At 72.6% G+C, this 57,671-nt stretch carries 46 protein-coding genes and 1 pseudogene (2 of these 47 cut by a window edge); 15 read left to right on the top strand and 32 right to left on the bottom strand.

Translation table 11 applies throughout. The features are described from left to right. Positions 1-1,405: the 3' portion of an SCO5717 family growth-regulating ATPase gene (locus ACTVZO_RS29560; protein ID WP_443301218.1), read on the top strand. It extends 815 nt beyond the left edge of the window; only the last 1,405 of its 2,220 coding nucleotides appear in the window; its start codon lies off the left edge, out of view; its stop codon occupies positions 1,403-1,405. 82 nt (positions 1,406-1,487) lie between these two features. Here the strand turns inward: ACTVZO_RS29560 and ACTVZO_RS29555 are convergent, their stop codons facing one another. The 9 genes from ACTVZO_RS29555 to rimP form a co-directional block, all read right to left on the bottom strand. Further along, complete coding sequence (locus ACTVZO_RS29555) at positions 1,488-2,444, bottom strand: bifunctional riboflavin kinase/FAD synthetase (protein WP_443301217.1); 957 nt, start codon at positions 2,442-2,444, stop codon at positions 1,488-1,490. A 135-nt stretch (positions 2,445-2,579) separates the two neighbouring features. Further along, complete coding sequence (locus ACTVZO_RS29550) at positions 2,580-6,257, bottom strand: serine protease (protein ID WP_443301216.1); 3,678 nt, start codon at positions 6,255-6,257, stop codon at positions 2,580-2,582. 250 nt (positions 6,258-6,507) lie between these two features. Beyond that, positions 6,508-7,413: a tRNA pseudouridine(55) synthase TruB gene (gene truB / locus ACTVZO_RS29545; RefSeq protein ID WP_443301215.1), complete on the bottom strand. Its 906-nt coding sequence runs from the start codon at positions 7,411-7,413 to the stop codon at positions 6,508-6,510. Next, complete coding sequence (gene rbfA / locus ACTVZO_RS29540) at positions 7,413-7,868, bottom strand: 30S ribosome-binding factor RbfA (protein WP_443301214.1); 456 nt, start codon at positions 7,866-7,868, stop codon at positions 7,413-7,415. Before rbfA ends, truB begins: the two co-directional genes overlap by 1 nt. Positions 7,869-7,908: 40 nt before the next feature. Next, positions 7,909-8,202: a DUF503 domain-containing protein gene (locus ACTVZO_RS29535; protein ID WP_030651158.1), complete on the bottom strand. Its 294-nt coding sequence runs from the start codon at positions 8,200-8,202 to the stop codon at positions 7,909-7,911. A gap of 187 nt (positions 8,203-8,389) precedes the next feature. After that, positions 8,390-11,503, bottom strand: a complete 3,114-nt coding sequence (gene infB / locus ACTVZO_RS29530; RefSeq protein WP_443301213.1) for a translation initiation factor IF-2 — start codon at positions 11,501-11,503, stop codon at positions 8,390-8,392. Between the two features lie 148 nt (positions 11,504-11,651). Next, positions 11,652-11,939 carry a YlxR family protein gene (locus ACTVZO_RS29525; protein ID WP_443301212.1) on the bottom strand — a complete coding sequence of 96 codons (288 nt, stop codon included), beginning with the start codon at positions 11,937-11,939 and terminating at the stop codon, positions 11,652-11,654. Between the two features lie 148 nt (positions 11,940-12,087). After that, complete coding sequence (nusA, locus tag ACTVZO_RS29520; RefSeq protein ID WP_443301211.1) at positions 12,088-13,098, bottom strand: transcription termination factor NusA; 1,011 nt, start codon at positions 13,096-13,098, stop codon at positions 12,088-12,090. A gap of 2 nt (positions 13,099-13,100) precedes the next feature. After that, positions 13,101-13,598 (bottom strand): ribosome maturation factor RimP, encoded by a 498-nt coding sequence (rimP, locus tag ACTVZO_RS29515; RefSeq protein ID WP_443301210.1) that lies wholly within the window; start codon positions 13,596-13,598, stop codon positions 13,101-13,103. A gap of 156 nt (positions 13,599-13,754) precedes the next feature. Between rimP and ACTVZO_RS29510 the strand changes: the two genes are divergently transcribed. From ACTVZO_RS29510 to ACTVZO_RS29495, 4 genes are read left to right on the top strand one after another with little or no spacing between them, the layout of a single operon-like run. After that, positions 13,755-14,315 (top strand): hypothetical protein, encoded by a 561-nt coding sequence (locus ACTVZO_RS29510; protein ID WP_443301209.1) that lies wholly within the window; start codon positions 13,755-13,757, stop codon positions 14,313-14,315. Then, on the top strand, positions 14,312-14,752 hold the full coding sequence (locus ACTVZO_RS29505) for a ferritin-like domain-containing protein (RefSeq protein WP_443301208.1): 441 nt from the start codon (positions 14,312-14,314) through the stop codon (positions 14,750-14,752). Before ACTVZO_RS29510 ends, ACTVZO_RS29505 begins: the two co-directional genes overlap by 4 nt. Before the next feature lie 44 nt (positions 14,753-14,796). Then, on the top strand, positions 14,797-15,699 hold the full coding sequence (locus tag ACTVZO_RS29500) for an aminoglycoside phosphotransferase family protein (protein WP_443301207.1): 903 nt from the start codon (positions 14,797-14,799) through the stop codon (positions 15,697-15,699). Between the two features lie 42 nt (positions 15,700-15,741). Next, positions 15,742-16,704 carry a slipin family protein gene (locus tag ACTVZO_RS29495; protein ID WP_443301206.1) on the top strand — a complete coding sequence of 321 codons (963 nt, stop codon included), beginning with the start codon at positions 15,742-15,744 and terminating at the stop codon, positions 16,702-16,704. Positions 16,705-16,874: 170 nt separating this feature from the next. Here the strand turns inward: ACTVZO_RS29495 and ACTVZO_RS29490 are convergent, their stop codons facing one another. The 11 genes from ACTVZO_RS29490 to ACTVZO_RS29440 form a co-directional block, all read right to left on the bottom strand. Beyond that, a complete protein-coding gene (locus ACTVZO_RS29490; RefSeq protein WP_443301205.1) occupies positions 16,875-18,611 on the bottom strand; it encodes a proline--tRNA ligase in 1,737 nt (578 codons plus the stop codon). Positions 18,612-18,669: 58 nt separating this feature from the next. Next, the gene (locus ACTVZO_RS29485) at positions 18,670-19,212 is read right to left on the bottom strand and encodes a GNAT family N-acetyltransferase (protein ID WP_443301204.1); all 543 of its coding nucleotides are present in this window, start codon (positions 19,210-19,212) and stop codon (positions 18,670-18,672) included. A gap of 50 nt (positions 19,213-19,262) precedes the next feature. Beyond that, the gene (locus ACTVZO_RS29480; RefSeq protein ID WP_443301203.1) at positions 19,263-20,108 is read right to left on the bottom strand and encodes a GNAT family N-acetyltransferase; all 846 of its coding nucleotides are present in this window, start codon (positions 20,106-20,108) and stop codon (positions 19,263-19,265) included. Between the two features lie 139 nt (positions 20,109-20,247). Continuing rightward, positions 20,248-21,405: a flavodoxin-dependent (E)-4-hydroxy-3-methylbut-2-enyl-diphosphate synthase gene (ispG, locus tag ACTVZO_RS29475; RefSeq protein WP_443301202.1), complete on the bottom strand. Its 1,158-nt coding sequence runs from the start codon at positions 21,403-21,405 to the stop codon at positions 20,248-20,250. A 174-nt stretch (positions 21,406-21,579) separates the two neighbouring features. Then, positions 21,580-22,881, bottom strand: a complete 1,302-nt coding sequence (locus ACTVZO_RS29470; RefSeq protein WP_443301201.1) for a M50 family metallopeptidase — start codon at positions 22,879-22,881, stop codon at positions 21,580-21,582. After that, positions 22,878-24,131, bottom strand: coding sequence for a 1-deoxy-D-xylulose-5-phosphate reductoisomerase (gene dxr / locus ACTVZO_RS29465; protein ID WP_443301200.1), 1,254 nt, complete (start codon positions 24,129-24,131; stop codon positions 22,878-22,880). The genes ACTVZO_RS29470 and dxr overlap by 4 nt, the downstream gene beginning before the upstream one ends. 21 nt (positions 24,132-24,152) lie before the next feature. Beyond that, on the bottom strand, positions 24,153-25,514 hold the full coding sequence (locus tag ACTVZO_RS29460; RefSeq protein WP_443301199.1) for a hypothetical protein: 1,362 nt from the start codon (positions 25,512-25,514) through the stop codon (positions 24,153-24,155). A gap of 38 nt (positions 25,515-25,552) precedes the next feature. Continuing rightward, on the bottom strand, positions 25,553-27,505 hold the full coding sequence (locus ACTVZO_RS29455) for an acyl-CoA dehydrogenase family protein (protein ID WP_443301198.1): 1,953 nt from the start codon (positions 27,503-27,505) through the stop codon (positions 25,553-25,555). A 153-nt stretch (positions 27,506-27,658) separates the two neighbouring features. After that, entirely contained in the window at positions 27,659-29,104 is a 1,446-nt protein-coding gene (locus tag ACTVZO_RS29450; RefSeq protein WP_443301197.1) for an aldehyde dehydrogenase family protein, read from the bottom strand. 133 nt (positions 29,105-29,237) lie between these two features. Beyond that, positions 29,238-30,818, bottom strand: a complete 1,581-nt coding sequence (locus ACTVZO_RS29445; RefSeq protein ID WP_443301196.1) for a PucR family transcriptional regulator — start codon at positions 30,816-30,818, stop codon at positions 29,238-29,240. A gap of 130 nt (positions 30,819-30,948) precedes the next feature. Further along, on the bottom strand, positions 30,949-33,048 hold the full coding sequence (locus tag ACTVZO_RS29440; protein WP_443301195.1) for an ATP-binding protein: 2,100 nt from the start codon (positions 33,046-33,048) through the stop codon (positions 30,949-30,951). A gap of 249 nt (positions 33,049-33,297) precedes the next feature. Here ACTVZO_RS29440 and gabT point away from each other — a divergent pair, with 249 nt between their 5' ends. After that, entirely contained in the window at positions 33,298-34,632 is a 1,335-nt protein-coding gene (gabT, locus tag ACTVZO_RS29435; RefSeq protein ID WP_443301194.1) for a 4-aminobutyrate--2-oxoglutarate transaminase, read from the top strand. Between the two features lie 142 nt (positions 34,633-34,774). Then, positions 34,775-35,563 (top strand): phosphatase PAP2 family protein, encoded by a 789-nt coding sequence (locus ACTVZO_RS29430; protein WP_443301193.1) that lies wholly within the window; start codon positions 34,775-34,777, stop codon positions 35,561-35,563. On the opposite strand, the gene ACTVZO_RS29425 is transcribed toward ACTVZO_RS29430, so the two are convergent. The 8 genes from ACTVZO_RS29425 to ACTVZO_RS29390 all read right to left on the bottom strand — a co-directional run bounded on the left by ACTVZO_RS29425 (position 35,520) and on the right by ACTVZO_RS29390 (position 45,292). Further along, complete coding sequence (locus ACTVZO_RS29425; RefSeq protein ID WP_443301192.1) at positions 35,520-37,334, bottom strand: chitinase; 1,815 nt, start codon at positions 37,332-37,334, stop codon at positions 35,520-35,522. The genes ACTVZO_RS29430 and ACTVZO_RS29425 overlap by 44 nt on opposite strands. A 94-nt stretch (positions 37,335-37,428) precedes the next feature. Beyond that, on the bottom strand, positions 37,429-37,917 hold the full coding sequence (locus ACTVZO_RS29420) for a hypothetical protein (RefSeq protein WP_443301191.1): 489 nt from the start codon (positions 37,915-37,917) through the stop codon (positions 37,429-37,431). Positions 37,918-38,072: 155 nt separating this feature from the next. Continuing rightward, positions 38,073-39,491, bottom strand: a complete 1,419-nt coding sequence (locus ACTVZO_RS29415) for an NAD(P)/FAD-dependent oxidoreductase (RefSeq protein WP_443301190.1) — start codon at positions 39,489-39,491, stop codon at positions 38,073-38,075. A 23-nt stretch (positions 39,492-39,514) separates the two neighbouring features. Further along, a complete protein-coding gene (locus ACTVZO_RS29410; RefSeq protein WP_443301189.1) occupies positions 39,515-40,309 on the bottom strand; it encodes an ABC transporter permease in 795 nt (264 codons plus the stop codon). Next, positions 40,309-41,238 (bottom strand): ABC transporter permease, encoded by a 930-nt coding sequence (locus tag ACTVZO_RS29405; RefSeq protein ID WP_443301188.1) that lies wholly within the window; start codon positions 41,236-41,238, stop codon positions 40,309-40,311. The genes ACTVZO_RS29410 and ACTVZO_RS29405 overlap by 1 nt, the downstream gene beginning before the upstream one ends. Further along, positions 41,235-42,407, bottom strand: a complete 1,173-nt coding sequence (locus ACTVZO_RS29400; RefSeq protein ID WP_443301187.1) for an ABC transporter ATP-binding protein — start codon at positions 42,405-42,407, stop codon at positions 41,235-41,237. Before ACTVZO_RS29400 ends, ACTVZO_RS29405 begins: the two co-directional genes overlap by 4 nt. Positions 42,408-42,479: 72 nt before the next feature. Next, on the bottom strand, positions 42,480-43,730 hold the full coding sequence (locus tag ACTVZO_RS29395; protein WP_443301186.1) for a polyamine ABC transporter substrate-binding protein: 1,251 nt from the start codon (positions 43,728-43,730) through the stop codon (positions 42,480-42,482). Positions 43,731-43,777: 47 nt separating this feature from the next. Next, positions 43,778-45,292, bottom strand: coding sequence for a gamma-aminobutyraldehyde dehydrogenase (locus tag ACTVZO_RS29390; protein WP_443303303.1), 1,515 nt, complete (start codon positions 45,290-45,292; stop codon positions 43,778-43,780). Between the two features lie 194 nt (positions 45,293-45,486). Between ACTVZO_RS29390 and ACTVZO_RS29385 the strand changes: the two genes are divergently transcribed. Both ACTVZO_RS29385 and ACTVZO_RS29380 read left to right on the top strand, forming a co-directional pair. Then, complete coding sequence (locus ACTVZO_RS29385) at positions 45,487-46,035, top strand: NADAR family protein (RefSeq protein ID WP_443301185.1); 549 nt, start codon at positions 45,487-45,489, stop codon at positions 46,033-46,035. A gap of 482 nt (positions 46,036-46,517) precedes the next feature. Continuing rightward, positions 46,518-48,115 (top strand): annotated as a pseudogene (locus ACTVZO_RS29380) (TROVE domain-containing protein). 22 nt (positions 48,116-48,137) lie between these two features. On the opposite strand, the gene ACTVZO_RS29375 reads toward ACTVZO_RS29380, so the two are convergent. Next, complete coding sequence (locus ACTVZO_RS29375; protein ID WP_443301184.1) at positions 48,138-48,866, bottom strand: DUF4190 domain-containing protein; 729 nt, start codon at positions 48,864-48,866, stop codon at positions 48,138-48,140. Positions 48,867-48,976: 110 nt separating this feature from the next. Here ACTVZO_RS29375 and ACTVZO_RS29370 point away from each other — a divergent pair, with 110 nt between their 5' ends. Continuing rightward, the gene (locus ACTVZO_RS29370; RefSeq protein ID WP_443301183.1) at positions 48,977-50,002 is read left to right on the top strand and encodes an adenosine deaminase; all 1,026 of its coding nucleotides are present in this window, start codon (positions 48,977-48,979) and stop codon (positions 50,000-50,002) included. A 37-nt stretch (positions 50,003-50,039) separates the two neighbouring features. Beyond that, positions 50,040-50,744 carry a glycerophosphodiester phosphodiesterase gene (locus ACTVZO_RS29365; protein WP_443301182.1) on the top strand — a complete coding sequence of 235 codons (705 nt, stop codon included), beginning with the start codon at positions 50,040-50,042 and terminating at the stop codon, positions 50,742-50,744. 32 nt (positions 50,745-50,776) lie between these two features. Here the strand turns inward: ACTVZO_RS29365 and ACTVZO_RS29360 are convergent, their stop codons facing one another. The 3 genes from ACTVZO_RS29360 to ACTVZO_RS29350 all read right to left on the bottom strand — a co-directional run bounded on the left by ACTVZO_RS29360 (position 50,777) and on the right by ACTVZO_RS29350 (position 54,092). Continuing rightward, a complete protein-coding gene (locus ACTVZO_RS29360) occupies positions 50,777-51,298 on the bottom strand; it encodes a hypothetical protein (protein ID WP_443301181.1) in 522 nt (173 codons plus the stop codon). A gap of 82 nt (positions 51,299-51,380) precedes the next feature. Further along, positions 51,381-52,559 (bottom strand): ABC transporter substrate-binding protein, encoded by a 1,179-nt coding sequence (locus ACTVZO_RS29355; RefSeq protein WP_443301180.1) that lies wholly within the window; start codon positions 52,557-52,559, stop codon positions 51,381-51,383. A 93-nt stretch (positions 52,560-52,652) separates the two neighbouring features. Next, positions 52,653-54,092, bottom strand: coding sequence for a gamma-aminobutyraldehyde dehydrogenase (locus tag ACTVZO_RS29350; RefSeq protein WP_443301179.1), 1,440 nt, complete (start codon positions 54,090-54,092; stop codon positions 52,653-52,655). A 170-nt stretch (positions 54,093-54,262) separates the two neighbouring features. On the opposite strand from ACTVZO_RS29350, the gene ACTVZO_RS29345 reads away from it, so the two are divergent. The 4 genes from ACTVZO_RS29345 to ACTVZO_RS29330 all read left to right on the top strand — a co-directional run. Next, positions 54,263-54,766 carry an Lrp/AsnC family transcriptional regulator gene (locus ACTVZO_RS29345; RefSeq protein ID WP_069922162.1) on the top strand — a complete coding sequence of 168 codons (504 nt, stop codon included), beginning with the start codon at positions 54,263-54,265 and terminating at the stop codon, positions 54,764-54,766. A gap of 3 nt (positions 54,767-54,769) precedes the next feature. Beyond that, positions 54,770-56,131, top strand: a complete 1,362-nt coding sequence (locus ACTVZO_RS29340) for an aspartate aminotransferase family protein (protein ID WP_384219693.1) — start codon at positions 54,770-54,772, stop codon at positions 56,129-56,131. A gap of 181 nt (positions 56,132-56,312) precedes the next feature. Beyond that, on the top strand, positions 56,313-57,086 hold the full coding sequence (locus ACTVZO_RS29335; protein WP_443301178.1) for an ABC transporter ATP-binding protein: 774 nt from the start codon (positions 56,313-56,315) through the stop codon (positions 57,084-57,086). After that, positions 57,068-57,671, top strand: the 5' portion of a protein-coding gene (locus tag ACTVZO_RS29330; RefSeq protein ID WP_443301177.1) for a hypothetical protein. The gene runs 467 nt beyond the window's last position; the window shows 604 of its 1,071 coding nt (coding positions 1-604); the start codon lies at positions 57,068-57,070; its stop codon lies off the right edge, out of view. Before ACTVZO_RS29335 ends, ACTVZO_RS29330 begins: the two co-directional genes overlap by 19 nt.

Genomic DNA, 57,671 nt, shown 5'->3' with positions numbered 1-57,671 from the left:
ACCGCACGCCGGCGCGGAGAACCCGTTCGGGGGATCCGGTGCCCAACCGCAGCCGCCGCAGCCCGCGTTCGCGGCCCCGGACGACTACGCGTTCCCCCCGCCGACCCCGGCCCCGACCCCGGCCCCGGCCCCGGGCCCGCAGTACGACCCGCGCTCCGGCGCCCAGTGGCCCGCCGGACCACAGCAACACCAGCCGCAGCCGCAGCCCCCGCAGTCGCACGATCCCCGGTACTCCCACCAGGGCTCCGCCGCAGGCGGCGGGGCGCCGCTCGGCTACACGGCCGCCGTCGAGCTGTCCTCGGACCGCCTGCTCCGCAACAAGCAGAAGCCCAAGAGCACCAACGGCGGCGGCGGCGCGGGCGGCCGGTTCCGCTTCGGCGGCAAGGCGGCCGAAGCGGAGCGCCAGCGCAAGCTGGAGCTGATCCGCACGCCGGTCATGTCCTGCTACCGCATCGCCGTCATCAGCCTCAAGGGCGGGGTCGGCAAGACCACGACGACCACCGCCCTCGGCGCCACCCTCGCCACCGAGCGCCAGGACAAGATCCTGGCCATCGACGCGAACCCCGACGCCGGCACCCTCGGCCGCCGCGTGCGCCGCGAGACCGGGGCCACCATCCGGGACCTGGTCCAGGCGATCCCGTACCTGAACTCGTACATGGACATCCGCCGGTTCACCTCGCAGGCGCCCTCCGGTCTGGAGATCATCGCCAACGACGTGGACCCGGCCGTCTCGACGACGTTCAACGACGAGGACTACCGCCGCGTCATCGAGACCCTGGGCCGCCAGTACCCGATCATCCTCACCGACTCGGGCACCGGCCTGCTCTACTCCGCCATGCGCGGGGTCCTGGACCTGGCCGACCAGCTCATCATCATCTCGACCCCGTCCGTGGACGGCGCGAGCAGTGCCAGCACCACCCTCGACTGGCTCTCCGCCCACGGGTACGCCGATCTGGTCTCGCGCTCCCTCACCGTCATCTCGGGGGTCCGCGAGACCGCCAAGATGATCAAGATCGAGGACATCGTGCAGCACTTCGAGACCCGCTGCCGCGGCGTCGTCGTGGTGCCCTTCGACGAGCACCTCGCGGCCGGCGCCGAGGTCGATCTCGACATGATGCGGCCCAAGACCCGCGAGGCCTACTTCAACCTCTCCGCCCTCGTGGCCGAGGACTTCCTGCGGGCCCAGCAGCAGGCCCCGCAGGGCCACTGGGGCGCCCCGCACCAGCAGCAGCCCCAGCCGCAGCCTCCGTACGGCCAGCCCCAGGGCCAGCCGCCGTACCAGCAGCCGCAGCCTCCGCAGCAGCCGTACGCCCAGCCCTACCCGCAGCCCGGCCAGCCCTGGCAGCAGCCCCCGGCCCCGCCGCAGCAGCCCCAGCAGCCGCCGCGGGACCCGCGCCTGGGCTGACCGCCCGACAGCGGCAAGGGCCCGTACCGCTCCCGGAACCGGGGCGGTACGGGCCCTTGCCCGTCAGTCCGCGGGTGAGCCGTCAGCGCGGCGCGTCGTACGCGTCCGTCAGCACCCGCGCCCGCTTCACGTCGTCCGCGATCGCCTCCAGCAGTCCGTCCAGCGACTCGAACCTGGCCATCCCGCGCACGTACGCGAGGAAGTCCACGGCGACGTGCTGCCCGTACAGGTCCAGCCCGATCCGGTCGATCGCGTACGCCTCCACCGTCCGCTCGGTGGCGTCGAACTGCACGTTGGTGCCCACCGAGATCGCCGCGGGCATCCGCTCGCCGTCGGCCGTCAGCCAGCCCGCGTACACCCCGTCCGCCGGGATCGCCGTGTGCGGCGCCGTCTCGACGTTCGCCGTCGGGTAGCCGAGCTCGCGCCCGCGCTGCGCACCGCGCACCACCACGCCCTCGACCCGGTGCGGACGTCCGAGGATCTCGGCCGCGCCGTCCATGTCGCCCTCCGCCACCAGCCTGCGGGCCAGCGTGGAGGAGAACGGCACTCCACCGCCCGCCTCGCCGCGCTCGACCAGGTCCACGACCTCGACCTCGTAGTCGTAGGTGCCGCCCAGCTCGCGCAGGAAGTCCACGTTCCCCGCCGCCCGGTGCCCGAAGCGGAAGTTGGGGCCCTCGATGACGGCCCGCGCGTGCAGCTTGTCGACGAGCACCTTCACGATGAAGTCGGCCGGGGACAGCTTCGAGAACTCCGCCGTGAACGGCAGGATCAGCAGCGCGTCCACGCCCAGCCCGGCCATCAGTTCGGCGCGCCGGTCGTAGGGGGCCAGGATCGGCGGGTGGCTGCCGGGGCGGACGACCTCGCTCGGGTGCGGGCTGAAGGTGACGACGACGGACGGGACGCCGAGCTCGCGCGCCTTGGCCACGGCCCGCCCGATGATCAGCTGATGACCGCGGTGCACACCGTCGTAGGAGCCGATGGTGACGACGCTGCGTCCCCAGTCCTGGGGGATGTCCTCCAAGCCACGCCAGCGCTGCACTGTGACCGCTCCTCGCCCGAACCTGTGTAGGCCTTGTACCGATTGCCGATTGCAGGTCTAAGACTGCCATGCCGGTGCCCGGGGCCCCGCATCGGCGTCGGCCGGGACGGCAGCCCGCGCCCCCGGGGCCCCGCCTCAGGTCACGTCCGGAGCGGCCCTGCTCAGGGTCTCCACGGTCCGCCGCGCGCTCGGGCCCAGCAGGGCCGACGCCTCCGTCCCCGCCTGCGCCAGCCAGCGCGCCACGAGCACCCCGAAGGCCGGCTCGGACCGGGCCAGCTCCACCGTCCGGCGCTCGAACACCGCGGGCCCGCCGGAGGCCCCGAGCAGCTGCCGCCCGGTGCGCCGCAGCAGCTCCCGCGTGCGGTTCTCCGGGCGCGCGGCGGCCCCCGCGGCGACCGCGCCCAGGAAGGCGTCGAGCACCCGCGGGTCGGTCTCCTTGCGCAGCAGTACGTCGGCCAGCTCGCCCCGCAGCGCGTGCGAGGGCTCCCCGCCCGGCGCGGCCAGTACGCGGGCCAGCTCGGCCCGCACCTCCGCCGGGGCGGACCGCAGCAGGTCCAGGACCAGCGGGCGCAGCACGGGGCCGGCGGCCGGGCCCTGCTCCAGGCGCCGGTCGACGAAGGCGGCGGCGTGCGGGGCGTCCTCGGGACGGCGCGCGAGGTGCTCGCGTACGAGGTCCCCCGCGCGCCGGGCCAGCCCGGGCGTGGTCAGCGCGGCCAGGGCCCGCACCACCTCCCCGTCGGCCCGGGCCCGCAGGGCGTCGAACACCGCGTCCGGGTCGGGCAGTACGGGCAGCGCCGCGACCAGCGCCGCCGCGGGCAGCCGGGCGCCGTGCTCGGGGGCGCGGAAGCAGGCGAGGGCGTCGGGCAGGTAGCGGCCGCGCACCTGCGGGTCGCGCAGCAGCGTCGCGAGGGCGCTGCCGTGCAGGGCGCCATCGGCGGGGCGGGCGAGCAGGGCCTGGGCGGCGTAGCGCAGCAGCTCGCGGTCGGCGGGGGTGCGCACGTGCGCGGCGGTGGCGAGGCCGTACGCGGCGGCGGCGACCCGCCGCCCGGGCCGTTCGTCGTGGGCCCAGCGGTCCACGGCCCGGCACATCGCGGAGGGCTCCTCCTCGGCGAGCACGGAGAGCAGTTCGTCGGCGCGGGGGTGCGCGGCGGTGACGAGGGCCTCGGTGAGGTCGTCCACGGCGAGCCGGCGGTGGGTGTGCAGCAGGGCCTGGGCGGCGGTCGCGACGGTGGCTCCGGGCCGTCCGCGCAGCCGCCGCCCGTCGGAGAACCAAGCGCAGAGCAGGGGCTGCGCGAGCCGGGGGTCCCGGGCGAGCCGGCGGGCGGCGGCGTCGAGGTAGCGGTCGCCGGGGACGGCCTCGGCGGGGTCCGCGGGCAGCAGCCGGCGCAGGAGGTCGAGGCGGTCGGGCTCGGGCAGCCGCAGCCGGTTCCAGAACCGGCCGCCGAACTCCCCGGGGCCGGCGCGGGCCACGTGCTCGGCGAGGGCGTGCAGGACCGGCAGGTGGGGGCGGGCGTCCGGCTCCCGCAGCAGGGTTTCGCGCAACAGCCGTGCGGCCCACCAGATCCGGTCGGGGCCGGCCGCGCCCGGCCCGTCCTCGGCGAGGGTGTTGAGGCGGTGGACCAGGCGTTCGAGCTCGCCCCGCAGGCTCTCGGCCGGCAGTCTGCCCAGGGCCTCCAGGACGGGGCCGATCCGGTGCCGGGGCACGGGGAGGCCCGAGGCCGCGGGCCGGTGGACGAGGGCGGCCAGGGCGGTCGGGACGTCCAGGTGGAAGGCCTGGATCCAGTCGGACAGCTCCTCGTGGGCGAAGCGGTACCCGGGTCCGGCGGGGACCAGCAGGCGCTCGGTGAGTACGGCGGAGGCCCAGCCGGTGCGCCAGGGGAACAGTTCCTCGAAGTCGGTCCGGGCGAGGGCTCCCTGGCCCGGTCCCAGACAGCGCCGGGCGGCCTCGTGGATCCGGCCGGCCACCCGCGCGGCGAGCCGTCGTACCCCGGGGCCGTGCACCCGGGCGCCCGCGGCGTGGTCTGCGGCGATGCGGACCGCGGCGCGCAGGCACAGCAGGTCCAGGTGGGCGGCGAAGACCTCGTCGCGGCCGGGGCGGCCGGCCGTGACCCCGGCGGCGCGGATCCCGGCGAGCAGGCGCAGGGTGAGCGGGTGGCGGGCGTCGGCGTTCCGGACGGCGCCGTCGGGGATGCCGAGGCGGGCCCGGGCGGTCTCGGCCTCGGCGGCGGTGAGGTCGCCGAGCGGGACGGCGGGCGGCATCCGCCGGGCCGGGCGGGCGGGGGCGTGGAGCACCTCGGGCGGGCAGAGGGCGCCGGCCCGCTCCCAGTGCTCGGGCCGGGCGGCGACGGCCAGCCGGGCACCCGTCGCACGCAGCCATCCGGCGGTGGCCCCGGTCCAGGAGTCCAGGCGGTGCGCGAGCTCCGGCGGCATCTCCTCCGGGGCGTCGAGCACGACGAGCAGGGCCCGCCCGGCCTCCCCGGCGACCCGCGCCGCCCGGTCGGCGTCGGCGGGAACCGCGGGGACGACCGGGACGGCTCCGGCTTCGTCCGCGCCGAGGCCCGCGGGCACGTCCTCCCCGGCCGGTGCGGGCCCCGCGGCCCTCGGGGCCGGCACCGGCACCGGCCGGACGGACGGCCCGGCCACGGCGGCCGACGCGAGCGGCGCACTCCACGCGGACGGCCCGGACACCCCGGCCGACGCGGGCTCCCCGACCCACCCGGCCCACCCGGCCGCCCCCGCCGCCCCGGACGCAGCCGACCCGGACGGCACCGGCCACGTGGGCGGCCCGACGGGCCCGACGGGCGCGGCAGGCGCGGCCTCGCCGACCGGGATGCCCGCCCGGCCCGTGGCGGTGACGATCCGGGCCGCGGCGGCCAGGGCCCGGGTCACCGCGTCGGCCAGCGACGTGTCCGCCGCCGTCAGGTCGGCGCCGCGCAGCCACAGCGTCGGAGCGGGGCGGGGCCCGCCGGCCCGGCGTACGGCCAGGGCCGCGAGCGCGGTGGTGCGGCCGGTGCCCGGTTCGCCGACCAGGCCGAGGACGAGGCGGTCGCCCGCCGTGAAGGCCTCGAGTTCGGCCGCGGTCCCGGGCCGCTCCACGGGTTCGAAGCCGGGCTCGGCCCCGGACGGGGGGAAGGCGGCGCCGACCGTGGTCCCGGTCAGCTCCAGGACTCCGGCGAGGTTCAGGTCCGGCCCGTACGCGGGCACGGTCGCGGCGTTGCGTTCCAGCAGGGCCGCCAGCGGGCCGGCCGGGTCGGCGACGGCCGCCGCGCGCAGGGCGACCGCGAAGCCGCCGGAGCGGTGCTCCGCCCGCAGAGCGGTGCCCAGGACGGCGAGCACCGCTCCCGTCCCGGCGTCGAGGACCGGGCCTCCGCAGGCTTCCCCGCCCTGGCTCAGCGCGTCCCGCCCGTCCGTCCCGATCGCCAGCTCCATCGCGGCGCACGCGGGCACGGCATGCGGCCCGCCCGCCGCCGGGTAGGTGACCTCGGCGCCCCCGAGCACGCGCGCCTGCCGCCATCCCCGCGCGGGCAGCCGTACGTACGTCCCCGGGGCGATGGCCTCGCGCACCGCCACCGGCAGCGGCCGCACCCCGAGCCCGTCGGTCCGGACCAGCGCGAGGGCGAGTTCCGGCAGGGCAGTCACGTCACCGGCCTCGGCCAGCCAGGTCCGTCCGGCCGGGCCCGGTGCGCGCAGCACCACCCGGCTCAGCCCGTCGACCGCCTCGTGGCTGGTGACCACCGTCCCGCGGTCGTCGGCGACGAATCCGCTGCCGCGCGCCCGACCGGCGAGATCGCAGATTGTGACGAGCTCCGTCATGGCCGCACCACTCCCCCGCAACGCCCCGTGTCCACGACGGTAGGCAGGTGAAGATCAGCGGGAAAAGCACGTGAGGCGAACGCGCCCCCATTCGCTCCCTCCATTCACTCCGAGCGCCTGCTCGGACGGGTGAATAACGGGGTCCGGGTGGATAGATACCTGCCCGAGGGGGGTCGTGGAGCGGTGAGCGCCGCTGGTTGCGCGCTCACCGCTCCACGTCAACGAACGGAGCTGCGGCGGGTCAGACGGGTCAGACGAAGACCGCGAGGGACTTGGCCTTGCCGCCCTTGCTCTCCACGAGTCCGAGCAGCGTCCCGTCCGGTCCGAAGACCGCCACGGTCCGGCCGGCCTCGTAGGCGTCGGGCATCTCGATCCGCACGCCGTTGGCGAGCAGCGAGGCGCGCCGGGCGTCGAGGTCCCAGCGCGGGAAGGCCGCGGCCGCCGCCTCGCCGATCGGCATGACGGTCAGCTCCTCCTGGAGCTGGTCCAGGGTGCGCGCCCGGTCGAGCTTGTACGGGCCCACCCGGGTGCGCCGCAGCGCGGTCAGGTGCCCGCCGACGCCGAGGTCGGCGCCCAGGTCACGGGCCAGCGCCCGGATGTACGTACCGCTGGAGCACACGACGGAGACGACGAGGTCGACGACCTTGGTGCCGTCCTCGGCCTCCGCCTCGCGCATGTCGTAGACCTGGAACGAGGAGATGGTCACCGGACGGGCCGGGATCTCGAAGTCCTCGCCGTCGCGGGCGCGCTTGTAGGAGCGCACGCCCTTGATCTTGATGGCGCTGACCTTGGACGGGACCTGCATGATCTCGCCGGACAGCTTGGCGATGCCCGCGTCCACGGCGTCCCGGGTGACCCCGGTGGCGTCCGTGGAGCCGGTGATCTCGCCTTCGGCGTCGTCCGTCAGGGTGTTCTGGCCCAGGCGGATCGTGCCGAGGTACTCCTTCTCCGTGAGCGCGAGGTGGCCGAGGAGCTTGGTGGCCTTCTCGACGCCCAGGACCAGCACGCCCGTCGCCATCGGGTCGAGCGTGCCTGCGTGGCCGACGCGGCGGGTCTTGGCGATCCCGCGCATCTTGGCGACCACGTCGTGCGAAGTGAAGCCGGACGGCTTGTCGACGATGACCAAGCCGTCCGGAGTCCCTGCGTTGCTGCTCATTACGCGGTTGCGTCCTCGTCGGAGTCGTCGTCTTCGCCCGGCTTCTTGTACGGGTCGGCGTCGCCGGCGTACTTCGCGCCGGAGGACACCTCGCGCACCTGGGCGTCGGAGGTCCGCGCCTTCTCCAGGAGGTCCTCGATGGTCTTGGCGTTCTCTGGGAGGGCGTCCGCGACGAAGGTCAGGGTGGGCGTGAACTTGGTGCCCGCCGCCTGGCCGACCGCGGAGCGCAGTACGCCCTTGGCGCTCTCCAGGCCCGCTGCCGCGCTGGCCCGGTCCTCGTCGTCCCCGTAGACCGTGTAGAAGACCGTGGCCTCCCGCAGGTCGCCGGTGACGCGGGTGTCCGTGATGGTCACGTGCGTACCGAGGCGGGGGTCCTTGACACCGCGCTGCAGCTTCTGCGCCACCACCTCCCGGATGAGGTCCGCCAGCTTCTTCGCCCGCGCATTGTCGGCCACTGGTCCGTCTCCTTCTTCTGTCTTGCAGACAAGCTATAAGTCAGTCTTCATCACCGTGGAGGCGCCGCCGTACCGACAGCAGCTCCACTTCCGGACGCGCCGCGACCAGCCGCTCACAGCGGTCCAGTACGTCCGAGAGGAACCCCGCGTCCCCGCTCACCAGGGCGACCCCTATACGGGCCCTGCGGTGCAGGTCCTGGTCGCCCACTTCGGCCGCGCTCACGGAGAACTTGCGTTGGAGCTCGGCCACGATGGGCCGGACGACGGAGCGTTTCTCCTTCAGCGAGTGGACGTCGCCGAGGAGCAGATCGAAGGACAGAGTCCCCACGTACATGCAGTTCCGGATGTCCCGCCGGTGCGGGTTCGATGGCCTGCCGGGCCGTCACCCGGAAGGATCACCCGTCCGCCGCGCGGCCGGGTCATCAGAACCGTACACGCAACGGCCGGGGCCGATCGACGGATATTCCGCCGACCGGCCCCGGTGTCACAGCTCCTACGACACGGTGCGAACCGCCTCGCGCTTACGCGCGGGGCTTCTCGCGCATCTCGTACGTCGCGATGACGTCGTCGATCTTGATGTCGTTGTAGCTGCCGAGGTTGATACCGCCCTCGAAGCCCTCGCGGATCTCGGTGACGTCGTCCTTGAAGCGGCGCAGACCGGAGATGGTGAGGCTCTCGGCGATGACCTTGCCATCGCGCAGGAGCCGCGCCTTGGTGTTGCGCTTGACCTCGCCGGACCGGATGAGGACACCGGCGATGTTGCCCAGCTTGGACGAGCGGAAGATCTCGCGGACCTCCGCCGTACCGAGCTCGACCTCTTCGTACTCCGGCTTGAGGAGACCCTTCAGGGCCGCCTCGATCTCCTCGATGGCCTGGTAGATCACCGAGTAGTAGCGGACGTCGACGCCCTCGCGGTCCGCCATCTGCGCGGCACGGCCGGCCGCACGGACGTTGTAACCGATGACGATGGCGTCGGAGCCCATCGCCAGCGAGATGTCGGACTCGGTGACCGCACCCACACCGCGGTGCAGGACGCGGATGTCGACCTCTTCACCGACGTCGAGCTGGAGCAGCGAGGACTCGAGAGCCTCGACCGCACCGGACGCGTCGCCCTTGATGATGAGGTTGAGTTCCTGGACGAGACCGGCCTTGAGGACCGAGTCGAGGTCTTCCAGGGACACCCGGCGGACGCGCTTGGCGAAGTTGGCGTTGCGCTCACGCGCAGCACGCTTCTCGGCGATCTGACGGGCCGTACGGTCCTCGTCCACGACGAGGAAGTTGTCGCCGGCGCCGGGGACGTTGGTGAGACCCAGGACCAGGACGGGGGTCGACGGACCCGCTTCCTCGACGTTGTTGCCCTTGTCGTCGAGCATGGCGCGCACTCGGCCGTAGGCGTCGCCCACGACCATCGTGTCGCCGACGCGGAGGGTACCGCGCTGGACGAGGACGGTGGCGACGGCACCGCGGCCGCGGTCGAGGTGGGACTCGATCGCAATACCCTGAGCGTCCTGCTCCGGGTTGGCGCGCAGGTCGAGCGAGGCGTCGGCGGTGAGGACGACGGCCTCGAGCAGGGAGTCGATGTGCAGACCCTGCTTGGCGGAGATGTCGACGAACATCGTGTCGCCGCCGTACTCCTCGGCGACCAGACCGAACTCGGTGAGCTGACCGCGCACCTTGACCGGGTCGGCACCCTCGACGTCGATCTTGTTGACCGCGACGACGATCGGGACGCCGGCGGCCTTGGCGTGGTTGAGCGCCTCGATCGTCTGCGGCATGACGCCGTCGTTGGCCGCGACCACGAGGATCGCGATGTCGGTCGACTTGGCACCACGGGCACGCATGGCGGTGAACGCCTCGTGACCGGGGGTGTCGATGAAGGTGATGCGACGCTCTTCGTCGTTGACCTCGGTGGAGACCTGGTACGCACCGATGTGCTGCGTGATGCCGCCGGCCTCGCCCGCGACGACGTTCGTCTTGCGGATGGCGTCGAGCAGTCGGGTCTTACCGTGGTCGACGTGACCCATGACGGTCACGACCGGCGGACGCGGCATGAGGTATTCCTCGCCGCCCTCGTCCTCGCCGAACTCGATGTCGAAGCCCTCGAGGAGCTCGCGGTCCTCTTCCTCCGGGCTGACGATCTGAACCGTGTAGTTCATCTCGCCGGCCAGCATCTCGAGCGTCTCGTCGGAGACGGACTGCGTGGCAGTGACCATCTCGCCGAGGTTCATCATGACCGCGACCAGCGACGCCGGGTTGGCGTTGATCTTCTCCGCGAAGTCGGTCAGGGACGCACCGCGCGACAGGCGAACGGTCTCGCCGTTGCCGCGGGGCAGCATCACGCCGCCCACGGACGGGGCCTGCATGGCCTCGTACTCCTGGCGCCTCTGACGCTTCGACTTGCGGCCGCGACGGGCCGGACCGCCGGGACGGCCGAAGGCACCCTGCGTGCCACCACGGGCACCGGGACCACCGGGACGCCCGCCGAAGCCGGGACGACCGCCGCCACCGGCACCGGCCGGACCGCCGCCGAAGCCGCCGCCACCGGGACGCGGGCCGCCGAAGCCGCCACCGCCGCCGGGACGCGAGCCCGGACCGGCCGGACGGCCGGCGAAGCCGCCGCCCGCGGGACGACCGGCGCCACCGGGACGCGGACCGCCCGCACCGGGACCACGGCCACCGGGGCCGCCACCGGGACGGGGACCGGGACCACCGGCAGCGGGACGCTGCGGCATCATGCCCGGGTTGGGACGGTTACCACCGGGAGCACCGCCCGGACGCGGGGCGCCGCCCTGCGGACGGGGCATGCCGCCCGGAGTGGGACGGGCGCCGCCGGGACCCTGCGGGCGCGGAGCGCCACCGGGACCACCCTGCGGGCGGGGAGCACCCTGGCCGCCGCCGGCGCCGGGGGCACCGGGACGGGGAGCGCCGGCCGGACGGGGCGCCTGCGGGCGCGCCATGCCGGTGGAGCCACCAGAGGTGAAGGGGTTGTTGCCCGGACGGGGACCGGCCGGACGGGCGCCCTGGGGACGCGGGGCCTGCGCACCCTGGGGGCGCGGGGCCTGGCCACCGGGGGTGGCGCCGGCCGGACGCGGGGCGCCGGGACGGGCGCCGGCCTGACCACCCTGGGCGGCCGGACGCTGCTGCGCCGGACGGGGACCGGGGGCGGCGGCGGGACGCTCGGTGCGCGCCGGGGCGGCCGGAGCCGCCGGAGGCGCGGAGAACTCGGTCGCCACGGGAGCCGCCGGAGCGGGCTTCGGGGCGGCCGGAGCCTTCGGGCCGGGACGCGGGCCGGATGCGGCCGGAGTCACCGGGGCGCTGACGGCCGGAGCCTCTGCGGCGGCCGGCTTGGGGGCCGGTGCGCCGGGCTTCGGGGCAGCAGGACGTGCCGCAGCGGCCGGGGAGGGCGCTGCGGGCTTGGCGGGCGCGGCCTTGCGGGGCGCGCCGGGCTTTGCAGCGGACTTGCCGGCGTTGCCGCCGGGCCCCTGCAGTGCGTCAGTCAACTTGCGTACAACCGGCGCCTCGATCGTCGAGGACGCCGAACGGACGAATTCACCGAGTTCTTGGAGCTTGGCCATGACGACCTTGCTCTCCACCCCGAACTCCTTGGCGAGTTCGTATACCCGGACCTTAGCCACTTCGCTCCTTTTAGGTCCGGGTTACGCCGGACCGTCGCTACTTCATGGGCGTACTCATCGCGTACTCATCGAGTGCTCATCGCAATCTCGACCTACTTCCAACTCGCGAGGTACCTGACCGCACGGGGTATCCGTGCCGTACTACTTCTTACGGTGTCGCCTCGGCCTCGGGGGCCAGGGCGTTGCGCAGTCCCGTCGTGTCGAGCGCTCCGGCGGACCTGAAGGCCCGGGGGAACGCCCGGCGGCGGACCGCCTGGTCGAGACAGACCACGGCAGGGTGCACGTACGCACCCCGGCCGGGCAGCGTACCGCGTGGATCGGGGACGCATTCGTCCTCGATCGCCACGATGCGCAGCAGATCGCTCTTGGCCGCTCGCTCCCGACACCCCACACAGGTTCGTTCGGGGCATGCGCGGGCTTGCGTCCGGCCAGACACGCCTGAGTCTACCTCCCCGCACCGACCCTCCCCCGACAAGTTCCGGGCGAAAATCGAACGGCTGTTGTGTTGTGGTGATCCACCGGCCGGTGTACGGCCTTCCCGGTGGTCCCTGTCTACCGCCCGGGCAACCCCGGGCGGTACCGGTTTATTCCCCGTCGCCGTCCGCGTCGGTGTCCGGGGACACCTCCGTGTCGGGACGGATGTCGATGCGCCAGCCGGTGAGCCGCGCGGCGAGGCGGGCGTTCTGGCCCTCCTTGCCGATGGCCAGCGACAGCTGGTAGTCGGGCACGGTCACCCGCGCGGAGCGGGTGTCCCAGTCCACGACCTCGACCTTGCTCACCCGGGCGGGTGACAGCGCGTTCGCGACCATCTCCGCCGGGTCGTCCGACCAGTCGACGATGTCGATCTTCTCGCCGTGCAGCTCGGCCATGACGTTGCGCACACGGCTGCCCATCGGGCCGATGCAGGCGCCCTTCGGGTTGAGGCCCGAGCGGGTGGACCGGACGGCGATCTTGGTGCGGTGACCGGCCTCGCGGGCGATCGCCGAGATCTCGACGCTGCCGTCCGCGATCTCCGGGACCTCCAGCGCGAAGAGCTTCTTCACCAGGTTGGGGTGGGTGCGCGACAGCGTCACGGACGGGCCGCGGACGCCCTTCGCCACCCGCACGACGTACGCCTTCAGGCGCAGTCCGTGCGTGTAGTCCTCGCCGGGGACCTGCTCCTGCACCGGCAGGATGGCCTCCAGCTTGCCGATGTCGACGAGGACGTTCTTGGGGTCCTTGCCCTGCTGGACGACGCCGGTGATGACGTCGCCCTCCCGGCCGGCGAACTCGCCGAAGGTCAGGTCGTCCTCGGCGTCGCGCAGACGCTGGAGGATCACCTGCTTGGCGGTCGTCGCGGCGATGCGCCCGAAGTCCGACGGGGTGTCGTCGAACTCCTTGGGCTCCTGGCCCTCTTCGAGGTCCCTCGGGTCTTCCGTCGCCCACACGACCACGTGACCGTTGGTGCGGTCCAGCACGACGCGGGCGCGGCGGAAGCTCCCATCGGTCCGGTGGTACGCGATGAGGAGGGCCGACTCGATCGCCTCGACGAGCAGGTCGAAGGAGATCTCCTTCTCCCGGACCAGACCCCGCAGGGCACTCATGTCGATGTCCACGGCTACGCCTCCTCTTCCTTCTTGTCCTTGCGGCTGAACTCGATCTCGACACGCGCCTTGGCGATGTCGGTGAAAGCAATGCGGCGGGCGGTCGCCTTGCGGCCCTTCACGCCCGGGACCTCGAGGTCCATTCCCTCGTCGTCGACTTCGAGGATGCGGGCGATGAGTTCCCCGCCCTCCGCCAACTGGAACTTCACGAGGCGGCCCGTCGCCCGTACGTAGTGACGGTGCTCACTGAGGGGGCGGTCCGCGCCCGGGGAGCTGACTTCCAGGACGTACTCGTCCTCGCCCATCACGTCGGATTCGTCGAGCTTGTCGGAGACCTCACGGCTCAGCTCGGCACACGCGTCCAGCTCCACGCCCTCGTCGGAGTCCACGATGATCCGCAGCATCCGGCGCTTGCCCGCCTTGGACAGCTCGATCTCCTCGAGGTCCAGGCCCTTGGCGGCGACGAGCGGCTCCAGCAGTCCGCGCAGCCTGTCGCTCTGGGTGGTGCTCATCCGGGTGACTCCTCGGCCGCGTGTGCTGTTGTGGTTTCCGTCGTGCGTCAGGTCAAAGGGTATCCGGTCGCGGAGGGTGTTGCCGTCCTCCCTGTGGACAGGCCCCCGGGTACCGTGATCACACCTGCCCCGCCATCACCCCCGAGGACGTCGCCCGTGCCCTGGACTCTGCCATCGAGGCCCTCGCGCAGGAGCCTGCTCGCCGGTGCCGCCGGAGCGGCCGGAGCCGTGCTGCTCCCGGGGTGCTCCGACGCCGGTTCGCCCGGCACGGACACCGGGATTCCACTCGAACGGCGGATGCGCGAAGCGGCCGTTCGTGACAGTGCGCGGCTGCTGGAACGTTACGACGCGACGGCCGCCGCCCATCCGGCCCTGGCCTCGCGGCTCGCCCCGCTGCGCGCCGCGGTCGCCGCGCACGCGGCGGCCTTCTCCCTCAATCCTTCGGGCGCTCCGTCCCCGTCGGCTTCCGCCTCCCCGTCCGGCGGTACGGGGGCGGCCGCTCCCGTGCCCGGCGCGGAGCCGGTGCCGCCGAAGGCCGCCGACGCCCTGACCGCCCTCGCCGACGCCGAGCGGAGCCTGTCGGAGGCCCGGACCATCGACCTGGCCGGGGCGCCGGGAGAGCTGGCCCGGATGCTGGCCTCGGTGGCCGCCTGCGGAGCCGTCCACACGTACCTGCTGACCTCGCCCCCGACACCGACCCCCGGAGCCGCGCCGTGAAGCCCGAACCCTCCCCCGCCGGCCGCGCCCTGGAGGCCTCCCAGGCCGCACTCGCCGCCGAGCACGCGGCCGCGTACGGCTACGGGGTGATCGGCGCGCGGACCGCCGGGCCCCGCGCGGCCGAGGCCCGCGAGGCCTACGGCGGCCACCTCGCGCGGCGGGACTCCCTGGCCCGGACCGTGCGGGAGCTGGGCGGCGCGCCGCGGCCCGCGGAGGCGGCGTACGCCCTGCCGTTCGAGGTGCGGGACGCCGGCGACGCGGAGCGGCTGGCGGCCGAGATCGAGGCCCGGGTGGCGGGCGCGTACTCCGATCTGGTGCGGGCGGCGGAGGGGCCGCTGCGCCGTGAGGCGGCCGACGCGCTGAGCGCCGCGGCCGTCCGCGCGGCACGCTGGCGCGGTGTCGGCGTAGCCTTCCCTGGGCTCACCGAGAAGCGCTGAAGTGGCGAAACGGGCCCGGCACAGCTGAAAGGGACCACGCACGCATGGCTTTCGAACCGCCGCAGCGGCTTGTACGGGCGCTCGGCGAGATGCCGGGATCGGCGCAGGACGCGCAGTGGCTGGAGCAGCTGCCGGGGCTCACCGAGGCCGCACTGTCCCGGCGCGGGGTACGGGCCCAGCGGGTGCAGGCCCCGGGCGGCCGCAGCAGCCTGGTCGTCCTCGTCCAGTACGCCGACGGGACCCCGGCCGCGCTGAAACTGGCGGCTCCGCACGCCCGGCCCGACCGGGAACTGGCCGCCCTGGCGCACTGGGGCGGCTTCGGGGCCGTACGGGTCCTCGACTCGCGGTACCACGAGGAGGACGGGGCGCTGCTGCTGGAGCGGCTGCACCCGGAGGTCTCGCTGCGGTCGCTGCCCGACGCCAAGGCGCTGCTGGAGGCCGGCGGCACGCTGCGCCGGCTGTGGGTGGCGCCGCCCGCCGGACACGTCTGGGAGACGGTGGCGCAGCGGACGGAGCGGCAGTCGGCGGCGCTGCGGGCGGCCCCGGCGGAGGTCCGGGCGGTGGCCGGCACGGCGCTGGCGATGCGTGACGAGCTGGTCGCGGCCGAGCCGGAGGAACTGCTGCTGCACGGGAACTTCCGGCAGGGCAAGGTCCTCGCCGGCGAGCGCGCGCCGTGGCTGACGGTGGGGCCCGAGCCGGTCGTCGGCGAGCGGGCGTACGACCTGGCGCGGCTGGCCCGGGACCGGCTGGAGGATCAGGTGGCGACCTCGGCGGGGGCCGCGGGCGCCAGACGCCGGGTGAACCGGCTGGCCGACGCCCTGGAGGTGGACCGGGACCGGCTGCGGGGCTGGACGGTGTTCAGGGCGGTGGAGTCGGGGAACAGGGCGCTGGCCGCCGGGCGGCGCCGGGAAGCGGAGCTGTTGCTGGAGTTCGCCGCCTGGTTGTAGGGCATACCGTACATAAGAAGGTATGTCCGGCAGGGGGCCCTCATGGTCGAAGAACTGCTGACAGCGGGAATCGCGGCCGCGGCCGGTGCCGCGGTGTACCTGGGCGCCGCCGCGCGCGTGGTGAAGCAGTACGAGCGGGGCCTGGTGTTCCGCCTGGGCCGGCTGCGCGACGACGTCCGGGGGCCGGGTTTCACGGTGATCGTCCCCGTGGTGGACCGGCTGCGGAAGGTCAACATGCAGATCGTGACGCTGCCGGTGCCGGCCCAGGAGGGCATCACCCGGGACAACGTCACGGTCCGGGTGGACGCGGTCGTGTACTTCAAGGTCGTCGACCCGGCGAACGCGATCGTGGCGGTGGAGGACTACCGGTTCGCCGTCTCGCAGATGGCGCAGACCTCGCTGCGGTCGATCATCGGCAAGTCGGACCTGGACGACCTGTTGTCCAACCGGGAGATGCTCAACCAGGGGCTGGAGCTGATGATCGACAGCCCGGCGGTGGGGTGGGGCGTGCAGATCGACCGGGTCGAGATCAAGGACGTGTCCCTGCCGGAGACGATGAAGCGGTCGATGGCCCGGCAGGCGGAGGCGGACCGGGAGCGGCGGGCGCGGGTCATCAACGCGGATGCCGAGCTCCAGGCCTCGCACAAGCTGGCCGAGGCGGCCGGGGTGATGGCGGAGCAGCCGGCCGCGCTGCAGCTGCGGTTGCTGCAGACCGTGATCGCGGTGGCCGCGGAGAAGAACTCGACGCTGGTCCTGCCGTTCCCGGTGGAACTCCTCCGCTTCCTGGAACGCGCCGCGCCCACCCCTGCGGGGAGCCCGGCCCCGCCGTCCTCCCCGCCCGGCCCGGGCCCCGCGGCTTCGCCCGCCCCGCCGCCGGCGGCTCTGGCCGAGCCCCCGGCCCGGGCCGAGGCCCCGGCTGACGCCGATCCTCCGCCACTGCCCGCCGGCCTCGTCCTGGACGGCCCGCCGCCGCCCCCGGAGGACCCGGACGGCCTCCGCTCCTAGGGCCTGTCGTCAAACTCCCGTCGTCGCCCGGAGGGCGGCCCTGCGGCGTCTGGTGCGTGCTCTCGGTGCGCCGGGCGGAAGCACGCGTACTGGACGTACTTTGCTTTCGCCCGGTGCGGCGAGAGCGCGTGCCAGGCGTCGCGGGGCAGACGGGAGTTTGACGACAGGCCCTAGCCCGCCGCCCCCGCCCCCGCCCCGGTTTCCGGGTGGGTCGCGGTCAGGCGGGACAGGGCCTCGGGGAGGGGGAGTTCCTCCCGGTGGCCGGACGCGCGGTGCTGGAGTTCGACGATGCCGTCGGCCGAGCGGCGGCCCGCGACCAGGATCCACGGGACGCCGATCAGCTCCGCGTCGGTGAGCTTCACGCCGGGCGACAGCCCGGGACGGTCGTCCAGCAGGACCCGCCGCCCCGCCTCCGCCAAGGCCTCGGCCGCCCGCTCGGCCAGCGCCAGCGGTACGGCCTTGCCCGCCGCCACCACGTGCACGTCGGCCGGGGCCACGGCCGCCGGCCAGGACAGGCCGCGCTCGTCCGCCGTCTGCTCGGCCAGCGCCGCCACCGCCCGGGAGACGCCGATGCCGTACGAGCCCATCGTGACCCGCACCGGCTTGCCCTCCTTGCCGAGCACGTCCAGGCCGAAGGCGTCGGCGTACTTGCGGCCCAGCTGGAAGATGTGGCCGATCTCGATCGCACGGTCCAGCCGGAGCCCCGCGCCGCAGGACGGGCAGGGGTCGCCCGGCTCCACGACCACCACGTCCAGGTAGCGGTCCACCTCGAAGTCCCGGCCGCAGACCACGTTGCGCGCGTGCGTGTCGGCCTTGTTGGCCCCCGTCACCCAGGCCGTGCCCGGCGCCACCCGCGGATCGGCCAGGTAGCGGACCTTGTCCAGGCCCTGCGGGCCCACGTAGCCGCGCACCAGGTCGGGCCGGCCCTCGAAGTCCTCGGCGGTGACGAGCTCGACGGCCGCGGGGGCCAGGTGCTCGCCCAGCTTGCCGAGGTCCACCTCGCGGTCGCCCGGCACGCCCACGGCCACGATCTCGCCGTCCACCGTGACCAGGAGGTTCTTCAGCGTCGCCGAGGCCGGGACGCCGAGCAGCGCAGCCAGGGACTCGATCGTCGGGGTGTCGGGGGTGTCCAGCTCCTCGACGGGGCCGTGCTCGCCGTCGGCCGGGGCCAGAGCGAAGGTCACCGCCTCGGTGTTCGCCGCGTAGTCACAGGAGGGGCAGTCCGCGAAGGTGTCCTCGCCGGCCTCCGCGGGCGCCAGGAACTCCTCGGACGCCGAGCCGCCCATCGCCCCCGACACGGCCGAGACGATCCGGTGGTCCAGGCCGAGCCGGGTGAAGACGCGCCGGTACGCGGCGCGGTGGAGCGCGTACGACTCCGCGAGGCCCTCGTCGGACACGTCGAAGGAGTACGAGTCCTTCATCTGGAACTCGCGGCCCCGCAGCACGCCGGAGCGGGGCCGCGCCTCGTCCCGGTACTTCGTCTGGATCTGGTAGAGCATGACCGGCAGGTCCTTGTACGAGGTGCACTGGTCCTTCACCACCAGGGTGAAGATCTCCTCGTGGGTGGGGCCGAGCAGGTAGTCCGCGCCCTTGCGGTCCCTGAGCCGGAACAGCAGGTCCCCGTACTCCGACCAGCGCCCGCTGACCTCGTACGGCTCCTTCGGCAGCAGCGCGGGGAGCAGCACCTCCTGCGCGCCGATCGCGTCCATCTCCTCGCGGACGATGCGCGAGACGTTGTCCAGGACCCGCTTGCCGAGCGGCAGCCAGGTCCACACGCCCGCCGAGGTGCGCCGGACGTAGCCGGCGCGGACCAGGAGCCGGTGGCTGAGGGTTTCGGCGTCGGCCGGGTCCTCGCGGAGGGTCTTGGCCATGAGCCGGGACATGCGCTGCACGTGATGTGTGGACATGCCGGGAGATTACCGGCGGCCGCGGTGCCGGGGGTACCGCGTTTCGCGGGGCCCCGGCTCAGGGCCTCGGCAGGGGCAGCGGGGCGCCCATGACGGCGTACGGGAGGCTCGCGCTCGGGAAGTGGACCTGGCGGGCGAGGTCCGCGTAGCCGAGGGCCCGGTAGAGGCCGCGGGCGGGGCTGTCGGTGTCGATGGCGGAGAGGATCGAGCGCGGTTCGGCGGCGCTGTCGGTGATCTCGGTGATCAGCGCGCGGCCGACGCCGTGTCCCTGGAACCCCGGGTGGACGTGCAGTTCGGTGATCACGAAGGAGCCGTCGAGCCAGTCCTCGTGGCCGCCCGCGCGCAGGTAGGGCTCGACGATGGTGGACCACCAGTGGGTGCGGTCGTTGGGCATCCCGTAGACGAAGCCGGTGAGCGCGCCGTCGTCGGCGAAGGCCCCCAGCGCGCGGGCGCCGCGGCAGGTCATGTGGCGCTGCACGATGTAGCGCCGGATGCCCACCTCCTCCTCGCTGAGGCCGAAGGCGACGGCCTGCACGCGCAGGGCCTCGTCCACCCGGGCGGCGAGGTCGAGGGGGCCGATGCGGAGTCCGGAAGGCAGCATGCGGCGACCTTACTTCGCGGTAGGGAGCGGCCGGAACGGGTGGGGAGGGGTCAGAACAGGACGCTCATGAACGCGCCGACCTCACGGAAGCCAACCCGCCGGTACGAGGCGCGGGCGGCGGTGTTGAAGTCGTTCACGTAGAGGCTGACCACGGGGGCCACGTCGCGCAGCGCGTAGGCGACGACGGCGGCCATCCCGGTCTCCGAGTAGCCGCGGCCGCGGAACTCGGGGGCCACCCACACGCCCTGGATCTGGCAGGCGCCCGCGGTGGCGGCGCCGATCTCCGCCTTGAAGACGATCTTCCCGTCCTGGACGCGGGCGAAGGAGCGGCCGCTGCCGACGAGTTCGGCGACCCTGGCCTGGTAGAGCAGTCCGCCGTCACCGGCCATCGGCGAGATGCCGACCTCCTCGGTGAACATGGCCACGCAGGCGGGCATGATCAGGTCCATCTCGTCCTTGCGGACGCGGCGGACCAGCGGGTCGGCCGCGACCGTGGCGGACGGGCTCTCGATGATCATGAGCGGCTGGTGGGAGCGGACGTCGCGGGCGGGTCCCCAGCTGGGCTCCAGGAGCTGCCACAGCAGCCGGGTGGGCTCGGACGGGCCCACGATGGAGGAGCAGCGGCGGCCGGTGCGGCGGGCGCGGTCGGCGAAGGCGCGGACGGCGTCGGGCTCCGCGCAGACGGGGACCAGGTTGGCGCCCGCGTAGCAGAGGGACCGGAGCTCGCCGTCGGCGTACCACCCCCACATCTCGCCGCCCAGGCGCCACGGGTCGAGCCCGGCGACCTGGACCCGGGAGGTGACGAACGCGTTCTCGACCGGCTCGCGTCCGAGGACGTCGAGCGCGGCGTCGAGATCACCGGGCTCAAGGACCCGGGTGGTGGTCTGCGTCAACACTGGGGCCTCACCGTACAAGTCTGCTGATCTCCGCACTGTACCCGCCGAGGCGGACGGATGCCCGGTCTCCCAGGTCACGAAAAAGCCCCGGCCCCGCCCGCGAGCTGCGGGAACGGGGCCGGGGCACTTCTCGGGCGGATCAGACGCCGATGGCGACCGTCGGCTCGCCCGACGCCACGCCGTCCTTCTCCATCTGCTCGGCGATCTTCATCGCCTCTTCGATGAGGGTCTCGACGATCTTCGACTCGGGGACGGTCTTGATGACCTCGCCCTTCACGAAGATCTGACCCTTGCCGTTGCCGGAGGCCACGCCCAGGTCGGCCTCGCGGGCCTCGCCGGGGCCGTTGACGACGCAGCCCATGACCGCGACGCGCAGCGGGACCTCCATGCCCTCCAGGCCGGCCGTGACCTCTTCGGCCAGCTTGTAGACGTCGACCTGGGCGCGCCCGCAGGACGGGCAGGAGACGATCTCCAGGCGGCGCGGCTTGAGGTTCAGCGACTCCAGGATCTGGTTGCCGACCTTGACCTCCTCGACCGGCGGCGCGGAGAGGGAGACGCGGATGGTGTCGCCGATGCCCTCGGAGAGCAGGGCGCCGAAGGCCACGGCGGACTTGATGGTGCCCTGGAAGGCGGGACCGGCCTCGGTGACGCCGAGGTGCAGCGGGTAGTCGCAGGCGGCGGCGAGCTGGCGGTAGGCGTTGACCATGACGACCGGGTCGTTGTGCTTGACCGAGATCTTGATGTCGCCGAAGCCGTGCTCCTCGAAGAGGGAGGCCTCCCACAGCGCGGACTCGACCAGCGCCTCGGGGGTGGCCTTGCCGTACTTCTTCAGCAGCCGGGCGTCGAGGGAGCCCGCGTTGACGCCGATCCGGATCGGGGTGCCGGTGTCCTTGGCGGCCCGCGCGATCTCCTTGACCTTGTCGTCGAACTGCTTGATGTTGCCCGGGTTCACGCGGACGGCGGCGCAGCCGGCCTCGATCGCGGCGAACACGTACTTGGGCTGGAAGTGGATGTCGGCGATGACCGGGATCTGCGACTTCTTCGCGATGACGGCGAGGGCGTCCGCGTCGTCCTGGGTGGGGCACGCCACCCGGACGATATTGCAGCCGGAGGCGGTCAGCTCGGCGATCTGCTGGAGCGTGGCGCCGATGTCGGAGGTGCGGGTGGTGGTCATCGACTGCACCGAGATGGGCGCGTCGCCGCCGACGGCCACCGATCCGACCTGGATCTTGCGGCTGACCCTGCGGTCGGCAAGCTTCGTCGGCACGGCCGGCATTCCGAGAGAGATGGCAGTCATCTGCTGTGCAACCCCAAGGTGTGGATCAAGGTCCCGAGATCGGCGGGCTCCAGGCTTCGAGATTACGCCAATCACGGTGCGGCCCTCGCATCCGAGGGGTCGTGCCACCCGAACGTAGGGAGCCGGGCACGATGCGTGCCCGGCTCCCGTCAGCGTCGTGTAGGACCCGCCGGCTCAGGTGATCTTGATGGGGTTCACCACGTCCGCCACCATCACCAGCAGCGTGAAGCAGATGAAGAGCCCGGCCACCACGTAGGCCACCGGCATCAGCTTGGCCACGTCGAACGGGCCGGGGTCGGGGCGCCGGAAGACCCGGGCCACGCCCCGCCGGACCGACTCCCACAGGGCGCCCGCGATGTGCCCGCCGTCGAGCGGGAGCAGCGGCAGCATGTTGAACAGGAACAGCGAGAGGTTGAAGCCGGCCAGCAGGTTGAGGAAGAACACCAGCTGGTGCTGGGCGGGGATGTCCAGGGTGAAGATCTCACCGCTGACCCGCGCCGCTCCGACCACGCCCATGGGGCTGTCCTGTGCCCGCTCGGCGCCGTTGAAGGCCGCGTTCCACAGGTCGGGGACCTTGGACGGCAGGTCGATGAGGGACTGCACGCCCGCCGCCATCATCTCGCCCATGCGGTCGACGGACTGGCCGAAGGACTGCGGGACGTAGCCGGACGCGGGGGCGAAGCCGAGGAAGCCGGCCGTGACGTACTGGTCCTTGACGTACCTGCCGTCGGCGTCGGTCTTGGCGACCTTGTTCTCGATCAGGGTCGCCGCGAGGGCGACCTTCTCGCCCGCCCGCTCCACGGTGATCGTGGCGGGGCCGACGGTGGCGCGGATGTCCTTCTGCAGGGCGGACCAGTCCTCGACCGGCCGGCCGTTGAAGGCGACGATCCTGTCGCCGGCCTTGAGGCCCGCCGCCTTGGCGGGGGCGGCCGGATCGCCGGGGGCGCACTTGTCGCGCTTCTCGCTCTGCTGGATGACGCAGTCCGAGACGGTGGCGACCGTGGTGGTCTGGGTGTTCAGCCCGAAGGCCATCAGCGTGGTGAGGAAGATCGCGACGGCCAGGACCAGGTTCATGAACGGTCCGGCGAACATCACGATCACGCGCTTCCACGGCTTGCGCGTGTAGAACAGCCGGCTCTCGTCCCCGGGCTGGAGCTCCTCGTACGCGGCCGAGCGCGCGTCCTCGATCATCGACCGGAACGGCGAGGTGGAGCGGGCGGTGACCCTGCCGTCCTCGCCGGGCGGGAACATCCCGATCATGCGGATGTAGCCGCCCATCGGGATGGCCTTGATCCCGTACTCGGTCTCGCCCTTCCTCCGCGACCAGACGGTCGGGCCGAAGCCCACCATGTACTGCGGCACCCGGATGCCGAAGAGCTTGGCCGTGGAGAGGTGTCCGAGCTCGTGCCAGGCGATGGAGACCAGCAGGCCGACCGCGAAGATCACGACCCCGAGCACCGTCATCAGCAGTGTCATGCGCTCGCCTCCACGGCGGCCCGCGCCGCCATCTCCCGCGCCCGGGCCCTGGCCCAGGCCTCTGCTTCAAGGACGTCCCGGACGGTCAGGGAGGTTCCCGACTCCGGCGTCCCGTGCTCGTCCACCACGGCAGAGACGGTATCCATGATTGCTGTGAACGGCAGCCGACCTGCCAGGAACGCCTCGACGCACTCCTCGTTGGCCGCGTTGAACACGGCCGGGGCGGTGCCGCCGAGGGTGCCCACGTGCCGGGCCAGGCCCACGGCCGGGAAGGCCTCGGTGTCCAGCGGGAAGAACTCCCAGGTGGACGCCTTGGTCCAGTCGAAGGCGGGGGCCGCGTCCGGGATCCGCTGGGGCCAGCCGAGACCGATCGCGATGGGGCCGCGCATGTCCGGCGGGGTGGCCTGGGCGAGCGTGGAGCCGTCGGTGAACTCGACCATCGAGTGCACGTAGGACTGGGGGTGGACCACGACCTCGATGCGGTCGAAGGGGATGTCGTAGAGCAGGTGCGCCTCGATGACCTCGAGGCCCTTGTTGACCAGCGTGGCGCTGTTGACCGTGATGACCGGTCCCATGGCCCAGGTGGGGTGCGCGAGGGCGTCCTGGACGGTGACGTCGGCCAGCTGGGCGCGGGTGCGGCCGCGGAAGGGCCCGCCGGAGGCGGTGACGACGAGCTTGCGCACATCGGCCCGGGTCCCGGCGGCGAGCGCCTGGAAGAGCGCCGCGTGCTCGGAGTCCACCGGGATGATCTGGCCGGGCTTCGCCAGGGCCTTGACCAGGGGGCCGCCGACGATCAGCGACTCCTTGTTGGCCAGTGCCAGGGTCCGGCCCGCCCGGAGCGCGGCGAGGGTGGGCGCGAGGCCGATGGAGCCGGTGATGCCGTTGAGGACGGTGTGGCACTCGGAGGCCGCGAGCTCGGCCGCCGCGTCCGGCCCGGCCAGGATCTCGGGCAGCGGCTCGGACGCGCCGTACCGGGCGCTCAGCGCCTCTTTCAGGGCCGGTACGACGTCCTCGCGGGCGACGGCCACCGCGTTGACCCCGAGCTGCCTGGCCTGCTCGGCCAGCAGCTCGACCCGGCCGCCGGCGGCGGACAGCGCGGTCACCCGGAACCGGTCCGGGTGGCGCAGGGCGAGGTCGATGGCCTGGGTGCCGATGGAGCCGGTAGACCCGAGGATGACGATGTCCCGGCGGCCGGCCGCGGGGTCGAAGAGGAGGTGCGGATCGGCGAGGGGGGCTGGGCGGTCGCTCATGCCCCCCATTGTTGCCGGAAGTCAGGAGCGGCCCGACACGGAGCCCCCGTCGGTGACCCTCAGGAGGAGGTGCGGCAGCGTGCCGGCGAAGTCGGGGAGCGTGACGGCCACGCGCCACCAGGCGTCCGGGTCGGCGCCCAGGGCCAGGGCGAACAGCCGGTCGGCCTCGGCCCGGGCGGCGAGCACCGGCGCGGCCCGGTCGTGGCGGTCGGGGTGGTCCACCTCGCCCAGCCAGTGGCCCTCGTCCAGGGCCCAGCAGGCGGGCGCCTTGTGCCGGATCACGTCCTCGCCGGTGAGCAGCCCGCGGGCCAGGCAGTCGCGCACCCACCGGATGTCCTCCTCGACCGACGGCATGGGCACCGCGAGGCTGGCCAGGGCCAGTTCGCGGTCCACGCCCCCGGCGGGCCGGGCGGGCTGCGGGGCCAGGGAGCGCACCGCGCCGGCGAGGCCGGGGACGTCCGGTCCGGCGGCCGGTTCCGGCAGGGTGCCGCGCACGATCCGGGCCACGAGGACCGGCAGGGTGCCGCGGAAGGCGGGGGCGTGGCGGAGCAGCTCCGACCAGAGCCGGGGGTCGTCGCGCAGCGGGCGCAGGGCCCGGGCGACGGCCGTCCGCATCCCGGTGCGTTCGGGCAGGGACCAGCGCAGGCCCCGGGTGACGGGCAGGTCCGTGAGCAGCAGCGTGCGGTGCGCGGGGGCGACGCAGGCGACGAGCTCGTCGCAGGTGAGCAGTCCCATCCGGACGGCCCGGACGGCGGGCCGGTGCCAGCCGCGCTCCTGCGTGTCCCGCGGGCCGGCGTCGAGCAGTGCCCGGCAGGTCTCCCGGGGCAGTGCGCCGGCCAGCAGCAGGGCCTCGGCCGCGGCGGGCGGCAGGGGGTCCCGGGCGTGCTCGCGCAGCAGGGCCCCGGGGTCCAGGGGGTCGTGCGGCATCCGCAGCAGGGTGAGCGGGATCCTGGGCCTGCGGCGGTGCCGGCGCAGCAGCGCGATCAGCTCGTCGCTGGTGAACGGCCCGGGGCCGAGCTCCCGCAGCAGTTCGGGCGACGGCCCGGGGCGGGCCGCGTACCGCGCCGGGCCGGGCAGCCCGGGCAGGGGGCGTCCGACGACGTGGGGGTTGCGGGCGACGTACTGCCGGTCCTCCTCGGTGCCGTGGCGCAGCAGCACGCTGACGGTCGAGGCCGCCAGCCACTCGTCGCGGCACAGGTACTTGCGGGCCGGCGCGTCGAGCCGGCCGATCAGGTCGGCGACGACATGGTCCGGTGCGTGGCGCAGCAGGTGCGCCGCGCTGCGGGCCAGCCGCCGGCTGGCGCGGTCTTCCTCGGCCGTCGGCATGGTTCTCTCCGCCTTGCCCGTGCTGGTGCGCGTACGGCGGTCCGTACGCGCACTCATCCTCGTACGCCTGTCCGACGTCCGGCGATGATCGCAGGTCAGCGGAGCGGGCGGTGCACGTTTTTGCGTTTCGAGGGGCCGGGGGCGGCGTCCGCGATCCAGGGGCCGTCGCCGGAGGGGTCGATGACGCCCTCCTCCAGCCAGGTGTACGTGCCGTTCATCACCCCCTCGACGACCTTCCGGTCGATGGTGTCGGTGTTGGTCCACAGCCGGCCGAAGAGCTCCTCGACGCGGATCCGGGACTGCCGGCAGAAGGCGTCGGCCAGCTGGTAGGCCTCGCGGCCGTGGTCGCCGGTGGCGCGCAGGTGCTCGGCGCGGACGCAGGCGGCGCTCATCGCGAAGAGCTCGGCGCCGATGTCGACGATCCGGCCCAGGAAGCCCTGCTTGGTCTCCATGCGGCCCTGCCAGCGGGACATGGCGTAGAAGGTGGACCGGGCGAGTTTGCGGGCGGCGCGTTCGACGTAGCGCAGGTGGGTGGCGAGGTCGGGGTGGCCGGCGGGGTGGAAGGCGCGGTAGGTCCCGGGCACCTGGCCGGCGCCGGTGGCCAGCTTGGGCAGCCAGCGGGCGTAGAACCCGGCGGCGCGGGCTCCGGCTCGGGCCTTGTCGCCGAGGTCCTTGTCCGGATCGATGAGGTCGCCCGCGACCGACAGGTGGGCGTCGACGGCCTCGCGGGCGATCAGCAGGTGCATGATCTCGGTCGAGCCCTCGAAGATCCGGTTGATGCGCAGGTCGCGGAGCATCTGCTCGGCGGGGACGGCGCGTTCGCCGCGGGCGGCGAGGGACTCGGCGGTCTCGAACCCGCGGCCGCCGCGGATCTGGACCAGCTCGTCGGCCATCAGGCAGGCCATCTCCGAGCCGTACAGCTTGGCGAGGGCGGCCTCGATGCGGATGTCGTTGCGGTCCTCGTCGGCCATCTGCGAGGCGAGGTCGACGACCGCTTCGAGGGCGAAGGTGGTGGCGGCGATGAAGGAGATCTTGGCGCCGACCGCCTCGTGCTTCGCGACCGGCCGGCCCCACTGCTCGCGCACCCCGGACCACTCGCGGGCGATCTTCAGACACCACTTGCCGGCGCCGACGCACATGGCGGGCAGCGACAGCCGTCCGGTGTTGAGCGTGGTCAGGGCGATCTTGAGGCCGGAGCCCTCGGCTCCGATGCGCTGGGCGGCGGGGACCCGGACCTGGTGGAAGCGGGTGACGCCGTTCTCCAGACCGCGCAGGCCCATGAAGGCGTTGCGGTGCTCGACGGTGATCCCCGGCGAGTCGGCCTCCACGACGAAGGCGGTGATCCCGCCGCGGTGGTTCTCGCTCCTGGGTACCCGGGCCATCACCACGAGCAGGTCGGCGACCACCCCGTTGGTGGTCCACAGCTTCACCCCGTCGAGGACGTACGCGTCCTCCCCGTCCGGGACCGCCGTGGTGGCCAGCCGCGCCGGGTCGGAGCCCACGTCCGGCTCGGTGAGCAGGAAGGCGCTGATGGCGGTGGTGGCGCAGCGCGGCAGGTAGGCGTCCTTCTGCTCCTGCGTGCCGAAGATCTTCAGCGGCTGGGGGACGCCGATGGACTGGTGGGCGGAGAGCAGGGCTCCGATGGCCGGGCTGAAGGAGCCGACCAGGGCGAGGGCCTTGTTGTAGTAGACCTGGGTGAGGCCGAGCCCGCCGTACTTGGGGTCGATCTTCATGCCGAGGGCGCCGAGCTCTTTCAGCCCGCGCACGGTCTCGTCGGGGATCTTCGCCTCGCGTTCGATGCGGGCGGCCGTGCCCGCCGCGAGCTCGTTCTCGCAGAACGTCCGCAGCCGGGCGAGGAATGCCTCGCCCCGCCGGACGTCCTCGTCCGCGGGGAGCGGGTGCGGGTGGATCAGGTCGAGCCGCAGCCTGCCGAGGAAGAGCTCCTTGGCGAAGCTGGGCTTGCGCCAGTCCTGTTCCCGGGCCGCTTCCGCGACCTGCCGTGCCTCGCGCTCGGTCACCTTGGGCTGTACGGGCTGTGTTGCGGACATGAGGGGACTCACCTCGCCGCCGAGTCGGTGGTTCACCGGATTACCAGCCGGTGCTACCTGTGAGTCGTACCCAATGTGGGCGGGAAGGAAAAGGGGGACGGCCGGAGCCCCCGCACAGTAGGCTCCGGCCGTCGGCTTTTTGGCCGTACGGGATCAGATGTCGAGGCCGGTCAGGACCAGGACTCGCTCGTACGTGTAGTCGTCCATCGCGTAGCGGACGCCCTCGCGGCCCACACCGGACTGCTTGACGCCGCCGTAGGGCATCTGGTCGGCACGGTAGGACGGCGCGTCGCCCACGACCACACCGCCGACCTCGAGCTCGCGGTGGGCGCGGAAGGCGACCTGGATGTCGCGGGTGAAGACGCCGGTCTGCAGACCGAACTTGGAGTCGTTCACCGCGGCGAAGGCCTCGTCGGTGCTCTCGACCCTGGTCAGGGTGAGGACCGGCCCGAAGACCTCCTCGGTGGCGAGCTTGACGCCCGCCGGGACCTCCGCGAGCACGGTGGGCTCGTACGAGGCACCCTCGCGCTTGCCGCCGGTGAGCAGCTTGGCTCCGGCGGACACGGCCTCGTCGACCCAGGTCTCGACGCGCTTGGCGGCGTCCTCGGAGACGAGGGGGCCGACGTCGGTGGCGGAGTCGGACGGGTCGCCGGTGACCTGGGCCTGGACCTTCGCGACGACCTTCTCGACGAGGCGGTCGTAGACGGAGGCGTCGGCGATCACGCGCTGCACGGAGATGCAGGACTGGCCGGCCTGGTAGTTCGAGAAGGTCGCGATACGGGTCGCGGCCCAGTCGAGGTCGGCCTCGGAGGACCAGTCGGCGAGGACCACGGCCGCGGCGTTGCCGCCGAGCTCCAGCGTGCAGTGCTTGTGGGGCACCGACTGCTGGATGGCGTAGCCGACGGTGTCGGAGCCGGTGAAGGAGATGACGGGGAGGCGCTCGTCCTTGACCAGGGCGGGCATCTTCTCGTTCGCGACCGGCAGGACCGACCAGGAGCCGGCCGGGAGGTCGGTCTCGGCGAGCAGCTCGCCCAGGATCAGCCCGGACAGGGGCGTCGCCGGCGCGGGCTTGAGGATGATCGGCGCGCCGACGGCGATGGCCGGGGCCACCTTGTGGGCGCACAGGTTCAGCGGGAAGTTGAAGGGCGCGATGCCGAGGACGGGGCCCTTGACGAAGCGGCGGGTCAGCGCGAGACGGCCGACGCCGCCGGCGTCGGTGTCCAGGCGCTGGGCCTCTCCGCCGTTGAAGCGGCGGGCCTCTTCGGCGGCGAAGCGGAACACGGACACCGCACGGCCGACCTCGCCGCGCGCCCACTTGATCGGCTTGCCGTTCTCGGCGGAGATCAGCTGGGCGATCTCCTCGGTGCGCTCGGCGAGCCGCTTGGACACGTGGTCCAGGGCGGCGGCACGTACGTGGGCGGGGGTCGCGGAGAACTCCGCCGTCACCGCGTACGCCGCGGCCACGGCCTCTTCGACCTGGGCGTCGGTGGGCACGCTGACCGTGCCGACCAGGCGTCCGTCCCACGGGGAGTGGACGTCGAAGCTGTCCTCGCCGGTGGCCAGGCGGCCGGCGAGCCAGAAGGCGTGGGTGGAAGTCATGCGAATCCCGGCCCTTCGAGTGTGCGGTGGGGGCTTGTCCCCTCCACCGTAGGACCCGGCGGGGCTTCCGGCGTTTAGCCGGGGTGGAGCGGCTGCCGTCCCGGCTTCGCCGGTTTGTCACTGTCGGCCGGGATCAGCCGGAGTTCGGGGAGGCCTTGAGGGCGAGCCACAGCTCCATCCGGACGTCCGGATCGTCCAGGGAGCGGCCGAGGATCTCCTCGACCCGTTTCATCCGGTAGCGCAGGGTGTGCCGGTGCACGCCGAGGTCGGCCGCGGCCGCGTCCCACTGGCCGTGGCGGGAGAGCCAGGCCTGCAGCGAGGCCACCAGGTCGCCGCGGCCGGTCGCGTCGTGCTCCCGCAGCGCGCGCAGGGTGCCGTCCGAGAAGGCCCGTACGGCGTCGTCGGCCAGCAGGGGCAGGACCGAGCCCGCCGCCATCTCCTCGTGCTCCACCATCGGCCGGCCCCGCCGCCGGGCCACGGCCAGGGCCTGGTCGGCCTGTTTCAGGGCCGCCGCAACGGTCGCCGGACCGGCCGGCGCGGAGAGGCCGACCACCAGTTCGTCGGGCTCGGGGCCGGTGGCGTCGCGGCCGCGCCGGGCCTCCAGCGCCTCCGCGTGGTCCATGCACGCCTGTACGGCCGCTCCGCCGTCGGCGGCCAGCACCACGAGCCGGCCGGGCTCCGGGACCACCAGCAGCGGCTCCCCGGTGCGGGACGCGGCCGACTCCACCGTGTCGGCCAGCAGGGCCAGCCCCTCCGGCTGGGCGGTGCCCGGCAGCGCCGCCTCGGCCGTGATCAGCCGGAACGGCACTTCGAGCAGGGCCCCGTACAGGTCACCGGCGACGGCCCGCGCGTGCTCCGCCTCCCCGGCCAGCAGCATCCGCAGCACCGCGGCCCCCAGCCGGGACTCGGCGTCGTGCAGCGAGCGGGAGCGCTCGGTGGTGAGGGTGAGCAGCGCGACCGCGGAGTGCACGGCGTACCGCTCGGCCGTGCCCAGCGGGGCCCCGGTGCCGACGGCCAGGGCGCCGCGCGCCCGCCGGCCCGTGCCCAGCGACTGCAGTTCGACGCGGTCCTCCGAGCCTCCGACGACGGCGCTCGCGGGCGCCGGCCGCTCCCGCAGCCGCTCCACGTCCGGGGTGAGCCGGGCGGCGCGCCGGGCGGCCCAGTCGGGGGCGGCCGCGACGACCGATCCCGAGGCGTCGTACAGCGCGGCCCAGCCGTGCACGTGCGCGGCCAGCCTGGCCAGCAGCTCGGCGGGTCCGTCGGCGGAGAGCGCGGCCCGGGTCAGCTCGCGCTGCGCCTCGAAACCGGCGGTGACGGCCCGGTACTGGTCGGCCGCGAGCGCGGCGGAGACGGCCTTGCTGATGGCGAGGAAGGGGGTGCGCCGCGGCACCTCCAGCAGCGGCATGTCCTCCTTGCGGGCGGCCTCGACGAGCGCTTCGGGGACGGCCTCGTAGTTGACGCCGACCGCGAAGCCGATGCCGACGACCCCGGCCGCGGCGAGGCGGCGTACGTAGGGGCCCATCTCCCGCGGGTCCTCCGCGTCCAGCTTCATCGCCGTGGTCAGGAGCAGCTCCCCGCCCTCCATGTAGGGCACGGGGTCGGCGAGCTCGCTGACGTGGGCCCAGCGGACGGGGGTGTCGAGGCGGCCCTCCCCCGCCCGGACGCTGAGTTTGAGGGCCGAGTGCTGGACGAGCGAGGCGAGGGTGAGCGGCATCGTTACCAGGGGCCTTAGCGGGAGGGGACGGCGGAAGGGGTCCGGTTGAAGGGCATCAGAGGGACCGCACCCGATTTCGCCGTGTCGTATGAACGGCTCCCTTCGATTCTGCCACCCCGTACGGGTCTGTTCAGGTCGTTCCGCCGAGCCGGACCAGCAGCGGAGCCGCCCGTTCCCCCTCGATCGAGGTCAGCGACAGCACCGCGTGCCCCGGGGGCACGGAGTGCGCCAGGTCGGAGGCGGACCACCGCTCGCGCTCCACCTGGCGCACGGTGACCGCGTCGGTGGTGACGGCCTTGCCGGTGACGAGCTTGCGGAAGGCGTGGATCAGCCGGGTCAGCGGCTGGTCGGCGAAGACCGTGCGGTGGGTGACGTCGCGCGTCTCCACCCATTCGGTGCCCCAGGCCTCCGCGAAGCGCTTGCCGTCCCAGGTGGTGACCCCGGAGAAGGCCATGCGGCAGCCGACCGCGCCGAGCAGCGGCGTCCGCAGTTCCTCCGGTACGTCGTCCAGCGTGCGCAGCGTGAGCAGGACTCCCGCGTTCGCCGAGCGCAGCCGCTGCACGCCCCGGACGGTCTGCGGGGTCAGGGTGTGCGAGGCGTCGTCGAAGGCGAGGCAGGCGAAGAGGGAGCGGTCGGTGCGGGCGGCCGCGGCGGCGTTGAACTGGGCGAGCAGCAGCCGGGCCAGCATCCGGGAGGCGTCGGGGTGGCCGCGTTCGGGCAGGTCGACGCGGACGCGGATCGGGTGCTCGAGGGTGCGCAGGGAGAACGGCCGGTTCTGGCCGGTGGTGTCGAAGAAGGCGGCGAAGGCGGGCCGGTCGAGCAGCGCCACCCGGTCGGCGAGGGCCGGTCCGGGATCGCCGGGGGCCCGGAGCTGGCGTTCCCGGGCGTCGAGCTCGCGGAGCATCGCCTGCTCGCCGGCACCGGCCAGTTCCCGGCGCAGCGCGCCGAAGGCGTCGGGCAGCGGGTCGAGCAGTTCGCGCAGCTCGGGGACGGCGGGGAAGCGGCCGTGGGCGGCCTTGAACGGGCCGAGCAGCTGGGCGAGCGCGGTCGCTGCCCGGCGCACCTCGATCCCGGGGACGTCCCCGACGAAGGCCTCGGCGAGGAGGGTGGCGGCCTCGTCGGGGTCGGTGGTGCCGCCGTAGAGGTCGAGGTCGTAGACGGACTCGGGGTCGCCTACGCGGACCACGACGTCGTACGCGGCGTCCGGGCCGAGCTGGGCCCCGGCGGCGCCGACGGCGACGACCGCGGCCTGCCCGGCGAGCGCCTGGAGCGCGAGGGACTCCACGGCCGGCCGGACCAGGCGCCGGGTCTTGCCGGATCCCGAGGGCCCGACGGCGAGCAGCGAGGTGCCGAGGACCGCGGGGTCCAGGGCGAGCGAGGTGCCGCGCCGGACGTAGGGGTTGCGCGGGCCGTCCTCGACGGTGCCGATCCTGACCTGCCGGGCCAGCAGGTCGTGGCGGGCGGCCCGTACGGGCAGGTCCCGCGCCCCGGAGGGGTGGACGCAGGCCCCGGCACCCTTGTCCCGCACGGCCTCGGCGAAGGCCCGCAGCCGGGACGGGTCGACGCGCACGGAGTCCCAGGCCCGCCGGATCCGGGTGTAGTCCACGTCGTTCATCCGCCCGGCCCCGGCCTCCCCCTCGAGCCGGTCCGCGGCCTCGTCCAGGCCGGCCGCCCGCAGCTGCGGCCAGCGCGCGGGGTCCTCGGCGCCGCCGGGCTCGGGCCGGGCCGGAGCGGCGGTGCGGACGGCGCGGGCGGGGCGGCTGGTGAGGATCCGGCGGCCCAGTTCGGCCCAGCGGCCGAGCCGTCCGAAGCCGGTGACGAGGACGCCCGCGACCACGGCGTACCAGATGTACGCGGCCACCACCGAGGGGAGCGTCCCGGCCCAGGAGTCGGGGGTGAACATGTAGAGGGGCCAGAGCCAGAAGCCGCCGAGGTAGCCGTTCCACAGCAGGGACCACAGGAGCAGCCCGGCCAGCAGGGCGATCAGGGCTCCGCTGACCAGCTGGCGGGTCGGGGTCTCCTCGGGCTCCTCCGCGGCCCGCGGCACGTGTCCGTACGACCAGACGCCGGGCCCGTCCGAGGCGCGCGGCACGCGCAGCCACTCCGCCAGCGAGGGGCCGGCGGCGGGCGCGTGGGAGGGCTTGGGCGGAAGACCCGGCGGCGGGCCGACCGGCCGGGGGATCCGCCCCGTACCGGGCGGGCGCGTCTCGTGCGTGCCGTCGGTGTCCATGAAACCCCTGCCCCCTGCCCGTTCCTGCGCTGCGCCGCTCAATGTAGTTGCCCGGCGGCGGCCGTGGGCCGTACCCGCACAGGGTTTCGCCGCGCCGTCCGGCAAGATCCCTCCGCGTCCTTCCTATGGCCGTCACGGACAAGGACACGCGGGCACCACTCCCGAACGGAGCATGCAGTACCCCCTCCGCCGGGCCTAGCCTGCGGACAAAGACACAAGTGCGTCCGAAAACACCCCCAGGAGCCCTCCATGACCGCTGTCCCGCAGGAGCGCCGCATCGTCACCGCGATCCCCGGCCCCAAGTCGCAGGAGCTGCAGGCCCGCCGCCTCGAGACGGTGGCCGGCGGCGTGGGCTCCGTGCTCCCCGTCTTCACGGCCCGCGCGGGCGGCGGCATCATCGAGGACGTCGACGGCAACCGCCTGATCGACTTCGGCTCCGGCATCGCCGTGACCTCGGTCGGTGCCTCCGCCGAGGCCGTCGTGCGCCGTGCTTCCGCGCAGCTCGCGGACTTCACCCACACCTGTTTCATGGTCACCCCCTACGAGGGCTACGTGGAGGTCTGCGAGGCGCTCGCCGAGCTGACCCCCGGTGACCACGCCAAGAAGTCGGCGCTGTTCAACTCCGGCGCCGAGGCCGTCGAGAACGCCGTCAAGATCGCCCGTTCGTACACCAAGCGCCAGGCCGTCGTCGTCTTCGACCACGGCTACCACGGCCGTACGAACCTGACGATGGCGCTGACCTCGAAGAACATGCCGTACAAGAACGGCTTCGGCCCGTTCGCCCCCGAGGTCTACCGCGTCCCGGTCGCCTACGGCTACCGCTGGCCCACCGGCGCCGAGAACTGCGGCCCCGAGGCCGCCGCCCAGGCGATCGACCAGATCACCAAGCAGATCGGCGCCGACAACGTCGCCGCGATCATCATCGAGCCGGTGCTCGGCGAGGGCGGCTTCATCGAGCCGGCGAAGGGCTTCCTCCCGGCGATCGTGAAGTTCGCCAACGACAACGGCATCGTCTTCGTCGCCGACGAGATCCAGTCCGGCTTCTGCCGCACCGGCCAGTGGTTCGCGTGCGAGGACGAGGGCATCGTCCCGGACCTGATCACCACCGCCAAGGGCATCGCCGGCGGCCTGCCGCTCGCCGCCGTGACCGGCCGCGCCGAGATCATGGACTCCGCGCACGCGGGCGGCCTGGGCGGCACCTACGGCGGCAACCCGGTGGCCTGCGCCGGTGCGCTCGGCTCCATCGAGACCATGAAGGAGCTCGACCTCAACGCCGCGGCGAAGAAGATCGAGTCCCTCATGAAGGCCCGGCTGACGGCCATGCAGGAGAAGTACGAGATCATCGGCGACATCCGCGGCCGCGGCGCCATGATCGCGATCGAGCTCGTCAAGGACCCCGCGTCCAAGACCCCGTTCCCGGAGGCGGCCGGCGCGCTCGCCAAGGCCTGCCACGCCGAGGGCCTGCTCGTCCTCACCTGCGGCACCTACGGCAACGTGCTCCGCTTCCTCCCGCCGATCGTCATCGGCGAGGACCTGCTGAACGAGGGCCTGGACATCCTCGAGGCCGCGTTCGCGGGCATCTGACCGAACAGCTGGAACACGTGAGCGGAGCGCCCGGTCTCTACCGCCGGTAACGGTCGGACGCTGTGAAGAACGTGTGGGGGGCCGATGGCGGGTGCGCGTTCCTGCTGTCGGCCCCCCTCTCGCTGCCGTACGGTTTCTGCAGATGAGTGAGACACCCCGCTCCCGGGCGACCGAGGGCGATTCCGGTACCGGGCTTCCCCAGCACCGTACCGGGCATGCGTTCGCGCACACTCCTCACCGATCGGACAGCCGACCGCCCCAAACCCCCCGGGGCGTGCGGCAACCCGGTCCGGGCGGCCGTCCCGGAACCATCCCCCCTGTTCCGGGACGGCCGGCCACTCCTCTCCTCACCGCCGCACTCTGCGGCCTGCTCTTCGCCCTGATCACCTGGCAGGTGCTGGTCTCCGGCCCGCTGCTGGCGCCGGACCACGCGCTGAGCCGCGCCCTGGTCCGCACGGTCCCGGACTCCGTCAGCGAGCGCCTCTCGGACCTCGGCAACATCCCCGTCGCCGTGCCCGTCCTCGCCCTGGCCATGGCCTACGCCGCCTGGCGCGGCCGTCGCCTGGCGGCCGGCGCCGCCGCGCTGGCGATGGCCCTGGTGCCCGCCCTGGTCATCCCGTTCAAGCAGTGGACCGCCCGGCCGGGCCCCCTGGAGCCCTGGGCCGCCGGTTACTTCCCCTCGGGCCACACGGCCACCGCGGCCGTCGCCTACCTCGGCGCGGCCCTGCTCGTGCGCCCGTACACCCGCCGGGCATGGCCGACGGCCGCCGCCCTCGCCCTCACGGGGGCGACGGCCGCCGGGCTGGTGCTGCGGGGCTGGCACTGGCCGCTGGACGTACTGGCCAGCCTGCTGATGTGCGCGCCCCTGCTGCTCGGCGTCGGGTGGGTCAGCCGGCGGAAGCCGGGAAGTACGCGTCGAAGTTCCGGCTGAACTCCCACCCTCCGAAGCGGTCCCAGTTGATCGACCACGTCATCAGGCCGCGCAGGGCGGGCCAGGTGCCGTGCGTCTGGTAGGCACCGCAGTTCGTCTTCTTCGTCAGGCAGTCCAGGGCCTTGTTCACCTCGGCGGGCGGAGTGTGGCCGTTGCCCGCGTTCGTCGTCGCCGGGAGGCCGATGGCCACCTGCTCGGGACGCAGCGGCGGGAAGACGCGGGCGGTGTTCCCGGCGACCGGGAAGCCGGTGAGCAGCATGTCGGTCATGGCGATGTGGAAGTCGGCGCCGCCCATGGAGTGGTACTGGTTGTCCAGGCCCATGATCGGACCCGAGTTGTAGTCCTGGACGTGGAGCAGGGTGAGGTCGTCGCGCAGGGCGTGGATGACCGGCAGGTAGGCGCCGGCGCGCGGGTCCTGGCCGCCCCACGGGCCGGAGCCGTAGAACTGGTAGCCGAGCTGGACGAAGAAGGTCTCGGGGGCCATGGTCAGGACGAAGTCCGGGCCGTACCTGGCCTTCAGGGTCTTCACGGCCGATATCAGGTTGACGATGACGGGGGTGGTGGGCGCCCGGAAGTCGGTGTCGCCGGTGGCCAGCGAGAGGGAGTGGCCCTCGAAGTCGATGTCGAGGCCGTCGAGCCCGTACTCGTCGATGATCCTGCCGACGGAGGAGACGAAGGTGTCGCGGGCGGCCGTGGTGGCGAGCTGCACCTGGCCGTTCTGGCCGCCGATCGAGATCAGCACCTTCTTGCCCGCGGCCTGCTTGGCCTTGATGGCCGCCTTGAACTCGGCCGGGGTCTCGACGTTCGGGCACTCGGCGACCGGGCAGAGCTGGAAGCGGATGTCGCCGGAGGTCACCGAAGTCGGTTCGCCGAAGGCCAGGTTGACCACGTCCCAGGAGGCGGGCACGTCCGCCATCCGCACGTATCCGGAGCCGTTGGCGAAGCTCGCGTGCAGGTAGCCGACCAGCGCGTGTGCGGGCAGGCCGCCACCGCCGCCACCGCCACCGCCCGTCGTGGTCACGGAGACGGGCGCGCTCTTGGGGGACTCGCCCGCCGCGTTCACCGCGCTGACCCGGAAGGTGTACGTCGTGGACGCGGCGAGGCCGGTCACGCCCGCCGAGGCGGTGGTGACGGACAGGGGCGCCGCGCCGTCCCGGTGGACGGTGTACGAGGTGGCGCCGGACACCGGGGACCAGGACAGGGAGACCGAGGACGAGGAGGTGGCGCTCGCGCCGAGGCCGGTGGGGGCGGCCGGGGGCTGGGGCTGGCCGGGGCCGCCGGGGTCGGGGCCGACCAGGGTGAGGTCGTCGGTGAGGTGGGCGGGCTGGCCGTACCAGCCGTGCGTGTACACCGTCACGGAGGTGGTCGACGGGCCGGTGCGGAAGCCGGCCGTCAGCTGCTTCCACGCGCCGGGGGTCTGGGTCCAGGTGGACACGTCGGTGGTGCCGGTCCCGGTCGCGCCGAGGTACACGTACGCGCCCTGCACCCAGGCGGCCAGGGTGTACGCCGAGTCGGGCTTGACGGTGACGGTCTGGGAGCAGCGGGCGTTGTCCTGTCCGGCCGGGGTGGCCTTCAGGGCGGAACTCCCGCCGTGCACGGGGGTGGTGACGGCCGATCCGCTGCCCGCCGAGCAGCTCCAGCCGTCGAGGCCGGTTTCGAAGCCGCCGTTGCGTACGAGGTCGGCGTCGGCCGCGGCGGCCGGCGGGCCCGCGGCGAGGAAGCCGGCCGCCGCCAGGGCGGCGGCCGTAAGGAGGGACCAGGCTCTGCGCACAACTGCCTCCGGGACATGGGGGGATGGAGGGGATCTGGGGGCGCTGTCCGGCGATGGCCGGAGGCGCCCAAGATGGTCCAGACCAATGCCCTTGTCAAGGCTTCCGTCCCTCCTCCGCCACCACGCGCGCGGCCGCCTCGTGCATGGCGAGCTCCAGCACGGCCGGATCGGTGAGCGTGCCCTGCCCGTCGGGGAGCACCAGCCAGCGCACCCCGCCGGTCGCCCGGCCGGGGTACGGGACCACGATCCAGCTCCCGCGCCCCGCTCCCCGTACGCCCGTGCCGACCCAGCGGGACGCCGTGCCCGGGGGCACGAAGAAGCCCAGCCGGCCGAAGACCGTGCGGCTGTGCCGCGTGGCGCCGAAATCGGCGAGCACCGGGCCGGGCCGCTCCAGGATCAGGTTCAGTACGTCGAGGGTGGCCTGCCCCAGTTCCCCGGGCAGGATCAGCACGTCCCAGCGCCGGCCGGCGGGCAGGAGGACCACCCCCAGGGGGTTGCGCTCCCATTCCCACCGGCTGGCGTCGGGATCCGGCGCCACCGATACGAGCCACTCCACTGCCGTCTTGTCCCCCGGGGTCGTCATCGCCCGGCCTCCGTTCGTCTCGTGTCGGTGAAGGGTTCTCACCGGGAGAGAGCGCGGCCGGGCGGAGCTATGACGCGGGTTCCGTTACTCCGTGGTGGTGAAGCGGGTCACACGGCGGCCCGGCGGTGTGCGCCGGGGGCGCGCGTCCGGGAGGGTCAGCTGTCGAAACCGAGGCCGAACCGGTCGAGCGTGCGCAGCCAGAGGTTGCGGCGCCCGCCGTGGCTGTCGGCGCGGGCCAGCGACCACTTGGTCAGGGTGATGCCGGTCCAGGCGAAGGGCTCGGGCGGGAACGGCATCGGCTTGGACTTCACCATCTCCAGCCGGGTGCGCTCGGTGGACACCCCGTCGAGCAGGTCCAGCATCACGTCCGCGCCGAAGCGGGTGGCGCCCACGCCGAGCCCGGTGTAGCCGGCGGCGTAGGCCACCTTCCCGGAGTGCGCGGTGCCGAAGAAGGCCGAGAAGCGCGAGCAGGTGTCGATCGCCCCGCCCCACGCGTGGCTGAACCCCAGTCCCTCCAGCTGCGGGAAGGCGGTGAAGAAGTGCTCCGCGAGCTTGAGGTAGGTCTCGGGGCGGTGGTCGTACTCGGAGTCGAGCTTCCCGCGGTAGGGGTAGATCGCGTCGTAGCCGCCCCACAGGATCCGGTGGTCCTTGGTGATCCGGAAGTAGTGGAACTGGTTCGCGCTGTCGCCCAGGCCCTGCCGGTTCTTCCAGCCGATGGCGGCGAGCTGGGCCTCGTCCAGCGGCTCGCTCATCAGCGCGTAGTCGTAGACCGGCACGGTGAACGGGCGGATGCGGCGCACGAGCGAGGGGAAGATGTTGGTGCCCAGGGCGACCCGGCGCGCCAGGATCGTGCCGTACGGGGTCTGGACGGTCATCCCCCGCCCCGCCGAGGCCATCTTCAGGCCGCGGGTGTTCTCGTAGATCCGCACCCCGAGGTCCAGACAGGCCTGCTTGAGGCCCCAGGCGAGCCTGGCCGGGTTGAGCATGGCGACGCCGTCGCGGTCCCAGAGGCCCGCGAGGAAGGTCGGGGAGTCGACCTCGGCGCGCAGTGCCTCGCCGTCGAGCCATTCGCAGCGGCCGGCCAGGCCGAGCCGCTGGGCCTCCTCCTGGAGTTCGCGCAGCTCCTCGACCTGGTGGGGCTCGGTGGCGACGTCGATCTCACCGGTGCGCTCGAAGTCGCAGTCGATGCCGTAGCGGGCGACGGCCTCCTCGATGGCGTCGAGGTTGCGGGCGCCCAACTCCTCCAGCTTCGCGAGCTCGCCGGGCCAGCGGGCCATCCCGTTGGCGAGTCCGTGGGTGAGGGAGGCGGCGCAGAAGCCGCCGTTGCGGCCGGAGGCGGCCCAGCCCGCCTCCTTGCTCTCGATCAGGACCACGTCCCGGCCGGGGTCGCGCTCCTTGGCGAGCAGCGCGGTCCACAGTCCGCTGTAGCCTCCGCCGATGACCAGCAGGTCGCAGCGCTCGCCGGTGGTGAGCGCCGGCTGCGCGGCGGGCTTGCCGGGGTCGTCCAGCCAGTACGAGACGGGCTTGGCTCCGGACAGGGATTTCGCAACACTACGCATGGCGACTGGGGCCATGGCTTCCAACTCCCTACAGGGGTCTACTTCGGTTGTGCCTTCTTGCGGCGGTTGCCGACCATCTGGCCGACGAGGACCACCAGGACGGCGATGACGAACATCGCCGTGCCGATGACGTTGATCTGCACGGGCGTACCGCGCTGGGCCGATCCCCACACGAACATGGGGAAGGTGACGGTGTTGCCCGAGTTGAAGTTGGTGATGATGAAGTCGTCGAAGGAGAGCGCGAAGGAGAGCAGCGCTCCCGCCGCGATGCCGGGTGCCGCGATCGGCAGGGTGACCCGTACGAAGGTCTGCACCGGGCCGGCGTAGAGGTCGCGGGCGGCCTCCTCCAGCCGCGGGTCCATGGACAGGACCCGCGCCTTGACGGCGGCGACGACGAAGCTGAGGCAGAACATGACGTGGGCGATCAGGATCGTCCAGAAGCCCAGCTGGATGCCCATGTTGAGGAAGAGCGCGAGCAGCGAGGCCGCCATCACGATCTCGGGCATGGCCATGGGCAGGAAGATCAGCGAGTTGACCGCGCCGCGCGCCCGGAAGCGGTAGCGGACGAGCGCGAAGGCGATCGCGGTGCCCAGGACGGTGGCGCCTATGGTGGCCCACAGGGCGATCTGGAGCGAGAGCGAGAGGGAGCCGCAGAGGTCGGCGACCCCGCAGGGGTCCTTCCACGCGTCGAGCGAGAACTCCTGCCAGGCGTAGTTGAACCGCCCGGTGGGGTTGTTGAAGGAGAAGACCGTCACGACCACGTTCGGCAGGATCATGTACGCGAGCGTGCCGAGGCCGGCGATCACTACGAGGTTGCGGCGAAGCCAACGCATCAGACCAGGTCCTCCGTCCCCGCTCGGCGGATGTAGATGGTGACCATGATCAGCACAATGGCCATGAGGATGAAGGACAGCGCGGCCGCCGTCGGATAGTCCAGGATCCGCAGGTACTGCGACTGGATGACGTTGCCGATCATCCGGGTGTCCGTGGAGCCGAGCAGTTCGGCGTTCACGTAGTCGCCGCTCGCCGGGATGAAGGTGAGCAGGGTCCCGGAGACCACGCCCGGCATGGACAGCGGGAAGGTCACCTTCCGGAAGACCGTCGCGGGGCGGGCGTACAGGTCCCCGGCCGCCTCGTGGAGGCGGGTGTCGATGCGCTCCAGCGAGGAGTACAGCGGCAGGATCATGAAGGGGAGGAAGTTGTACGTCAGACCGCAGACGACCGCGAGGGGCGTGGCCAGGACCCGGTCGCCCTGGGTGAGGCCGAGCCAGCTGGTGACGTCGAGGAAGCCGACGTTGTTGAGGACGGCGACCACCGGGCCGCCGTCGGCCAGGATCGTCTTCCAGGCCAGGGTGCGGATCAGGAAGCTGGTGAAGAACGGCGCGATGACCAGGACCAGCAGCAGATTGCGCCAGCGGCCCGCCTTGAAGGCGATCAGGTAGGCCAGCGGATAGCCCAGCAGCAGGCACAGCAGGGTGGCGGTGCCCGCGTAGAGCAGGGAGCGCAGGAACTGCGGGTAGTACTCGGTGAAGGCGTCCCAGTAGGTCCGGAAGTGCCAGGTGACCCGGAAGCCCTCTTCGAGCGAGCCGGTCTGCACCGAGGTGGAGGCCTGGTAGACCATCGGCAGCACGAAGAACACCAGCAGCCACAGGATGCCGGGGAGCAGCAGCCAGTACGGGATGAGCCGCTTGCGCGCCGACGGCTTGTGGACCGGGGGTTCGGTGGGGGCGGGCGCCTGGGGCGGCGCCGCGGTGGTCGTCATGCGCTCTCCTCCACCGTCTCGATCCCCGCGTCGATGTCCTGGGCCGCGTCGAGGCCGAAGCTGTGCTCCGGGTTCCAGTGCAGGACGACCTCGGCGCCCGGCACCAGGCGACCGTCCCGCTCGATGTTCTGGGCGTACACCTCCAGCTCGGGGCAGACCTGGCTGTCGATGACGTACTGGGTGGAGACGCCGATGAAGGAGGAGTCCGCGATCCGCCCGGTGATCTTGTTGCGGCCGGTCGCGATGGTGTGCTCCTCGTCCGCGTGGACCAGGGAGATCTTCTCGGGGCGCACCCCGACCAGGAGCTTTCCGCCCGTACGGGGGGTGGTCGCGCAGCGGGCGGCGGGCAGCCGGAGGGTGGCGCCGGAGGCGGACACGACGATCTCGGATCCGGAGCCGGCCGCGGCGCCGGTGCCGGCGGTCTCCACGGTGGCCTCGATGAGGTTGGAGGTGCCGAGGAAGTTCGCGACGAAGGTGGTGCCCGGGTTCTCGTACAGCTCGGCGGGGGCGCCCAGCTGCTCGACGCGGCCGCCGTTCATCACGGCGACCGTGTCGGCCATCGTCATGGCCTCCTCCTGGTCGTGCGTGACGTGCACGAAGGTGATGCCGACCTCGGTCTGGATGCGCTTGAGCTCCAGCTGCATCTGGCGGCGCAGCTTGAGGTCGAGCGCGCCGAGGGGCTCGTCGAGGAGGAGCACCTGGGGGTGGTTGATCAGGGCGCGGGCGACGGCCACGCGCTGCTGCTGGCCGCCGGAGAGCTGGTGCGGCTTGCGCTGGGCGAACTGGCCGAGCTGGACCAGCTCCAGCATGTCGTCGACCTGCTTCTTGACCGACTTGATGCCGCGGCGGCGCAGGCCGAAGGCGACGTTCTCGTAGATGCTCAGGTGCGGGAAGAGGGCGTAGCTCTGGAAGACCGTGTTGACCGGGCGCTTGTACGGGGGCAGGTGGGTGACCTCCCGGTCACCGAGGCTGACGGTGCCGGTGGAGGGCTCCTCCAGGCCGGCGATCATGCGCAGAGTGGTGGTCTTCCCGCAGCCCGAGGCGCCGAGCAGGGCGAAGAAGGAGCCCTGGGGAATGGTGAGATCCAGCGGGTGCACGGCGGTGAAGGTGCCGTAGTGCTTGCTGATCCCGGCGAGGCGGACGTCGCCGCCCGCGGTCTTCTCAGTCATGGGTGGGTCCCGGGGTTGGGTGGGGGAAGGGTCAAGGGGGCTGGGCCGGGCGGAGCCGGCCGCCGCGGGGCGTCAGGCTCCGATGAGCTTGGCGAACTTCTCCTCGTACGCCGTCTCTTCTTCGCTGGTCAGGGAGCGGAAGGCGTGGGCCTTGGCGGACATGGCCTTGTCCGGGACGATCAGCGGGTTGTCCGCGAGCGCGGGGTCGATCTTGGCGAGCTCGTCCTTGACGCCCTCGACCGGGCAGACGTAGCTGATGAACGCGGCCAGCCGGGCGGCGACCGGGGGCTCGTAGTAGTAGTCGATGAGCTTCTCCGCGTTGGCCTTGTGCCGGGCCTTGGCGGGGACCAGCAGGTTGTCGCTGGAGGTGATGTAGCCGGGGGCGGGGATGGCGTACTGGATGTCCGGGTTGCCCGCCTGGAGCTGGATGACGTCGCCGGCCCAGGCCAGACAGGCGGCGAGGTCCCCCTTGTCGAGGTCCGCGGTGTAGTCGTTGCCGGTGAAGCGGCGGATCTGCTTCGAGTCCACGCCCTTCTGCAGGCGGCCGATCGCGCCGTCGAAGTCGGCGGTGGTGAAGTTCGCCGGGTCCTTGCCCTGGTCGAGCAGGGTCATGCCCACGCTGTCGCGCATCTCGGTGAGGAAGCCGACCCGGCCCTTGAGGGTGGGGTCGTCCAGCATCTGCGTGACGGAGTCGACCTTCTTCCCGTCGGTGGCCTTGGTGTTGTAGGCGATGACCGTGTCGATGCCGGTCCACGGGTAGCTGTAGGCGCGGCCCGGGTCCCAGTCGGGGGAGCGGAACTGCGGGATCAGGTTGGCGTAGGCGTGCGGCAGGTGGGAGGGGTCCAGCCGCTGCGCCCAGCCGAGGCGGATGATGCGCGCGGCGAGCCAGTCGGTGACGACGATCAGGTCGCGGCCGGTGTCCTGGCCGGCGGCGAGCTGCGGGCGGATCTTTCCGAAGAACTCGACGTTGTCGTTGATGTCCTCGGTGTACTTGACCTCGATCCCGGTCCGTTTGGTGAACTCCTCCAGGGTGGGCCGGGTCTTCTCGTCGTCGCTGGTGTCCATGTACTCGGTCCAGTTGGAGAAGTTGATCTCCTTCTCCTGCGCCGAGCGGTCGTCGGACGCGACGGCCGAGTCACCCTCGCGCTTCGCGGGCGGGATGCCGCAGCCGGCGAGGGCGGACAGACCTGCGAGGGTGAGCGCTCCGACTCCGGAGGCGCGCAGCAGCGAGCGGCGGGTGAGGGCGCCGCGCCCGCTGGTGAGGCTGCGCCGCATCGCGGCGAGTTGCGCCGCCGAGAGGCGGTCGGGCTCGAACTGCTCCATGCGCTGTGCCCTTTCGGGAGGTGTACCGCCGGTCGGGCGGCAGAGGCTTATCGGTCCCCGAAGATCGTGCGGTGCCAGTCCTTCTCGGCCACCGCGGTGTTGTCGTACATCACATGCTTGACCTGCGTGTACTCCTCGAAGGAGTAGGCCGACATGTCCTTTCCGAAGCCGCTGGCCTTGTAGCCGCCGTGGGGCATCTCGCTGATGATCGGGATGTGGTCGTTGACCCAGACGCAGCCCGCCTTGATCTCGCGGGTGGCGCGGTTCGCGCGGTAGACGTCGCGGCTCCAGGCGGAGGCGGCGAGCCCGTACGGGGTGTCGTTGGCCAGCTCGATGCCCTCGTCGTCGGTGTCGAAGGGCAGGACGACGAGGACCGGGCCGAAGATCTCGGACTGGACCACTTCGCTGTCCTGGGCGGCTCCGGAGATGAGGGTGGGCCGGTAGTAGGCGCCTTCGGCGAGCTCGCCCCCGGGGATCTCGCCGCCGGTGACGACGGTGGCGTAGGCGCGGGCCCGCTCGACGAAGCCGGCGACCCGGTCGCGCTGGGCGTGGGAGACCAGCGGGCCGAGGTCGGTGGTGGACGCGAACGGGTCGCCGACGCGGACGGTGTCCATCAGCTCGGCGACGCGGGCGACGAACGCGTCGTGGAGGGGGCGCTGGACGTAGGCACGGGTGGCGGCGGTGCAGTCCTGGCCGGTGTTGATGAGGGAGGCGGCGACGGCGCCGTGCGCGGCGGCCTCCAGGTCGGCGTCGTCGAAGACGAGGAAGGGGGCCTTGCCGCCGAGCTCCAGGTGGAGCCGCTTGACGGTGGCGGTGGCGATCTCGGCGACGCGCATGCCGACGGCGGTGGAGCCGGTGAAGGAGGTCATGACCACGTCGGGGTGGCCGACCAGGTGCTCGCCGGCTTCGCGTCCGGCGCCGGTGACGATGTTGACCACGCCGTCGGGCAGGCCCGCCTCCTTGGCGGCCTGCGCGAACATCAGCGAGGTCAGCGGGGTGAGCTCGGCGGGCTTGAGGACGATCGTGTTGCCCGCGGCGATGGCCGGGAGGATCTTCCAGGCGGCCATCTGGAGCGGATAGTTCCAGGGCGCGATGGAGCCGACGACCCCGATGGCCTCACGACGTACGTACGAGGTGTGGTCGCCCGAGTACTCGGCGGCCGCCTGCCCCTGGAGGTGCCGGGCCGCGCCCGCGAAGAAGGCGGTGTTGTCGACGGTCCCCGGGACGTCGAACTCCGTGGACAGCTTGATCGGCTTCCCGCACTGGAGGGACTCGGCGTACGCGAAGTCGTCGGCCTGCTCGGCCAGTACGGCGGCCAGCCGGTGCAGGGCGTCCGACCGCTCTCCAGGGGTGGCGGCCGACCAGCCCGGGAAGGCCCTCTTGGCGGCGGCGACGGCCTCGTCCACGTCCGCCGTGCTCGCGAGTTCGTAGGTGAGGACCTCGTCCCCGGTGGCCGGGTCGACCACGGTGTGTGACCTTCCCGAGGTGCCGGACCTGAGCTGCCCGTCGATGTACTGCGCGCCGTCCGCGAAGCGGTCCTTGACCTGGAAGCGGTTGCCCATCACGCTCTCACGCTCTCCGTAGCTACAGTTCGAGCTACAGCTCGAATTGAGTGCCGATCCTGGCAGAGGAGACTCCCCTGTCCAAGTGATTCCGTTGTTGCCTTTTGATTACGCGACGGATTCGGTCGACCAAGTGTCGAGGCACGCCCGAAATCCCGTACGAGTTGTCCGTGGCGACTGCCAGACTCGCGTGCATGGAGATGATCGACAAGCTGATCAAGCAGGTCAGCCGTGGTGAGCGAGTGAAGTTCCTGCCCTTCTGGGGACACCGCCCGCGGCCGGACGGCAGCCTCGGCCCGAGCTGCCTGAGCCAGTGGTGGCCGGCCGAGTTCACTGTGGGTGATGTCCGGTACGCCACCGCCGAGCACTGGATGATGGCCGGGAAGGCCCGCCTCTTCGAGGACGCCGACGCGGAGCGGGCGGCCCTCTCGGCCCCCACTCCGGCCCAGGCGAAGAACGCCGGACGACTCGTGCGCGGCTTCGACGACGCCGTGTGGGAGCGGGAGCGGTTCGCCCTGGTCGTGGAGGGCAGCGTGCACAAGTTCGGCTCCGACCCGGCGCTGCGCTCCTACCTGCTGGCCACCGGGGACCGGGTCCTGGTCGAGGCGAGCCCCCTGGACCGGGTCTGGGGCATCGGCCTGGCCGCCGACGACGAAGGCGCCCTGGACCCGGCCCGCTGGCGGGGCCTGAACCTGCTGGGCTTCGCCCTGATGGAAGCCCGGGAACGGCTGCGGCGGGGCTGACCGTAATTGCGTGGCGGAGCCTCCGGCCCGCCGCCTCACGTGATCCTCGTCCAGGTGCGCGGGCGAGACCTACTTCCACTGTTAATGGGGCGGTCGCGGGTTCGAGTCCCGTCACCGGCTTCGGGCCGGTGTAGCTCAGTCGGCAGAGCACCACGTGGTTTCGCCGAACTCGATCTCTGGACACCTACGTCACGCACCTCCCGGTGCGCGGGCAGCGGCTCCTTCTTCCGCGAAGACACCGGGCCGCCGCCACTTCGGTCTCGGAAGGCACGCGTGGGGGATGCCCGGTGCGCAGGCGACGGCTCCTTCTGGGAACCCGGAGGTCGTGGGTTCGAATCCCACCCGGCCCGTCACCCGCAAGGGAACGGGCCGGTGGAGCAGCACGGTGGCTCGCCGGGCACACGGTCCGCCGCCGACTTCCGATCTCGGGCATCCCCCATGTCACGCCTCCCCCGCTTTCCTTTGAATTCGGGGGGATTCACATGGCTCGTTTCAACCTGCGCCGAGCGCCCAAGGCGGCGCCCGCCGCGCCCACTTCGCCCGTCCGCTCCGCCGGCCGCGCCCGCACCCACGAGGGCGGCCCGGGCCACCTGCGCGACCCGCGCTCCGAACTGTTCCTGCTGGCGGTCGCCAACTTCGTGACCCAGCGCACCGCGTACGAGAGCGGCACTGCCCGTGACGAACGCTTCGCGGCCCTGGTGCGGCGGCTCGCGGTCGAGGACCCCGCGTGGACGGCCGGCCTGCTGGGCTGGCTCCGCGGGGAGGCGAACATGCGCACGGCCTCGCTCGTCGGCGCGGCCGAGTAGGTGAAGGCACGCCTCGACGCGGGCGCCGCCGACGGGCCTTCGAACCGCGGCGTCGTGGACTCCGTACTGCGGCGCGCGGACGAGCCCGGCGAACTGCTGGCGTACTGGACGGCGGCGTACGGCCGCAACGTGCCCAAGCCCGTGAAGCGCGGCATCGCCGACGCCGTGCGCCGGCTCTACTCCGGCAGCTCGCTGCTGAAGTACGACACCGACTCCAGGAGCTACCGCTTCGGCGACGTCCTCAACCTCGTGCACGCCTCCCCCGACCCGGCCAAACCCTGGCAGGGCGAGCTGTTCCGCCACGCCCTGGACCGCCGGCACCACCCCCAGGACGCCGAGGTGCCGGCCGGCAACCGGACCCTCGCCGCCCACCGGGCGCTGATGGCGCTGCCGGTCGCCGAGCGGCGCGGTGTGGTCACCGCGCCCGACGGCGCCGAGCGGCTCGCGCGGGCCGGGATGACCTGGGAGGCACTGACCGGCTGGCTGCAGGGGCCCATGGACGCGGCCGTCTGGGAGGCGGTCATCCCGTCCATGGGCGCGATGGCCTGCTGCGCAACCTGCGCAACTTCGACCAGGCCGGCGTCTCGGACGAGGTGGCCGCGGCCGTCGCGGCGAAGGTCTGCGACCCCGAAACCGTCGCCCGGTCGCGGCAGTTCCCCTTCCGCTACCTGGCCGCCCACCAGCACGCGCCCTCGCTGCGCTGGGCGTATCCGCTGGAACGGGCGCTCGGCCACTCGCTGGCCAACGTGCCGTCGCTGCCCGGGCGGACGCTGGTCCTCGTGGACCGGTCCGGCTCCATGTGGTCCCCGCTCTCGGACCGCTCGCAGCTCAACCGGGCCGACGCGGCGGTCGTGTTCGGGGCGGCGCTCGCGCTGCGCGCCGAGCGGGCGGACCTGGTGCAGTTCGGCACGACCAGTGCGGTGGTGCCGTCCGGACCGGGCGAGTCCGTACTGAAGGTGCTGGGGCGGTTCGGGAACCTCGGCGGTACCTGCACGGCCCAGGCCGTCAAGGAGCACTACCGCGGCCACGACCGGGTGCTGATCGTCACCGACGAGCAGGCCGCCTCGTACGGCCAGGGCGGCGACCCGACGGCCGGGGTTCCGCAGACGGTGCCCGTGTACACCTGGAACCTGGCGGGCTACCGGGTGGGCCACGCCCCGTCCGGCTCCGCGAACCGGCACGCCTTCGGCGGGCTCGGTGACGCGGCCTTCCGCATGGTGTCGCTGACCGAGCGCGGCCAGGACGCCGACTGGCCCTGGGAGTCGGGCGCCTGAGCTCCGGGCCTGGGCCCGGGGCTCATATCTTCTCGCGCTCCCGGGAGTCCGAGTACGGGCTCTCGAAGCGGGAGTCGCCGCTCCAGTCGCCGTCCAGCAGCGGGGCGAACATGGCCAGCAGCATCAGGGCACCCAGCACGATGCCGATCGCGCCGAGGATGATGCCGGCGAGGGCCATCCCGCCGTTGTCGGCCTCGCCGCGGCTGGCCTTGCCCTTGCCGAGGGCGCCGAAGACGACCGCCCCGATGCCGATCCCGATGGCCAGGACGCTGGTGATGCAGCCGACGACCGAGAGGATGCCGAGGACCAGGGCGGTGACGCCGAAGCCGTTGCTCTTCGGCGTCGCGTACGGCGGGTATCCGGACGTGCCCGGGTATCCGGAGGGGCCCGGGTACCCGGGGTAGCCGGGCACGGCCTGGTATCCCGTGTCGCCCGGGTAGCCGTACCCCGGCACGGCGGACGGGGCGGCGGGATATCCGTAGCCGCCCGGGTCCGGCTGGGCCGGATACCCGTACGCGGGCGAAACGGCGGGCGTCGGGGCCGGCGCCGCAGCGGGGTGGGGGGCGGCGGGCTGCGCGGCGGGCTGCGGTGCTCCGGCCCCCGGCATCCCGGCGACCGTCTGCTGGTCGTGCACGGACGGCGGGCCCGGTACTCCCGGCGCGGCCTGCTGGGCCTGCTGCTTGCCCAGGTCCACGGCAGGACGCTCCGGCGGCGCCCACGGGTCCCTCGGCTCAGGGCTCTGGTCGGTCATGCGGCGCCCCCCTCTCGTACGGCCATGCTAAGCGCTGCCACCGACAGTCACGGGGGTGCCTACGATGAAGGCCGACCTGACCGCACCCGCGTCCTCCCGGAGGCACCCCCATGACCGACCTGCACCCCTTCATCGCGGGGCTGCCCAAGGCGGAACTCCACGTCCACCACGTCGGCTCGGCGTCCCCGCGCATCGTGGCCGAGCTCGCCTCCCGGCACCCCGACTCGAAGGTCCCGACCGATCCCGAGGCGCTCGCGGACTACTTCACCTTCACCGACTTCGCTCACTTCATCGAGGTCTACCTGTCGGTCGTGGACCTCGTCCGCACCCCCGACGACGTACGCCACCTCACCTTCGAGGTGGCCCGCGACATGGCCCGGCAGAACATCCGCTACGCCGAACTGACCATCACCCCCTACTCCTCCACCCGCCGCGGCATCGAGGAGAAGGCCTTCATGGAGGCCATCGAGGACGCCCGCAAGGCCGCCGAGGCCGAACTCGGCGTCATCCTGCGCTGGTGCTTCGACATCCCGGGCGAGGCCGGCCTGGAGGCCGCCGCCGAAACCGCCCGGCTCGCCGTCGACCTGCGCCCCGAGGGCCTGGTCTCCTTCGGCCTGGGCGGCCCCGAGATCGGCGTGCCGCGCCCCCAGTTCAAGCCGTACTTCGACCGGGCACGCGCAGCCGGCCTGCACAGCGTGCCGCACGCCGGCGAGACCACCGGCCCCGAGACGGTGTGGGACGCCATCCGCGAGCTGGGCGCCGAGCGCATCGGCCACGGCACCAGCTCCACCCAGGACCCGGAGCTCCTCGCCTACCTGGCCGAGCACCGCATCGCGCTGGAGGTCTGCCCGACCTCCAACATCGCCACCCGCGCGGTGACCGACCTGGACCTGCACCCCGTCAAGGAGATGGTGGCCGCGGGCGTCCTCGTCACCATCAACAGCGACGACCCGCCGATGTTCGGCTCCGACCTGAACAACGAGTACGCGGTGGCGGCCCGCCTCCTCGACCTCGACGAGCGCGGTCTGGCCCAGCTCGCCAGGAACGCCGTCGAGGCCTCCTTCCTGGACGGGGCCGGCAAGGCGCGGATCACGGCGGAGATCGACGCGTACACGGCCGAATGGCTCGCGCGCTGACGTCCCGCCGGACGCGCCGGCCCCTGAGAATGGGGCCATGCGCACCCTGACTGCCGTCGGCCACCGCGGCGATCCCTACCGTGTCCGTGAGAACACCCTGGCCTCGATCCGCTCCGCGTTCGCGCGCGGGGCGGACGCGGTCGAGATCGACGTACGGCTGACCCGCGACGGGGTGCCGGTCCTGCTCCACGACGAGACGCTGGACCGGCTGTGGGGCCATGCCGTGCGGCTCGACGCCGTGACGGCCCCGCAGCTCAAGGAGCTGACCGGGGGCGGGATTCCGACGCTGCGCGAGGCGGTGCTGGCGGCGGGGGCGGGTCGGCTGATGATCGACCTGCCGGGTGCCTCGTACGAGGCGGTACGGACGGTGGTGGGCCATGTCCGCGAGTGCGGGGCGCGCGAGCGCACCTTCTACTGCGCCGGGCCGAACACCATGCTCGCGGTCCGCGCCGCCGATCCGGGCGCGGAGATCGCGCTCACCTGGACCACGCTGTCACCGCCGCGCCGGGTGCTGATCGACGCGGTGGCCCCGCGCTGGCTCAACTACCGCTTCGGTCTGGTGACCCGGGAGCTGACGGACGCGCTGCACCGGGACGGCCTGCTGGTGTCGGCCTGGACCGCGGACACCCGGCGGACGATGCGGGCGCTCGTCGGGGCCGGCGTCGACTCGATCACCACGAACCGCGTGGACGCGCTGACCGCCGTGCGGTCGCGCCTCGGCGTACCGGCCGCGCCGCACTGACGCCCGCACGCCCACGACGGTCCCGGCCCGGCTCAGACGGCGGCCGGGGCCGGTACCCGGGGCGCGGCGGGTGCGGCGGGTGCGGCGGGCGTGGCCGGCAGGGCTTCCAGGCGCTTGATCATGCGGCGCAGGAGCAGCAGGGGGAGCACTCCGAAGACGCCGAAGGCCATGTCGATGACGGACCACCAGACGGGGATCCCCCGGATCGGGCCGCAGACCAGGGCCAGGGGGATCACGCCGGCGCAGGCGATCATCCCCGCTTCGACGATCCAGATGTTGCGGACGGGGTCGCGGTACACCCCGTAGAAGAAGACGGCGATGACGAGGTGGGCGAAGGCCAGCCAGTCGGTGCCGTACAGCAGGAAGGGGTACTCGGCGTCGGCCCGCTCCAGGCCGTCGCCGACACGGCGCAGCCAGTCGTTCTCCACCAGGGCGTTGGCCCACCGGAGTTCGCTGACCAGGGGGAAGGCGGTGAGGCCGCTGAGCACGAGGCAGACGAGGAACAGGGTCAACCAGGCACGGATCCGCCGCTGAAGGGCGCTTCTCTCGCTCATGGGAGGAAGCCTACGCAGCTTTCTGAACACGTTCAAGCAATTGCCTGAACGTGTTCAATTCCGCTTGGGCGGCGACCGGGGGTCAGAGTCCGACGATCGCGTTCCAGCGCCTGGCGAGGAGGCGGCGTTCGGCCGAGGAGATGTCCCGGGCGACGACCAGCCGCTCGCGCATCCCGTCGTCCGGGAAGATCAGCGGGTTCTCGGCCAGTTCGGCGGTCTCCTCGTCGTCGGAGCCGGCCAGCACCTCGCGGGCGGCCGGGACGGGGCAGACGTAGTTGACGGAAGCGGCGAGCTCCGCGGCCACCTCGGGGTCGTAGTAGTGGTCGATCAGGGCCTCGGCATTCGCCTTGTGCCGGGCCAGGTTGGGCACGAGGAGGCTCTCCGCCCAGAGCTCGGCCCCCTCCTCCGGGACCACGAACTCGATGTCGGGGTTGTCCGCCTGGAGCTGGATCGCGTCGCCGGAGTAGGCCTGGCACGCCAGGACGTCGCCCTTGCTCAGGTCGGAGGTGTAGTCGTTGCCGGTGAAGCGGCGGATGTGCTTCTTCCTCACCATGCTCTCGACCCGGTCGCACATCCGGTGGAAGTCGGACTCCGTCCAGCGGGTGACGTCCACGCCGTCGCCCTGCATCAGGAGGGCGAAGGACTCGTCGAGGCCGGAGAAGAGGGTGACCCGGCCCGCGAGGTCCGGCTGCCACAGGTCGCCCACGGACTTGATCTCCCGGCCCAGGGCCTTGCGGTTGTAGGCGATGCCGGTGATCCCCGACTGCCAGGGGACGGTGTGCAGCCGGCCCTCGTCGAAGGCGGGGGAACGCAGCTGGGGGTCCAGGTAGCGGTCCACGTTGGACTGCGCCGAGCGGTCCATCTTCTGGGCCCAGCCGAGGTGGACGAAGCGGGCGGCCATCCAGTCGCTGACCACCACCAGGTCGTGGCCCGTCTCCTGGCGGTTCATCAGGGCGGGGCTGACCTTGCCGAAGAACTCGTCGTTGTCGTTGATCTCCTCGGAGTACAGGACCTCGATGCCCGTCCGCTCCGAGAAGGCGTCCAGCGTCGGACGGCTCTCCTCGTCCTCCTCGTCGGTGTCGATGTACAGCGGCCAATTGGAGAAGGAGAGGGTCCGGTCGCGCTCGGACCGGTCGAGTCCTCCGCGCCGGTCCTCGGGGACGTAGGCGGCGGGTACCCCGCAGCCGGCGAGGGCGGCCAGCAGGCCCGTGGCACCGAGGCCGCGCAGTGCGGCGCGGCGGGAGAAGGCGAGTTGAGGCATGGCCTCAGCGTCGGGGAAACGCGAAGGGGCGGGCAATAGACATGTTGTCTACCGCCCGCCCCGTCAACGGCCTGCTCTGACCGATGCGACCGGTCAGCCGTCGAGCGAGGTCATCACGTGCTTGATGCGCGTGTAGTCCTCGAAGCCGTAGGCGGAGAGGTCCTTGCCGTAGCCGGACTTCTTGAAGCCGCCGTGCGGCATCTCGGCGACGAGCGGGATGTGGGTGTTGATCCACACGCAGCCGAAGTCGAGGTTCTTGGACATCCGCATCGCGCGGCCGTGGTCCTTGGTCCACACGGAGGAGGCGAGGGCGAACTCGACGCCGTTCGCGTACGCCACGGCCTGGGCCTCGTCCGTGAAGGACTGGACGGTGATGACGGGGCCGAAGACCTCGTTCTGGATGATCTCGTCGTCCTGCTTGAGGCCCGAGACCACGGTCGGGGCGTAGAAGTAGCCCTTCTCGCCGACCTGGTGGCCGCCCGCCTCGACCTTGGCGTGGGCGGGCAGGCGCTCGATGAAGCCCGCGACCTGCTTCAGCTGGTTCGGGTTGTTCAGCGGACCGTAGAGCACGTCCTCGTCGTCCGGCAGGCCCGTCTTGGTGTCGGCGGCGGCCTTGGCGAGCGCGGCGACGAACTCGTCGTGGATCGACTCGTGCACGAGCACGCGGGTGGCGGCGGTGCAGTCCTGGCCGGCGTTGAAGTAACCGGCGACCGCGATGTCCTCGACGGCCTTGGCCAGGTCGGCGTCCTCGAAGACCACGACCGGGGCCTTGCCGCCGAGCTCCAGGTGGACGCGCTTGACGTCCTTCGAGGCGCTCTCGGCCACCTGCATGCCGGCGCGCACGGAGCCGGTGATGGAGGCCATCGCCGGGGTGCTGTGCTCGACCATGGCCTTGCCGGTCTCGCGGTCACCGCAGATGACGTTGAAGACGCCCTTGGGCAGGACCGAGTCGATGATCTCCGCCATCAGGACGGTGGAGGCGGGGGTGGTGTCCGAGGGCTTGAGCACCACGGTGTTGCCCGCGGCGATGGCCGGGGCGAACTTCCACACGGCCATCATCATCGGGTAGTTCCACGGCGCGACCTGGGCGCACACGCCGACCGGCTCGCGGCGGATGATCGAGGTCATGCCCTCCATGTACTCACCGGCCGAGCGGCCCTCGAGCAGCCGGGCGGCGCCGGCGAAGAAGCGGATCTGGTCCACCATCGGCGGCAGCTCCTCGCTGGCCGTGAGGCCCAGCGGCTTGCCGGTGTTCTCCGACTCCGCGGCGACGAGCTCGTCCGCGCGCGCCTCGAAGGCGTCCGCGATCTTCAGCAGCGCCTTCTGCCGTTCGGCGGGCGTGGTGTCGCGCCAGCCGGGGAAGGCGGCCGCGGCGGCGGCCATGGCCGCGTCGACGTCGGCCTGGCCCGAGAGGGGGGCGGTGGCGTACGCCTCGCCGATGGCCGGGTTGACCACCTCGGTGGTCCGCCCGTCGGCGGCGTCCTTGAACTCTCCGCCGATGTAGTTGCGCAGACGACGCAGTTCGGTGGTCACTACAGCCACTCTCCTGATCACATGTCCAACGATTGAGACGATCCCCAAAGAGTAGCCCCTTGGCGGAGGCTTTCGACAGAGCCAGACACCACGAACTACGAAATCAGTGAGATCTGAGTCGTCAAACGACGGATTTCATCGATTCCGTCTTGCGGAACAGACGACTCCTCGTGCACAGTGTGGTCGTGGTCAGTCGAAGCGCAGATTCCAGGAACAGACAACCGTCCCCTTCGGTCGATGCTGTGTCCCTGGCGATCATCGAGCAACTGCAGGAGGACGGCCGTCGTCCCTACGCAGCGATCGGCAAGGCCGTCGGCCTGTCGGAAGCGGCCGTGCGCCAGCGCGTACAGAAGCTGCTCGACCAGGGCGTCATGCAGATCGTCGCCGTCACCGACCCGCTCACCGTGGGCCTGCGACGCCAGGCCATGGTCGGCATCAACGTCGAGGGAGACCTCGACCCGGTGGCGGACGCCCTGACCGCCATGGCCGAGTGCGAGTACGTGGTGATGACCGCAGGGTCGTTCGACCTGATGGTGGAGATCGTCTGCGAGGACGACGACCACCTGCTCGAAACGATCAACAAGAAGATCCGCGCGCTCCCCGGCGTGCGATCAACCGAAAGCTTCGTTTACCTGAAGCTGAAGAAGCAGACCTACATGTGGGGAACTCGATAACCCGTGAGCCAGGACCTCTCCAAAACCGCGTACGACCACCTGTGGATGCACTTCACCCGCATGTCGTCCTACGAGAACGCGCCCGTGCCCACCATCGTGCGTGGTGAGGGCACCTACATCTTCGACGACAAGGGCAAGCGCTACCTCGACGGCCTCGCCGGCCTGTTCGTGGTCAACGCCGGTCACGGCCGCAAGGAACTGGCCGAGGTCGCCTACAAGCAGGCCCAGGAACTCGCGTTCTTCCCCATCTGGTCGTACGCGCACCCCAAGGCCGTGGAGCTCGCCGAGCGCCTCGCCGACTACGCCCCGGGCGACCTGAACAAGGTCTTCTTCACCACCGGTGGCGGCGAGGCCGTCGAGACGGCCTGGAAGCTCGCCAAGCAGTACTTCAAGCTCCAGGGCAAGCACACCAAGTACAAGGTCATCTCGCGTGCGGTCGCCTACCACGGCACCCCGCAGGGCGCCCTGTCCATCACGGGCCTGCCGGCCCTGAAGGCCCCCTTCGAGCCGCTGGTCCCCGGCGCGCACAAGGTGCCGAACACCAACATCTACCGCGCCCCGATCTACGGCGACGACCCCGAGGCCTTCGGCCGCTGGTGCGCCGACCAGATCGAGCAGGAGATCCTGTTCGAGGGTGCCGACACCGTCGCCGCCGTCTTCCTGGAGCCGGTGCAGAACGCCGGCGGCTGCTTCCCGCCGCCGCCCGGCTACTTCCAGCGCGTCCGCGAGATCTGCGACGAGTACGACGTGCTGCTCGTCTCCGACGAGACGATCTGCGCCTTCGGCCGTCTGGGCACGATGTTCGCCTGTGACAAGTTCGGCTACGTCCCGGACATGATCACCTGCGCCAAAGGCATGACCTCGGGCTACTCCCCGATCGGTGCCTGCATCGTCTCGGACAAGCTCGCCGAGCCGTTCTACAAGGGCGACAACACCTTCCTGCACGGCTACACCTTCGGCGGCCACCCGGTCTCCTCGGCCGTCGCGCTGGCCAACCTCGACATCTTCGACAAGGAAGGCCTCAACCAGCACGTGCTGGACAACGAGGACGCCTTCTTCTCGACGCTGAAGAAGCTGCACGACCTGCCGATCGTCGGCGACGTCCGCGGCAACGGCTTCTTCTACGGCATCGAGCTCGTCAAGGACAAGGCCACCAAGGAGTCCTTCACGGACGAGGAGACGGAGCGCGTGCTCTACGGCTTCCTCTCCAAGGCGCTCTTCGAGAACGGCCTGTACTGCCGGGCCGACGACCGAGGGGACCCGGTCATCCAGCTGGCCCCGCCGCTGATCGCCGACCAGGGCACCTTCGACGAGATCGAGGGCATCCTGCGCTCGGTGCTCACCGAGGCGTGGACCAAGCTCTGATCAGCCGCCGGACCAGGGCTTAAATAGTCCGATCACACGGCCCGGATCCCCCGTTCGAGTGAGAACGAGGGGGTCCGGGCCGTGTGCTGTCACCATCCAAGACGTTCATCTCTTTACATCTCATTGCGGCGCCAGTGACCGAACCGGTTCCGCTTCGTTCCCCCGGACGGAGGTGTACGCCATGGTGGCTCCACCGGACACCGCCCCACCCGACAATGATGTCCTGTGGGCTCGGTCCCTTCACTACTCCCACAGGGGGTCCCCCGGACTCATCGGGATCTCCGTCGGGGTCCGCCAGGGCGAGATCCTCGCCCTGACCGGCCCGCGCGGCAGCGGCAAGACCACCCTGCTGCGCTGCCTCTCCGGACAGCTGCGCCCCGAACAGGGCGAGGTCTGGTTCAACAGCGTCCCCGTCCACACCATGGGCGTGCAGGCCCGCGAGCGGCTGCGCCGCGACCGGTTCGGCTGGATCGGCCCCGAGCCGCAGCTGCTGCCCGAGCTCAAGGTGTGGGAGAACGCGGCCCTGCCGCTGCTGCTCGCCGGCGCCTCGCACCGCAGTGCCAAGCGCGCCGCCTGCGAATGGCTCGAGCGCCTGGACATCGGCGGCTTCGCCCGCAAGCGCCCCACCGCCCTCAACCGGGCCGAATGCCAGCGGGTCGCGCTGGCCCGGGCCCTGGTCAACGAGCCCGCGGTGATCTTCGGCGACGAGCCCACGGCCCCGCTGCACCGGGCCGAGCGCGCCCTGCTGCTCCGTACGCTCACCACCGCGGCCCGCTCGCACGGGATCACCGTGGTGCTGGCCACCCACGACGAGGACACCGCGGCCGTCGCCGACCGCCGCGTGCCGCTGCTCGACGGCCGGCCCGCCGCCACGGCCGGGGCCGCCCCGAGTCCGCCGGGGCCCCCGGCGGCCGAGACCACGGAGGGGCAGGCCGCGTGCTCGCTCTCCGCCTAGCCCGCGGCTCCCGGCCGCTGGTCCAGCTGCGCCGGCTGCTCGTCGCCGCCGCCTCGGCCGGCACCGGGTTCCTCCTCCTGTACGTGCTCGCCGGGGCGGTGGCCCGTCCCGGCGGATCGTTCCCTCGCCTGCTGTGGGCCCTGGTTCCGCTGGCCGCGACCGTCCAGTTCGCCGTCGCGGTCGCCCGCACCGACCCGGCGACCCGGCCCCGGGCGGGCCTGGACGCCGCCGGGCTGGGACCCGTACGGCTCGGTCTGGTCGCGGCGATCTCCACCGCCGTCGCGTGCGGCCTCGGCAGCGCACTCGCCCTGGGCGCCTTCCTGCACCTGCGCGGGGACCTGGCCGGGCTGCCCTTCGACGGCGCCGGAGCCGCACTGCTCCACGCCGGCCAGCCGCTGCCCGTGGCGGCCGCGCTCACCCTGCTGGTCCTGGTCCCGCTGACCGCGTCGGCGGCCGTCCTCAGCCTGCCCCGGCGCAGGCCCCTGGCCCCGCAGACCGGGCTGCCGTGGGGCATCGCGATCACCGCCTGCGGCCTCGCGGTCGAGGCCTACGCCGGGCCGGTGGGACCTGGGATGCTGGCCGGCT

Origin of the sequence: Streptomyces sp. IBSNAI002, from assembly GCF_052244475.1 — a bacterium.
Classification (GTDB): domain Bacteria; phylum Actinomycetota; class Actinomycetes; order Streptomycetales; family Streptomycetaceae; genus Streptomyces.
Note: the sequence above shows the minus strand (reverse complement) of the source record. Positions and strands in the feature narration are given on the sequence as shown.

Excerpts from the sequence above, each read along its gene's own strand:
- ACTVZO_RS29550 (WP_443301216.1), bottom strand. The coding sequence starts at position 6,257 with ATGACGGAGCTCGTCACAATCTGCGATCTCGCCGGTCGGGCGCGCGGC.
- truB (WP_443301215.1), bottom strand. The coding sequence starts at position 7,413 with ATGAGCAGCAACGCAGGGACTCCGGACGGCTTGGTCATCGTCGACAAG.
- ACTVZO_RS29535 (WP_030651158.1), bottom strand. The coding sequence starts at position 8,202 with ATGTACGTGGGGACTCTGTCCTTCGATCTGCTCCTCGGCGACGTCCAC.
- rimP (WP_443301210.1), bottom strand. The coding sequence starts at position 13,598 with ATGAGCACCACCCAGAGCGACAGGCTGCGCGGACTGCTGGAGCCGCTC.
- ACTVZO_RS29500 (WP_443301207.1), top strand. The coding sequence starts at position 14,797 with ATGGCTTTCGAACCGCCGCAGCGGCTTGTACGGGCGCTCGGCGAGATG.
- ACTVZO_RS29495 (WP_443301206.1), top strand. The coding sequence starts at position 15,742 with ATGGTCGAAGAACTGCTGACAGCGGGAATCGCGGCCGCGGCCGGTGCC.
- ACTVZO_RS29490 (WP_443301205.1), bottom strand. The coding sequence starts at position 18,611 with ATGTCCACACATCACGTGCAGCGCATGTCCCGGCTCATGGCCAAGACC.
- ACTVZO_RS29485 (WP_443301204.1), bottom strand. The coding sequence starts at position 19,212 with ATGCTGCCTTCCGGACTCCGCATCGGCCCCCTCGACCTCGCCGCCCGG.
- ispG (WP_443301202.1), bottom strand. The coding sequence starts at position 21,405 with ATGACTGCCATCTCTCTCGGAATGCCGGCCGTGCCGACGAAGCTTGCC.
- ACTVZO_RS29470 (WP_443301201.1), bottom strand. The coding sequence starts at position 22,881 with ATGACACTGCTGATGACGGTGCTCGGGGTCGTGATCTTCGCGGTCGGC.
- dxr (WP_443301200.1), bottom strand. The coding sequence starts at position 24,131 with ATGAGCGACCGCCCAGCCCCCCTCGCCGATCCGCACCTCCTCTTCGAC.
- ACTVZO_RS29460 (WP_443301199.1), bottom strand. The coding sequence starts at position 25,514 with ATGAGTGCGCGTACGGACCGCCGTACGCGCACCAGCACGGGCAAGGCG.
- ACTVZO_RS29455 (WP_443301198.1), bottom strand. The coding sequence starts at position 27,505 with ATGTCCGCAACACAGCCCGTACAGCCCAAGGTGACCGAGCGCGAGGCA.
- ACTVZO_RS29450 (WP_443301197.1), bottom strand. The coding sequence starts at position 29,104 with ATGACTTCCACCCACGCCTTCTGGCTCGCCGGCCGCCTGGCCACCGGC.
- ACTVZO_RS29445 (WP_443301196.1), bottom strand. The coding sequence starts at position 30,818 with ATGCCGCTCACCCTCGCCTCGCTCGTCCAGCACTCGGCCCTCAAACTC.
- ACTVZO_RS29440 (WP_443301195.1), bottom strand. The coding sequence starts at position 33,048 with ATGGACACCGACGGCACGCACGAGACGCGCCCGCCCGGTACGGGGCGG.
- gabT (WP_443301194.1), top strand. The coding sequence starts at position 33,298 with ATGACCGCTGTCCCGCAGGAGCGCCGCATCGTCACCGCGATCCCCGGC.
- ACTVZO_RS29430 (WP_443301193.1), top strand. The coding sequence starts at position 34,775 with ATGAGTGAGACACCCCGCTCCCGGGCGACCGAGGGCGATTCCGGTACC.
- ACTVZO_RS29420 (WP_443301191.1), bottom strand. The coding sequence starts at position 37,917 with ATGACGACCCCGGGGGACAAGACGGCAGTGGAGTGGCTCGTATCGGTG.
- ACTVZO_RS29415 (WP_443301190.1), bottom strand. The coding sequence starts at position 39,491 with ATGGCCCCAGTCGCCATGCGTAGTGTTGCGAAATCCCTGTCCGGAGCC.
- ACTVZO_RS29410 (WP_443301189.1), bottom strand. The coding sequence starts at position 40,309 with ATGCGTTGGCTTCGCCGCAACCTCGTAGTGATCGCCGGCCTCGGCACG.
- ACTVZO_RS29405 (WP_443301188.1), bottom strand. The coding sequence starts at position 41,238 with ATGACGACCACCGCGGCGCCGCCCCAGGCGCCCGCCCCCACCGAACCC.
- ACTVZO_RS29400 (WP_443301187.1), bottom strand. The coding sequence starts at position 42,407 with ATGACTGAGAAGACCGCGGGCGGCGACGTCCGCCTCGCCGGGATCAGC.
- ACTVZO_RS29395 (WP_443301186.1), bottom strand. The coding sequence starts at position 43,730 with ATGGAGCAGTTCGAGCCCGACCGCCTCTCGGCGGCGCAACTCGCCGCG.
- ACTVZO_RS29390 (WP_443303303.1), bottom strand. The coding sequence starts at position 45,292 with ATGGGCAACCGCTTCCAGGTCAAGGACCGCTTCGCGGACGGCGCGCAG.
- ACTVZO_RS29385 (WP_443301185.1), top strand. The coding sequence starts at position 45,487 with ATGGAGATGATCGACAAGCTGATCAAGCAGGTCAGCCGTGGTGAGCGA.
- ACTVZO_RS29375 (WP_443301184.1), bottom strand. The coding sequence starts at position 48,866 with ATGACCGACCAGAGCCCTGAGCCGAGGGACCCGTGGGCGCCGCCGGAG.
- ACTVZO_RS29370 (WP_443301183.1), top strand. The coding sequence starts at position 48,977 with ATGACCGACCTGCACCCCTTCATCGCGGGGCTGCCCAAGGCGGAACTC.
- ACTVZO_RS29365 (WP_443301182.1), top strand. The coding sequence starts at position 50,040 with ATGCGCACCCTGACTGCCGTCGGCCACCGCGGCGATCCCTACCGTGTC.
- ACTVZO_RS29360 (WP_443301181.1), bottom strand. The coding sequence starts at position 51,298 with ATGAGCGAGAGAAGCGCCCTTCAGCGGCGGATCCGTGCCTGGTTGACC.
- ACTVZO_RS29355 (WP_443301180.1), bottom strand. The coding sequence starts at position 52,559 with ATGCCTCAACTCGCCTTCTCCCGCCGCGCCGCACTGCGCGGCCTCGGT.
- ACTVZO_RS29335 (WP_443301178.1), top strand. The coding sequence starts at position 56,313 with ATGGTGGCTCCACCGGACACCGCCCCACCCGACAATGATGTCCTGTGG.